Consider the following 57671-nt stretch of genomic DNA (forward strand, 5'->3'; position numbering starts at 1 on the left):
GTGTCACTTTCGCTTTGGCAGCAGTGTCTTGCCCGATTGCAGGATGAGTTACCAGCCACAGAATTCAGTATGTGGATACGCCCGTTGCAGGCAGAACTGAGCGATAACACGCTGGCTTTGTATGCGCCAAACCGTTTTGTGCTCGATTGGGTAAGAGATAAGTACCTCAACAATATCAATGGATTACTCAACACATTCTGCGGCGCGGATGCCCCACAACTGCGTTTTGAAGTGGGAACAAAGCCCGTTACGCAAACGCTAAAAACGCCTGTGCATAACGTTGTCGCGCCTACGCAGACAACGACGGCGCAGCCGCAGCGCGTAGCGCCTGCGGCCCGTTCGGGCTGGGATAACGTACCAGCGCCGGCGGAGCCGACCTACCGCTCCAACGTCAATGTTAAACATACATTTGATAACTTCGTCGAAGGTAAATCCAACCAACTGGCGCGCGCGGCGGCACGTCAGGTGGCGGATAATCCTGGCGGCGCTTATAACCCGTTATTCCTCTATGGCGGCACCGGTCTGGGTAAAACTCACCTGCTGCACGCGGTGGGTAACGGCATTATGGCGCGCAAACCCAACGCGAAAGTCGTGTATATGCACTCCGAGCGCTTTGTGCAGGACATGGTAAAAGCCCTGCAAAATAACGCCATCGAAGAGTTTAAACGCTACTACCGCTCCGTTGACGCATTGCTGATCGACGATATTCAATTCTTCGCCAATAAAGAACGATCCCAGGAAGAGTTTTTCCATACCTTTAACGCTCTGCTGGAAGGCAATCAGCAGATCATTTTGACGTCGGATCGCTATCCGAAAGAGATCAACGGCGTTGAGGATCGTCTCAAGTCCCGCTTTGGTTGGGGGCTGACAGTGGCGATCGAACCACCAGAGCTGGAAACCCGCGTGGCGATCCTGATGAAAAAAGCGGACGAAAATGATATTCGTCTGCCAGGCGAAGTAGCGTTCTTTATCGCCAAGCGTCTACGCTCTAACGTACGTGAACTGGAAGGCGCGCTGAACCGGGTGATCGCCAATGCCAACTTTACCGGCCGGGCGATTACTATCGACTTTGTGCGCGAAGCGCTGCGCGATTTACTGGCGTTGCAGGAAAAACTGGTCACCATCGACAATATTCAGAAGACGGTGGCCGAGTATTACAAAATCAAAATTGCGGATCTGCTTTCTAAGCGTCGATCTCGCTCGGTAGCACGTCCGCGCCAGATGGCTATGGCGCTGGCAAAAGAACTCACCAACCACAGTCTGCCGGAAATCGGCGATGCGTTTGGCGGGCGCGACCACACTACCGTACTTCATGCCTGTCGTAAAATTGAGCAACTGCGTGAAGAAAGCCACGATATCAAAGAAGATTTTTCGAATTTAATCAGAACATTGTCGTCGTGATCCTATGAAATTTACCGTTGAACGTGAACATTTATTAAAACCGCTTCAGCAGGTCAGCGGCCCGTTGGGCGGTCGTCCTACGCTGCCGATTCTCGGTAACCTGCTCCTCCAGGTAGCGGACGGTACGCTTTCTCTGACCGGCACCGATCTTGAAATGGAGATGGTCGCGCGCGTTACGCTTTCTCAGCCGCATGAGCCGGGCGCCACTACCGTGCCGGCGCGGAAATTCTTTGATATCTGCCGCGGCCTGCCGGAGGGCGCGGAGATTGCCGTTCAGTTGGAAGGCGATCGGATGCTGGTGCGTTCTGGCCGTAGCCGCTTCTCGCTGTCTACGCTGCCTGCCGCCGATTTCCCGAATCTTGACGACTGGCAAAGCGAAGTTGAATTTACGCTGCCGCAGGCCACGATGAAGCGCCTGATTGAAGCGACCCAGTTTTCGATGGCTCATCAGGATGTGCGCTACTACTTAAACGGTATGCTGTTTGAAACGGAAGGTAGCGAACTGCGCACTGTCGCGACCGACGGCCACCGCCTGGCGGTGTGCTCAATGCCGCTGGAAGCGTCTTTACCCAGCCACTCGGTGATTGTGCCGCGTAAAGGCGTGATTGAACTGATGCGTATGCTCGACGGCGGTGAAAACCCGCTGCGCGTGCAGATCGGCAGTAATAATATCCGCGCGCACGTTGGCGACTTTATCTTCACCTCGAAGCTGGTGGATGGTCGCTTCCCGGATTACCGTCGCGTTCTGCCGAAGAATCCGGATAAACATCTGGAAGCGGGCTGCGATATCCTCAAGCAGGCGTTTGCCCGCGCAGCAATCCTCTCGAATGAGAAATTCCGCGGCGTGCGTCTGTACGTCAGTGAGAATCAGCTCAAAATCACCGCCAATAACCCGGAGCAGGAAGAAGCGGAAGAGATTCTGGACGTGAGCTACGGCGGGACGGAGATGGAAATCGGCTTTAACGTCAGTTACGTGCTGGACGTGCTCAATGCGCTGAAGTGCGAAACCGTGCGCATTATGCTGACGGATTCCGTATCCAGCGTACAGATTGAGGATGCGGCGTCACAGAGTGCTGCCTACGTTGTTATGCCAATGAGGCTGTAGAATCTGAAAAGGGGCTGGTTTACTTGCCATTTCGCCTCCCGGCAGTGCTCGAAATGCTCACGTACTTCGTGTACGCTCCGCTTTCTGCGCGCTGGCGGTAGACGAACTGGCTGCGACACACACGCCCCTGGACGAATGTACTAATATATGTCACTGACGCGCCTTTTAATCAAAGACTTCCGCAACATAGAAAATGCGGATCTCGCTTTATCCCCCGGCTTTAACTTCCTGGTTGGCGCCAACGGCAGCGGCAAAACCAGCGTGCTGGAAGCTATCTATACGCTTGGCCACGGTCGGGCGTTTCGCAGTTTGCAGCCTGGCCGCGTGATTCGTCATGAGCAGGAAGCGTTTGTTCTCCACGGGCGCCTGCAGGGCGAAGAGCGTGAGACGTCGATTGGCTTAACCAAAGATAAGCAGGGCGACAGCAAAGTCCGTATCGACGGTACCGACGGTCACAAGATCGCGGAGCTGGCGCATTTAATGCCGATGCAGTTGATTACGCCGGAGGGGTTTACTTTACTCAACGGCGGCCCCAAATACAGAAGAGCGTTCCTTGACTGGGGATGCTTTCACAACGAAGCCGGATTCTTCACCGCCTGGAGCAACCTGAAACGATTACTGAAACAGCGTAATGCTGCGCTGCGCCAGGTGAGTCGTTATGAGCAATTGCGCCCGTGGGATAAAGAGCTGATTCCGCTGGCGGAACAAATTAGTACCTGGCGGGCGGAGTACAGTAGCGCTATCGCACAGGACATGGCGGATACCTGTCAGCAGTTTTTACCTGAATTTTCCCTGACGTTCTCTTTCCAGCGCGGCTGGGAGAAAGAGACAGACTATGCGGACGTGCTGGAGCGAAGCTTTGAGCGTGACCGTATGTTGACCTACACCGCGCACGGGCCGCATAAAGCGGACTTTCGCATTCGCGCCGACGGCGCGCCGGTGGAAGATACCCTGTCGCGCGGGCAGCTAAAGTTATTGATGTGCGCCTTACGTCTGGCGCAGGGCGAGTTCCTCACCCGCGAAAGCGGGCGGCGCTGCCTGTACCTGATAGATGATTTTGCCTCTGAACTTGACGATGCGCGTCGCGGACTGCTGGCCAGCCGCTTAAAAGCCACGCAATCGCAGGTCTTTGTCAGCGCAATTAGCGCTGAACACGTTATAGACATGTCGGATGAAAATTCGAAGATGTTTACCGTGGAAAAGGGTAAAATAACGGATTAACCCAAGATTAAATGAGCGAGAAACGTTGATGTCGAATTCTTATGACTCCTCCAGTATCAAAGTCCTGAAAGGGCTGGATGCGGTGCGTAAGCGCCCGGGTATGTATATCGGCGACACGGATGACGGCACCGGTCTGCACCACATGGTATTCGAGGTGGTAGATAACGCTATCGACGAAGCGCTCGCGGGACACTGTAAAGATATCGTCGTGACTATTCACGCCGATAATTCCGTGTCCGTAACGGATGATGGCCGTGGCATTCCGACCGGTATTCACCCGGAAGAAGGCGTCTCGGCGGCGGAAGTGATCATGACCGTTCTGCACGCGGGCGGTAAATTTGACGATAACTCCTATAAAGTCTCTGGTGGTCTGCACGGCGTGGGCGTCTCGGTAGTCAACGCTCTGTCGCAAAAACTGGAACTGGTTATCCAGCGAGATGGCAAAATTCACCGTCAGATCTACGAGCACGGCGTGCCGCAGGCACCCCTGGCCGTCACTGGCGATACCGATAAAACCGGCACGATGGTACGTTTCTGGCCGAGCCACGAAACCTTCACTAACGTCACTGAATTTGAATATGAGATCCTGGCGAAACGCCTGCGTGAACTGTCATTCCTGAACTCTGGCGTTTCCATCCGCCTGCGCGACAAGCGCGATGGCAAAGAAGATCATTTCCACTACGAAGGCGGCATCAAGGCGTTTGTTGAATATCTGAACAAGAATAAAACGCCGATCCACCCGAATATCTTCTACTTCTCCACCGAAAAAGACGGTATCGGCGTCGAAGTAGCGCTGCAGTGGAACGATGGTTTCCAGGAAAATATCTACTGCTTTACCAACAACATTCCGCAGCGTGACGGCGGTACTCACCTTGCAGGCTTCCGTGCGGCGATGACCCGTACGCTGAACGCCTACATGGACAAAGAAGGCTACAGCAAAAAAGCCAAAGTCAGCGCCACTGGCGACGATGCCCGTGAAGGTCTGATTGCGGTGGTTTCCGTAAAAGTACCGGACCCGAAATTCTCCTCGCAGACCAAAGACAAGCTGGTCTCTTCCGAGGTGAAATCGGCGGTGGAACAGCAGATGAACGAACTGCTGAGCGAATACTTGCTGGAAAACCCATCTGACGCGAAAATTGTCGTCGGCAAAATTATCGACGCCGCGCGTGCGCGTGAAGCGGCGCGTCGCGCCCGTGAAATGACCCGTCGTAAAGGCGCGCTGGATTTAGCGGGCCTGCCGGGCAAACTGGCGGACTGCCAGGAACGCGACCCGGCGCTGTCCGAACTGTACCTGGTGGAAGGGGACTCCGCGGGCGGCTCTGCGAAGCAGGGGCGTAACCGCAAGAACCAGGCGATTCTGCCGCTGAAAGGTAAAATCCTCAACGTCGAGAAAGCGCGCTTCGACAAGATGCTCTCCTCTCAGGAAGTGGCGACGCTGATCACCGCGCTGGGCTGCGGTATCGGTCGCGACGAGTACAACCCGGACAAGCTGCGCTATCACAGCATCATCATCATGACCGATGCGGACGTCGACGGCTCGCACATCCGTACGCTGCTGTTGACCTTCTTCTATCGTCAGATGCCGGAAATCGTCGAGCGCGGCCACGTCTACATTGCGCAGCCGCCGCTGTACAAAGTCAAGAAAGGCAAGCAGGAACAGTACATTAAAGACGACGAAGCGATGGATCAGTACCAGATTTCCATCGCGCTTGACGGTGCGACTCTGCACGCGAACGCTCATGCGCCAGCGCTATCCGGCGAAGCGTTAGAAAAACTGGTCTCTGAATATAACGCCACGCAGAAAATGATTGGTCGTATGGAGCGTCGCTTCCCGAAAGCGCTGCTCAAAGAGCTGGTGTATCAGCCAACTCTGACCGAAGCCGATCTTTCTGATGAGCAGACTGTAACGCGCTGGGTGAATGCGCTGATTACCGAGCTGAACGAGAAAGAGCAGCACGGCAGTCAGTGGAAGTTCGATGTTCATACTAATACGGAACAGAATCTGTTCGAGCCGATCGTTCGCGTGCGTACGCATGGCGTGGATACCGATTATCCGTTGGATCACGAGTTTGTGACCGGCGCGGAATATCGTCGTATCTGCACGCTGGGCGAGAAGCTGCGCGGTCTGATTGAAGAGGATGCGTTTATCGAACGCGGCGAGCGTCGCCAGCCGGTAACCAGCTTCGAGCAGGCGCTGGAGTGGCTGGTGAAAGAATCACGTCGCGGTCTGGCTATCCAGCGTTATAAAGGTCTGGGTGAAATGAACCCGGATCAGCTGTGGGAAACCACCATGGACCCGGAAAGCCGCCGTATGCTGCGTGTGACCGTCAAAGATGCGATTGCTGCCGACCAGCTGTTCACCACGCTGATGGGTGATGCCGTTGAGCCGCGTCGTGCCTTTATCGAAGAGAACGCCCTGAAAGCAGCGAATATCGATATTTAACCTGCCTTAATCCCCGGCCTACCGCTGGTTGGCCGGGGCATCATGATGTTCATCGACATAGCTGAATAAAAAATCTCTAAAGCGCTGAGTGGCGGGCGTTTGTGCGCGCCACGCATGGAAATAAAGGTTCATATTGCGCCGCAGCGGAGGCGTGAGCGAACAGGTCGCTAATTGGTAGCTTTTGGCGTAATGGCGGGAAAAGGTTCCGGCGATCACCACGCCTTCACACTGCGCCGCCAGCGACATGGCGGTCGCCATATGTTCCACCGTCATTTTGGGCTTAATGCGCACGCCAGCGGTTGCGGAGATCATCGGAATGGATTCGTTGCCAACGGCGATCAGCTCTTCGCTTTGAATCTCTTCCCAGCGAACCGTTTTTTTATGCAGCCGATAGTCCGGATGGCAGTACAGGGCGATTTCCGTTGTGAACAGCGTTTGTTTGTCGATTTCCGGTTCCAGCGGCCGCTCCGGGCCGATACCAAAATCGGCTTCTCCCAACATAATGCTTTTTTGTAATTGCGACATGGGCTTATCAATAAGCTGTACGTGGGTATGCGGATGCTGCCGCTTAAAGGCATGGATGATTTGCGGCAGAAAAGCACAGGCGATCAGCGGCGCGCCAACAACCCGCACCAGGGATTTTTTGATCTCTTTCAGGCCGCGGGCATAATTTTCGGCCCGTTGAAACTCTTCAACAACCCGCATGGCGGCGGGTAAAAACTTTTCGCCGTCGGGCGATAGCTTCACCACGCGCGAAGTGCGGTCGAAAAGGGAAACCTCCATCTGGCTTTCCATTTCGTTGATTAAACCGCTAACAGCTCCCTGCGTGATGCACAGATATTTGCTGGCGGCGGTAAAACTACGCAAATCCGCGACGGCCAGAAACGCGCGAAATTGCCGGATAGTTAAATTCATTTGCCACCTGTGTTACCCCTTTACTGAGAGGATTTTATCTCAGGCTGGATAAGGTCGCGTTGATACGACTCGCAAATACAGGGTGTCTGCCTGCGGCGCAGGCAGACAGTTGGCTTATTTTACGGTGATGGTTGGTGATTTTTTCATGGTTTCTTCGGTCAGTTCCTGGCCGAGGGAAGCTCCGGGACTTCGTACATGCCGTTCTTCGGCAGGTAGTTGTATTTACAGGTCTGTGTATTCGGCTCCAGCAGCGCATACCGGTGCAGTTCGTGGATGACGAAGTTCGGGATCACGGTTTCCATATGCAGCGCCACTGCTGTGGAAATTGGCCCGCCGCAAACGTGGATTTGCACCGTTTTGTCGTAAACATGCGCCATATCGCAGATTTTCTTCACTTCGGTGATGCCGCCGCAGGTGCAGATATCGGGCTGAATAACGCTCAGGCTGCCGTTTTCCAGGAAAGGACGGTATCCCCAGCGCCAGTAAATACGTTCGCCAGCCGCCAGTGGAATATTGACCTTATCGGCAACCTGCTTCATCTGCGCGGGGTTCAACGGCATGACCGGCTCTTCGTAGTAGAAGACGCCCAGTTCTTCGATCATGCGGCCAAACTGAATCGCCGAGGTGGTATCCGTAAAGGCATGCATTTCGGCGATGATATCCACATCCGGGCCGACTGCATCGCGAATGGCGGCCATACGGTCGTAGCCCAGACGCAGGATTTTATCGGTGAGAGGCCCGTTGAGGTTTTGCTGGTTCCAGTTGCCGTGGCGATCCATTGCGACGGTATCCACTTTTATTGCGTCATAGCCTTCGCTGACGGCGGTCAGTGCCGCCTGTGCATACTGCTCCGGCTCGGTCAGCATATCTTTATCGCTGCCGTCCCCCCAACCAAACTGTAGCTGACTGGCGTAGGTTCTTATTTTCTCGCGGCTTTTGCCGCCAAGCATTTTATACAGCGGCACGCCCCACGCTTTGCCTTTGATATCCCACAGCGCGATATCGATGCCGCTCATCGCAGCGGAAAAGATGCCGCCGCCGCCCTGCCCCCAGAAGGTTTTTTTGAGCATCTTTTCCCAGATAGCTTCGTTATTCATCGGGTCCATGCCGATGATAATGGCGGCTAAATCTTTTGCCATGCCGATGCCTGCGGAGGCACCGACGCCGTAGGCCAACCCGACTTCGCCAAAACCGGAAATGCCCTCATCGGTATTAATTTTTACCACCACCGGACGCCATTTGCTGGTGGCGGACGCAAAATCGTTCGCCACATCAATAATATCAACGCTGGTAATTTTCATCATTTACTCCTCGTAATTAATATTTTTTAATCGTTAAGATTAATGCCGATACCACGGCGATAGCGCTGATAAAAACCAGGCATAGTAAGCCGCCGGTATAAGTTCCAGTGATAGAAATAAATAAGCCGATAAATACGGGGGATAATGAAGAGAGTCCATTGGCGACGCCGTTCATTACGCCGCTGGCGGCGGAAATAGATTTTCCGGGTATCATTCCCTGTAATAACGTCCAGGCAACGGGTGTACCCATCGTACAGAAAGCAACAGCAAAGGAGAGGAGTACCGCTGACATATATTTATGTTCGGTTATGGTGCCGAAATAGATACTGACGCCAGCGAAAAACATTAATACCATTAATATGGGGGCGCTGCGTCCTATTTTATCGACGAAGACGCCTGCGGCCGCTTTGGCAAATATCGACAGGACAAAGGGAAGCGACGCCAGCCAGCCCATTTCCGCCCAACTGAACCCTCTGGCTGATTTTAGATAGGTCGGCAGCCAGGTAATCATCCCCCCAGTACAGGCATTGCAGACACAGATACCACAGCACCAGCAACCAATAGCTGTAGTTGGTAATCACCGGTTTTACCCGCAACATAAAACTTTCGCTGCTGCCTGCGCTTTCCGTTTCCTGCCCGGCTTTGATATAAGCCAGTTCCTGCTCGCTGATACTTTTATGTTGTTCTGGTTTATCAGCAACATATCGCCAAAGTAGCCAGAGTGGGATTAACCCAAGAGCGGCGCATAAAAAGAAGTTGGAGCGCCAGCCGTGGGTGCCTATCCACCAGGTGAAAAAAGGCATCGCAATGGCGGGAGCGACTGACTGGCCGACGATCCACGCCGCGTTTGCTCTGCCGCGTTCCTGCTTCGGGAACCAGTTTTTAATAAATACGCTTTGCAGTGGATAATAAAATCCCTCTCCGATGCCCAGTAATATACGGCAAATAATAATTAGAGCGAATGATGTAGCGACTCCGCCAATCATTAAAGCGATAGTCCAGATCAGAATACAAAGCATCATTGCTTTTCTGGGGCCGAGATAATCACCAAGCGGTGATAATACAACGTTAGCGATACCATAAGCGGCCAGAAAGACGGTCATCATCATGCCGATTTGCAATGGCATACCTTCAATACCCATATAGGCTAAGAAGGGTTCATTCGCGGCTAATACCGAAACATTAACGCGATCGAGATAAGCAATAAATATTCCAATAAACAGACAGGCAACGATTAAAAATCTTTTCCTGGTTGGGGGGGCGGTAAGGGCCATCGACATTAGCGATCTCCTTCTCATCGGATAAGGTTATTTTAAAATATAAGTTTTTGTTGATTTTTACTGATTAAGAACCAATCCCATTAGGCTCTAAGTGATGATGTCCAAAGTAGCAATACACATTCTTTTAGAAAAACGGTATTTTCTGTTTGATTAATGAGGTTATCTAATACATCAGGAGGGAGAATACGGCCTGAAAAGGGGAATCCCGTTTGTGAATCTTATCCCCCTTTCTCTCGGATTCTTTGCTGTTTTTTGAGCGGAATCGCGTTAGCATGAGTCAGGACTCATTTAATGCGGGGATTTCATGGCTATCAAACTTATTGCTATCGACATGGATGGCACCTTTCTGCTGCCCGATCACACCATTTCTCCGGCGGTTAAAAACGCGATTGCCGCTGCGCGTGAAAAAGGGGTAAATGTGGTGCTGACCACAGGCCGTCCGTATGCGGGTGTGCACAGTTACCTGAAAGAACTTCACATGGAACAGCCCGGCGATTATTGCATCACCTATAACGGGGCGCTGGTGCAGAAAGCAGGGGACGGCAGTACGGTTGCGCAAACGGCGCTCAGCTATGATGACTACCGTTACCTGGAAAAACTGTCCCGTGAGGTGGGTTCTCACTTCCACGCATTAGACCGAAATACGCTTTATACCGCTAACCGCGATATCAGCTACTACACGGTGCATGAGTCGTATGTGGCGACCATTCCGCTGGTATTTTGTGAAGCGGAGAAGATGGACCCGAACACCCAGTTCCTGAAAGTTATGATGATCGATGAGCCTGCCGTTCTCGACCGGGCGATTGCGCGTATACCGGCAGAGGTGAAGGAAAAGTACACCGTGCTGAAAAGCGCGCCGTACTTCCTTGAAATCCTCGATAAACGGGTTAATAAAGGCACCGGCGTAAAATCACTGGCCGAGGCGCTGGGTATTAAGCCAGAGGAGGTGATGGCGATTGGCGATCAGGAAAACGACATTGCGATGATCGAATACGCCGGTATGGGCGTGGCAATGGACAACGCCATTCCGTCGGTCAAAGAGGTGGCTAACTTTGTGACTAAATCGAACCTTGAAGATGGTGTTGCCTGGGCGATTGAAAAATTTGTGCTGAACCCCGATCACTCATCCGGCCATTTCCCCGCCCGATAAGGCATATCCGCCATCGGGCAAATACGCGCTTAACGACCCGTACTTGCTGCGGGTTTTTTTATGTCTTTCGTTTACGTCTTATAACGTTCCCATAACCAATTGTTGTTTTTGTGATCTAAATTGTAGTACAACATAATTATGTTGTACTACATTAATGGCATGATAACGACGGTTGATATCACGCTAGTACTACAAAATTGCGGCGTAATTCAGCTATCGCGGTAAAGTAAGAGAGTTCACATCGAGCACAAGGACTCTCTATGACTCTCAATAAAACCGATCGCATCGTTATCACGCTGGGCAAACAGATTGTCAGCGGTAAATACGTACCCGGTTCGGCGCTGCCAGCGGAAGCGGATCTGTGCGAGGAGTTTGAAACGTCGCGCAACATCATTCGCGAAGTGTTTCGTTCGCTTATGGCGAAGCGGCTAATTGAAATGAAGCGCTATCGCGGCGCGTTTATCGCACCGCGTAACCAGTGGAATTATCTCGATACCGACGTGCTGCAATGGGTGCTGGAAAATGACTACGACCCGAGGCTTATCAGCGCGATGAGCGAAATACGAAACCTGGTGGAGCCAGCAATAGCACGCTGGGCGGCGGAACGGGCAACATCAAGCGATCTGGCTGAAATTGAGTCGGCGCTAAACGACATGATTGCCAACAACCAGGACCGGGAAGCGTTTAACGAGGCGGATATTCGCTATCACGAAGCAGTGTTGCAGTCGGTGCATAACCCGGTACTGCAACAGTTAAATGTAGCGATCAGCTCGCTACAGCGAGCGGTATTTGAACGGACCTGGATGGGCGATGCGGCCAATATGCCGAAAACGCTCCAGGAACATAAGGCGCTATTCGATGCGATACGGCATCAGGATGGCGATGCGGCAGAGCAGGCGGCATTAACCATGATCGCCAGCTCGACACGAAGGTTAAAGGAAATCACATGACAGCTCGCTACATCGCAATTGACTGGGGATCGACCAATCTGCGCGCCTGGCTTTACCAGGGCGACAAATGCCTGGAGAGCAGGCAATCAGAAGCAGGCGTTACACGCCTGAACGGTAAATCTCCTGACGCGGTGTTAGCAGAAGTCACAACACACTGGCGCGACAGCGCCACCCCAGTGGTAATGGCGGGCATGATCGGCAGTAACGTAGGCTGGCAAAATGCGCCTTATCTGCCGGTTCCCGCCCTGTTCTCCGCTATTGGCGAACAGTTAACCGCCGTTGGCGACAACATCTGGATCATTCCCGGATTGTGTGTCTCATGCGAGGATAACCACAACGTGATGCGCGGTGAAGAGACGCAACTGCTTGGCGCCCGCGAACTTTCTCCTTCTTCTGTCTATGTCATGCCCGGCACGCATTGCAAATGGGTACAGACTGATACGCAACAAATTCATGATTTTCGTACTGTGATGACAGGCGAACTCCATCACTTGTTGCTGCGTCACTCGCTGGTCGGGGCTGGTTTGCCGGAACAGGAAGTTTCTGGCGACGCCTATGCCGCGGGGCTGGAGCGCGGTCTTAATTCTCCTGCCGTCCTGCCTTCTCTTTTTGAGGTTCGCGCCTCGCACGTGTTGGGACACCTTGCGCGTGAGCAGGTCAGCGACTTCCTCTCCGGCCTGTTGATTGGCGCGGAAGTCGCCAGCATGAGCGAATCCTTCGCGGCGCAACAGGCTATCACTCTCGTCGCTGGACCCGCGCTGATCTCACGTTACCAACAGGCGTTTAGTGCTATTGGGCGTGATGTTTCAACCGTGGATGGCGATATGGCATTTCAGGCTGGAATAAGGAGCATCGCTCATGCAGTGGCAAACTAATCTCCCTCTCATCGCTATCTTACGCGGTATTACGCCCGATGATGCCCTGGCGCACGTTGGCGCGGTGGTGGATGCGGGATTTGACGCTATAGAAATTCCGCTTAACTCCCCACAGTGGGAAAAAAGCATTTCTTTCGTGGTGAAGGCGTATGGCGGCAGGGCGCTTATTGGCGCTGGTACCGTACTGAAACCGGAACAGGTAGACCAGCTTGCCGGGATGGGCTGCAAGCTGATCGTCACGCCGAATATCCAACCGGAGGTGATCCGCCGGGCGGTGAGCTATGGCATGACCGTGTGTCCGGGCTGCGCCACGGCAACGGAAGCCTTTTCTGCGCTGGATGCAGGCGCACAGGCGTTAAAAATTTTCCCGTCGTCGGCGTTTGGTCCGGGCTACATCAGCGCGCTGAAAGCGGTACTTCCGCCGGATGTTCCGCTATTTGCCGTCGGCGGCGTGACGCCGGAAAACCTGGCGCAATGGATTAAAGCCGGCTGTGTGGGCGCGGGATTGGGTAGCGATCTCTATCGCGCCGGGCAATCCGTTGAACGCACCGCGCAGCAGGCTGCGGCATTTGTTAATGCGTATCGAGAGGCAGTGAAATGAAAATAACTCACATCACCACGTACCGTTTACCTCCACGTTGGATGTTCCTGAAAATCGAAACGGATGAAGGCGTGGTTGGCTGGGGAGAGCCGGTCATTGAAGGTCGGGCACGTACTGTAGAGGCGGCAGTACATGAGTTTGCCGACTACCTGATAGGGAAAGATCCGGCGCGTATCAACGACCTATGGCAGGTAATGTACCGGGCCGGTTTTTATCGCGGCGGCCCGATTATGATGAGCGCCATCGCCGGTATTGACCAGGCATTGTGGGATATCAAAGGCAAGGTGTTGAATGCGCCGGTCTGGCAGCTCATGGGCGGCCTGGTGCGCGACAAAATCAAGGCCTATAGCTGGGTGGGTGGCGATCGTCCGGCAGACGTCATTGACGGTATTGAAAAATTGCGCGGTATTGGTTTTGACACCTTCAAGCTGAACGGCTGTGAAGAGATGGGCGTGATTGATAACTCCCGTGCGGTGGATGCGGCGGTCAATACCGTGGCGCAAATCCGCGAAGCTTTCGGCAGTGAAATTGAGTTTGGGCTCGACTTCCACGGTCGCGTTAGCGCGCCGATGGCGAAGGTGCTGATTAAAGAACTGGAACCCTATCGCCCGCTGTTTATTGAAGAGCCGGTGCTGGCGGAACAGGCGGAATATTATCCGCGCCTGGCAGCGCAAACGCATATTCCGATTGCTGCAGGCGAACGTATGTTCTCGCGTTTTGAATTTAAACGCGTGCTGGACGCGGGCGGGTTGGCGATTCTACAGCCGGATTTATCCCACGCGGGCGGCATTACCGAATGCTATAAAATCGCCGGAATGGCGGAAGCATATGATGTGGCGCTGGCGCCGCATTGCCCGCTGGGTCCAATCGCCCTGGCTGCCTGCCTGCATATCGATTTTGTTTCGCGCAACGCGGTATTCCAGGAGCAGAGCATGGGCATTCACTATAACAAGGGCGCGGAGCTGCTCGACTTTGTGAAAAACAAAGAAGACTTCAGCATGGACGGCGGCTTCTTTAAACCCTTAACCAAACCGGGTCTTGGCGTAGACATTGACGAGGCCAGGGTGATTGAACTTAGCAAAAGCGCGCCGGACTGGCGTAATCCGTTGTGGCGGCACGCTGACGGATCGGTAGCCGAGTGGTGATCGCCACGCTGTAGGCTCAACAAACGTCGCCCTCCGGGCAACCCAATTTAAATATAAAAACACACCCTCTGTAATTTACAGGGCATGGTGAGCGGCCTCGCTATGCCCAGAATCTGGAGACAGATGACGATGGATATTTCAGTTACAGCAGCACAGCCGGGGCGTCGCCGCTATCTGACGCTGGTGATGATCTTTATTACCGTGGTGATTTGCTACGTCGATCGCGCCAACCTTGCCGTGGCTTCCATGCATATTCAAAAAGAATTCGGCATTACCAAAGCGGAAATGGGCTATGTCTTCTCCGCTTTTGCCTGGCTCTATACGTTATGCCAGATCCCTGGCGGCTGGTTTCTCGACCGTATTGGGTCCCGGCTGACCTATTTTATCGCTATCTTCGGCTGGTCAGTCGCGACGCTATTGCAGGGGTTTGCGACGGGACTATTGTCGCTTATCGGCCTGCGCGCTATTACCGGGATTTTCGAGGCACCAGCCTTTCCGGCAAATAACCGGATGGTCACTAGCTGGTTTCCGGAGCATGAGCGCGCATCCGCAGTCGGGTTCTACACCTCCGGACAGTTCGTCGGACTGGCATTCCTTACGCCGCTGCTGATCTGGATTCAGGAAATGCTGAGCTGGCACTGGGTCTTTATCGTCACCGGCGGTATCGGGATTATCTGGTCATTGGTCTGGTTTAAGGTTTATCAACCGCCGCGTTTGACGAAAAGCCTTAGCCAGGCGGAGCTGGAGTATATTCGCGATGGCGGCGGTCTGGTGGATGGCGATGCGCCAGCGAAAAAAGAGGCCCGCCCGCCGTTGACGAAAGCCGACTGGAAACTGGTGTTCCATCGTAAGCTGGTGGGCGTCTACCTCGGTTAGTTCGCCGTAAACTCTACGCTATGGTTCTTTCTGACCTGGTTCCCTAATTATCTGACCCAGGAAAAAGGCATTACCGCGCTAAAAGCGGGCTTTATGACGACCGTACCGTTCCTGGCTGCCTTTTTTGGCGTACTACTCTCCGGCTGGCTGGCGGATAAACTGGTGAAAAAAGGCTTCTCGCTGGGCGTGGCGCGCAAAACGCCGATTATTTGCGGTTTGCTCATCTCCACGTGCATTATGGGCGCTAACTACACTAACGATCCGTTGTGGATTATGGCGTTGATGGCGATAGCTTTCTTCGGCAACGGATTTGCGTCCATTACCTGGTCGTTAATCTCTTCGCTTGCGCCGATGCGGTTGATTGGCCTTACCGGCGGTATGTTTAACTTTATCGGCGGGTTGGGCGGGATTAGCGTACCGTTAGTGATTGGTTATCTGGCGCAAAGCTACGGTTTTGCTCCGGCGCTGGTCTATATCTCCGTTGTGGCCCTGCTGGGCGCGCTGTCTTACATCCTGTTAGTGGGCGATGTGAAACGCGTCGGATAAGTTGGCCGTGGCGAGCCGGAAGCTATTATGGCGAAGGATGATCGGCTATCCATGCGTCGAGCGCCGTCACTCCCTGCGTCACGATAGTTTTAATATCTATATCGCTTAGCGGTTGCAATTCCAGCTCCCGACAGGCTTCGGTTGCCTGCGTCATCCCCAGGCTGGCGCAGCCGCTTTTTAATTTATGCGCCAGCCGCTTAATGTTAACGTCGTCATTCATGGCGCGCGCCGCCTCGATCTCCTCGACTAAAGGCAGCGCGCTGTCTTTGAATAACGCGATCCATTGCCGGAGTTTTTCCGGGCCGACAGACGCCATATCGCCGGCAAGCTGATGTTCATTCAGCATCGCCCGCGCGTTGTGAGATTTGCCCTGTAAATAGTGCGCTATCATGCGGTAAAGCTCCTCGCGGGGAACGGGCTTTTGAATAATCCCGCAGAAAAGACCGGCGGTACGCTGACGAAGATTATCGTCTATCACATGCGCGCTAAAACCAATGCGTTTCATGGCGGGATACTGACTCATCAACTGCTGCGCCAGGGTTAAGCCGTCATAATCCGGTAAATCAAAATCCACCAGCGCCACATCAAAGGACTCGCCTTCGGCTAAACAGCGTAGCGCGTCATTCGCGCTTTCAGCTACTGAGACCTTCACCCCTTTACCCGTGAGCATTTCAGCGGTAATACGCTGCGTCAGCATATTATCTTCAATCAGCAACAGGCGTAATCCGTTAAGATTTATCGGTTTCCTGAACGCACTTTTGCTTGCGGGTTTGGGGTGGCGAACCGGCAGTTGTAAACGAAAACAACTGCCAACATGAAGCGTACTGGTGACGGTTAGCGTCCCGCCCATCGCCTCTGCCAGGCTGGCGCTGATAGCCAGCCCCAGGCCCGTCCCGCCCCGGCGTCCTGTCGCCTGCACAAACGGTTTGAAAATAGCCGTCAGCTTCGCTTCAGGGATACCGCATCCGGTATCTTCAACCTCAATAAACCAGCTCTGATCGTCGCAAAACGTGCGCAGCACTATGCTGCCGCGATCGGTAAATTTCGCCGCATTACTTAAAAGATTAATCACAATTTGACGTATCCGGCGCGGATCGCCTTGTAGCGTGGAGGGGAGTTGCTCGCTAAAGTCGGCGATGAGCGCCACCTGCACGCGGCTGTGCATTAAATGCAGCGCGCTATTCAACAATTGTCGCGGTTCAAACGGCTCCTCGCTAATAGAAACGTTGGTGCCGCCTACTTCAATCGCCGAGTAATCAAGAATATCGTTAAGAATCGCCAGTAGCGATTCGCCTGAATCATTAATGGCTGTAAGTCGTCGCGGTAGTTTGCCATGAGCGGTTTATCGGCCAGCAATTGTACCGTACCGAGAATGCCGTAAAGCGGCGTGCGAATTTCATGGCTCATGGCGGCAAGGAACGTCGATTTCGCCTCGTTGGCCTTTTCCGCTTCGGCGCGCGCCTGCCGGTGTTCCAGCACCAGCGCATGAAGCTCCGCCGTTTGCGAACGCACCTGTTCCGCAAAATCCTCACGATGGCGGTTCAATTTGCGCACGTTGGCGCGAAACGCTTCCATCAGACGGCTGATGGTATCCAGTTCGCTGACGCCAGCCGCCTCCGGAAACGGTGAGTCAATATCGCCCTCCAGTAGCCGCTGTAAGGCCTGCGTTTGTTGCGCCAGCGGGCGGGATACGGAACGGTAAACCACTCGCCAAAGAATAAAACTTAATGAGCACAGCGCCAGGATACCTAAGATCACTAACCCTATTTGCCCACGCTGACTGGCGTGTGTAAGACGCGCTAACCCAGCCTCGTTTCGTTTTTCGATGGCGTTCACCAACTGCGACACTTCCGTACTGAAGCGGGTAAACTGAAAGAGGTTATTGGCCATAAGCGTTTGAAGCTGGTCGCGGATAGCGTTTTCCTTACGAAACAGGGTAACCAGTGTGGTGTACTGATTTATTTTCTCCAGCGCGTCGGCGATTTGGGCGCGAACGGTAGGATCTTCTATACGCTGCTGGCGGCGGGATAAAATTTTAACCAACTGATTAAGTTTTTCATCGGTGTCCTCGGCATCGCTCAGCCCTTGCGCGTCTTTTAAGGTCACAATGAGCTGCTTAAACCGCAGGGCATTGACCCGCAACTCATTCATCTGATTCACATACTCAAGGTCGATATCAATCAATCGGTCAAGCGCGCGTTCAGCCTGGTCCCCTTTACCGCTTTCGATAAGATCGTAAATACCGGCTTGGGTGGCGCCCGCAGATGTCGCTGCATTATTGGCCTGACCGTGAGCCTGGGCGGCAATGCTTTCCGCCGCCTCCGCAATCTGGCGGCTTAACTGCTGTTGCTGTGCGCGCAGCGTGAGAATTTCACCGACCAGCATTCCCTGTTGCCCAAGCGTTTGCGCAATCTCTTTTTCTTGCCGGGCGATGGCCGAGGTATTAAACCCCTGCTCGCTTAATGCCTGCAAAAGATGGTTAATTTTAAGGCTTTGCGCTTTCAGCATCTTCCCCTGCGCCAGCCAAACGCCCTCACTGTCGGCATTGGTCAGATTTTGCGCGGAGAAGAGCTCGTAAGCGCTGGCTTCGCTTAATTGCCTGGCCATATTCATCGTGGGGAGCAGCGCTTGCGTATTGGTTTGCTCCACCTGACTAATGACGCGCAGGCTTATCCAGCCGATCACGGTGCTGAGCAGGGTGAGTGCCGCCATCAGGGCGAAGGCCAGCCATAATCTGCGGGTCAGTGAAGGCGTTGACATTTATGCGCTGCGGGTGAAATGGGTTGAGTTGCCGCCGGAAAAACCATTAGGATAAAACCTTATTGCTGGTGGGGCTATCATGCGCGCGCTTATTTCGTTCTTTTTTTGATAATCATCGTCTCGAATGTAGAAACAGCGTCAGCCGAAACCGGACTGCTACACTGGACGCGCGCCGATCGGGCGATTCCCTGGCGGCAAACGTCAGTCAATGCGAGTAAACCCTGGAAACTGTGCGCATTATACCCCAGCCTGAAAGATTCTTACTGGTTGTCCGTCAACTACGGGATGCAAAAAGCGGCCAAATTGTATGGCGTTGATTTAAAAGTGCTGGAAGCGAATGGCTATCGGCAACTGGCGACGCAACAACAGCAAATGACGCAGTGCCGGGAGTGGGGCGCCGACGCTATTCTGCTTGGCAGCAGTACCATTCGTTTCCCGGAACTGGAACGGTATGCCGGTAATGTGCCGGTTATTGAAGTGGCGAACGTGATACGCGACGCCAGCGTGGCAACTCACGTCGGTCTGCCGTGGTTTCAGATGGGTTATCTGCCGGGACGTTTCCTGGTGCAGTGGAGCAAAGGAAAAACGCTTAACGTTTTACTCTTCCCGGGGCCGGAGGAAGCTGGCGGCAGTCAGGAGATGGTGGCGGGTTTTCGTCAGGCAATTAAAGGCAGCGCCATCAACATTGTGGATATCGCCTGGGGCGATAACGACATTGAAGTGCAGCGAAACTTACTCCAGGAAATGCTGGAGCGTCATCCGGACGCCAATGTGGTCGCCGGGTCGGCGATAGCGGCGGAGGCGGCGGAGGCGGCGATGGGCGAAGGGCGAAATTTGACGACTCCGCTCACGATCGTCTCATTTTATCTGACGCATCAGGTTTATCGCGGTTTAAAACGCGGCCATATCCTGATGGCGCTCAGCGATCAGATGGCCTGGCAGGGAGAATTAGCGATAACGCAGTCGATTAAGGTCTTACAGGGGCAACCGGTGCCTGAAAATTTGCCGGCTACCACCCAATTTGAGCGTAACGACCTCGATCAGTTCGGCAACCACTCTAACCGCGGCATTATCGCCATGAAACAGGTGGTGTCGCCGCAGTTTGAAGCGCGTAACGACTTTGATATTTTCCGCGATCTCTGCCGACGCTTTAACCGTGAAGCGGCATTCACGGAAGGTCTTGATGAAATGGGCTGGCTGAAACGCATCTGGCAGGAAGGGAGCCAGCAGGGAAAAGGTCGCGGTATCCACTTACCGACTTTCGAGGTGTTCTGGAATCAACAGGAGTACATCGAGTTTGATCATCCGCAGATGTTTGTGCGCCATCAGGCTTTCCGTGAAGATCCGGACCTGGAGCCGTTGGGCACGCCAAGCGGTTTGATCGAGATTTACTCCAAAACGATCGCCGACATGCAATACGACGATTGTCAGGGCCATCCCATGTGGTTCGAAAAAATCGAACGCTCGCATGGCGGGCCGGGATCGCAGCGCTGGCCGCTGCACTTACAGTCCGTCCACCCTGATTTCCGTCTGCATTCCCAACTGTGCGAGTCGGAAACGCTGCGTCAGCAATATGCCGTTGGCGGCAAGGAGCCGGTCTTTATTAACCCACAGGATGCCAGCGCGCGCGGGATCCGCAACGGTGACATCGTGCGGGTATTCAATGCACGCGGGCAGGTACTGGCGGGAGCGGTAGTTTCCGATCGCTATGCGCCGGGCGTGGCGCGAATTCATGAAGGCGCCTGGTACGATCCTGATAAAGGCGGCGATCTCAACGCGTTATGTAAGTACGGCAACCCTAACGTATTAACGCTGGATATCGGTACATCACAGCTCGCGCAGGCGACCAGCGCGCATACGACGCTGGTGGAAATTGAAAAATATACCGGCCCTATGGATAACGTCACGGCGTTTAACGGTCCGGTCGAGATGGTCGCGCAGTGTGAATATGTACCCGCATCGCAGGGGAATCCGCATGATTAAGCAGCCAGCGCTTGCTCAGGAACAGTACGCCTGCGTATATGCATGGCTGGCGTTACTCTTTTTCCGGGAAGTGGATGATGAAGGGTTAATACAATTACAGTCCGCGGAAATCGCGGACTGGCTGGCGCTGTTAAAGCGTCAGCCAGCGCTGGCGGCGTCGGTGGCGTTACTCGAACAAAAAATTGCCGCGCTTAGCCTGCGTCAGGATGCGCAGCTGGAGCTGGCAGCGGATTTTTGCGGATTGTTCCTGATGACGGATAAAAAATCGGCCTTGCCCTACGCCTCGCAATACCCGCAGCAGGAACCCGGCATGATTAAACATTTATTGCTTGAAGCCGGGATGGAAGTCAACGACGATTTTAAAGAGCCGGCCGACCACCTGGCGATTTATCTGGAATTACTCAGCCATTTACATTTTTCATTGGGTGAATCGTTCCAACAACGGAGAATGAATAAATTACGCCAGAAAACATTGTCGTCATTACTGGAGTGGCTTCCGGAATTTACAAATAATTGCCTTAAGCATGATCTCTATGGTTTTTATGCTGCGTTAAGTCAATTATTGTTGGCTATCGTTCGTTTTGATGACGGAAAAGAGGATTTATCCATTGTTGCGGTTGAATAAACCCTGTGACGGGCATCGCAAAATAAATCTTACGATAGTCGGGGGTTATCATATCTATAGGTTTAGCCAATTGTAATTATTGATACCAATCAATATCCATGATGGGTTTGTATTTAGTATTGACGGGCCTCATGAGTAAAAAAATAAAATTTAATTAATCATGCCGCAATACCCCATAAGGATAGTGATATGAAAAAAATTACCCTCTATGCGACAACGGTTATCACCGTTGGGCTGTTATGTTATTTAGGTTTGTCCGGGTATGTATGGTATTACGACAAACAGCGCAGTAAAAAAAGCGATGTGCAGGCCTCGGTTGTGGGTGAAAATAATAAAATACTGGGTTATTTCAGGGAGAAAGGATGTGATTATTGTCATACGCCTTCCGCTGAATTGCCTTTTTATTCCTCTTTTCCGGTGGCAAAGCAGTTAATGGATTACGATATCCAGCTCGGTTACAAGTCGTTTAACCTGGAGGCGGTACGGGCCGCCCTGATTGCGGATACGCCGGTGCCGCAAAGCGAACTGAATAAAATTGAATGGGTTATGCAACATCAGACTATGCCGCCAACCCGCTATGTCGCGCTGCACTGGGCGGGGGGCGTCAGCGATAAAGAGCGTACTGACATCCTGAACTGGATAGCCGATCAGCGTGAGCGCAACTATGCCAGCGCCGATACCGACCCCGCGCACCGGAATGAACCCGTTCAGCCTATTCCGCGCAATATTCCCGTCGATGCGAAAAAAGTCGACTTAGGTTTCCGTCTTTATCATGATGAACGTTTATCCGGCGACAGCACAATATCCTGTGCGCATTGTCACGCGTTAAATGCGGGCGGTGTCGATGGCAGAAAAACCTCAATTGGCGTTGGCGGCGCGGTAGGACCAATAAATGCGCCGACGGTATTCAACTCCGTATTTAATATCGAACAATTTTGGGATGGTCGTGCTGCAACCCTGCAGGAGCAAGCAGGCGGACCACCGTTAAATCCTATTGAAATGGCCTCTAAATCCTGGGATGAAATTATTAGCAAGCTTGATAAAGATCCTGCCCTGAAAAAAGATTTCCAGGCGGTTTATCCGCAAGGATTTACCGGGGAAAATATTACTGATGCGATCGCCGAATTTGAAAAAACGTTGATAACGCCGGATTCCGCCTTTGATAAATGGCTACGTGGAGATGAAAATGCGCTGACCGCGCAACAGAAACACGGTTATCAATTATTTAAAGAGAATAAATGTGCAACCTGTCACGGCGGTATCATTTTAGGCGGGCGCTCTTTTGAACCATTGGGATTAAAGCGAGACTTTAATTTTGGCGAAATTACCGCAGCGGATATTGGTCGTATGAACGTCACCAAAGAGGTTCGCGATAAATTACGGCAAAAAGTCCCGGGCTTACGCAACGTCGCGTTAACAGCGCCTTATTTCCATCGGGGCGACGTACCGACGCTGGATGGCGCGGTAAAACTGATGCTGCGTTATCAGGTTGGCACCGATCTGCCGCAAAACGATATTGACGATATCGTCGCCTTCCTGGAAAGCCTGACCGGTGTTTATACGCCATATCAACCTGAATATGCGCAATGACAATGATGCTTGAAGCCAGAGATCTGTACTGCGAGCGGGACGAGAGGACGCTGTTTCGCGGGCTGTCGTTCACCGTGGAAGCCGGGGAGTGGGTGCAGGTCACCGGCGGCAACGGCGCCGGAAAAACCACCCTGCTGCGCCTGCTGACCGGGCTGGCGCGCCCGGACGGCGGGGAGGTGTACTGGCAGGGCGGGATGGTCATTCTCACCACCCACCAGCCGCTGCCGGGGGCCGCGGACACCGTCCGCCGCCTGGCGCTGACCGGCGGGGGGGCCGGGCTGTGATGTGGCGTGTCTTCTGTCTCGAGCTGCGCGTGGCGTTCCGCCACGGCGCGGACATCGCCGGCCCGCTGTGGTTCTTCCTGATGGTCATCACCCTGTTTCCGTTAAGCGTCGGGCCGCAGCCGCAGCTGCTGGCGCGTATCGCGCCGGGCATCATCCAGGTGGCGGCGCTGCTGGCCTCGCTGCTGGCGCTGGAGCGGCTGTTTCGCGACGACCTGCAGGACGGCAGCCTGGAGCAGCTGATGCTGCTGCCGGTGCCGCTGCCGGCGGTGGTGCTGGCGAAGGTGCTGGCCCACTGGGCGGTGACCGGCCTGCCGCTGATGATGCTCTCCCCGCTGGTGGCGCTGCTGCTGGGGATGGACGTGTACGGCTGGAAAATCATGGCGCTGACGCTGCTGCTCGGCACGCCGGCGCTGGGGTTTCTCGCCGCGCCGGGCGTCGCGCTGACGGCCGGCCTGCGGCGCGGCGGCGTCCTGCTGGGCATTCTGGTGCTGCCGCTGAGTGTCCCGGTGCTGATTTTCGCCACCGCGGCGATGGACGCGGCATCGATGCATTTACCCGTTGACGGCTATCTGGCGGTGCTGGGGGCGCTGCTGGCGGGCAGCGCGACGTTAAGCCCGTTCGCCACCGCGGCGGCGCTGCGCCTCAGCGTGCAGTAGCGCCCCGGCGCGACGGACATTTTACTGGTTTCAGGAGGTCAGGTGACAACGATGTGGAAAACCCTTCATCAGCTGGCGGCGCCGCCCCGGCTGTATCAGATTTGCGGCAGGCTCGTGCCGTGGCTGGCGGCAGCCGGCATCATCGCGCTGGCCACCGGCTGGGTCCGGGGCTTTGGTTTCGCCCCGGCGGACTACCAGCAGGGGGAGAGCTACCGCATTATGTACCTGCATGTCCCGGCGGCCATCTGGTCGATGGGTATCTATGCGGCGATGGCGGTGGCGGCGTTCACCGGGCTGGTCTGGCAGATGAAAATGGCCAGCCTTGCCGTCGCGGCGATGGCGCCGGTGGGGGCGGTGTACACCTTCATCGCGCTGGTCACCGGCGCGGCGTGGGGCAAACCGATGTGGGGCACCTGGTGGGTGTGGGACGCGCGCCTGACCTCGGAGCTGGTGCTGCTGTTTCTCTACGCCGGGGTCATCGCCCTGTGGCACGCCTTTGACGACCGTAAAATGGCCGGGCGCGCGGCGGGCATTCTGGTGCTGGTCGGCGTGGTGAACCTGCCGGTTATCCACTATTCCGTCGAGTGGTGGAACACCCTGCACCAGGGCTCGACGCGGATGCAGCAGAGTATCGACCCGGCGATGCGCTCGCCGCTGCGCTGGGCCATCGCCGGCTTCCTGCTGCTCTTTATGACGCTGGCGCTGATGCGGATGCGCAACCTGATTTTACTGATGGAAAAACGCCGCCCGTGGGTGAGCGAACTGATACTGAAAAGGGGGCACCGGTGAGTCCGGCATTTTCATCGTGGAGCGATTTTTTCGCCATGGGCGGGTACGCCTTTTTTGTCTGGCTGGCGGTGGCGATGACCGTGGCGCCGCTGGTGCTGCTGGCGCTGACCACCGCCCTGGTCCTGTACGCGCTGCGCGCGAATATCGACCTGTTCTATACCCCCGGCGAAATCCTCTACGGCAAGCGCGAGACGCAGCAGCTGCCGGCGGTGGGCCAGCGCCTGCGCGTCGGCGGGATGGTGATGCCCGGCAGCGTCAGGCGCGACCCGGACTCGCTGAAGGTGAACTTCAGCCTCTACGACGCCGAAGGGTCGGTGACGGTGAGCTATGAGGGGATACTGCCGGACCTGTTCCGCGAGGGACAGGGGGTGGTGGTGCAGGGCACCCTGGAGAAGGGCAGCCACGTCCTGGCGCAGGAGGTGCTGGCCAAGCATGACGAGAACTACACACCGCCGGAAGTGGAAAAGGCGATGCAGGAAAACCACCGCCGCCCGCAACGCGCTGATAAGGACACCTCATCATGATGCCTGAATACGGCCACGCGCTGCTGTGCCTGGCGCTCGGCGTGGCGCTGCTGCTGTCCGTTTACCCGCTGTGGGGCGTGGCGCGCGGTGACGCGCGGATGATGGCGTCGGCCGGGGTGTTCGCCTGGCTGCTGTTCATCTGCGTGGCGGGCGCGTTTTTCGTGCTGGTGCACGCCTTTGTGGTTAACGACTTCACCGTGGCCTATGTCGCCGGCAACTCGAACACGCAGCTGCCGGTGTGGTACCGGGTGGCCGCCACCTGGGGGGCGCACGAGGGCTCGCTGCTGCTGTGGGTGCTGCTGATGAGCGGCTGGACCCTGGCGGTGGCGGTGTTCAGCCGGCCGGTGCCGGCGGATATCGTCGCCCGGGTGCTGGCGGTGATGGGGATGGTCTGCGCCGGTTTTCTGGCGTTCATCCTGTTCACCTCCGGCCCGTTCGTCCGCACGCTGCCGGCCTTTCCGGTGGAGGGGCGCGACCTGAACCCGCTGCTGCAGGACCCGGGGCTGATTTTCCACCCGCCGCTGCTGTACATGGGCTATGTCGGCTTCTCGGTGGCCTTCGCCTTCGCCATCGCCGCGCTGCTGAGCGGGCGTCTGGACAGCGCGTTCACCCGTTTTGCCCGCCCGTGGACGCTGGCGGCGTGGGTGTTCCTGACGCTGGGCATCGTGCTCGGCTCGGCGTGGGCCTACTACGAGCTGGGCTGGGGCGGCTGGTGGTTCTGGGACCCGGTGGAGAACGCCTCCTTTATGCCGTGGCTGGCGGGCACCGCCCTGCTGCACTCGCTGGCGGTCACCGAACAGCGCGCCGGCTTTAAGGCGTGGACGCTGCTGCTGTCCATCTGCGCCTTCTCGCTGTGCCTGCTGGGCACCTTCCTGGTGCGCTCCGGGGTGCTGGTGTCGGTGCACGCCTTCGCCTCCGACCCGGCGCGCGGAATGTTTATCCTCGCCTTTATGGTGCTGGTCACCGGCGGCTCGCTGCTGCTCGGCAACAACGTCCTGCTGATGGCCGCCATGCTGGTGGTGCTGCTGGGTACCCTGCTGCCGCTGGTGCACAAACAGCTGGGGCTGGGCAGCATTTCGGTGGGGGAGCCGTTCTTTAACACCATGTTCACCTGGCTGATGGTCCCCTTTGCCCTGCTGCTGGGGGTGGGGCCGCTGGTGCGCTGGGGCCGGGACCGGCCACGTAACATCAGGAAACTGCTGTGGGCTGCCGTTGTCACTACCCTGGTGCTGTCGGTACTTTTGCCGTGGCTGCTGGAAGATAAAATCATCGCCATGACGGCGGTGGGGATGGCGATGGCCTGCTGGATTGCGGTGCTGGCGGTGGCCGAAGCCGTACAGCGCGTGTCCCGCGGCACGAAAACCTCTCTCAGCTACTGGGGAATGGTGGCGGCGCACCTCGGGCTGGCGGTGACGATTACCGGCATCGCCTTCAGCCAGAATTACAGCGTGGAGCGTGACGTGCGGATGCGGGCGGGCGACAGCGTGACCATTCACGACTACCGCTTCACCTTCCGGGAGGTGCGGGACATCACCGGGCCCAACTACCGCGGCGGGGTGGCCCTCATCGGGGTGACGCGCCACGGCGAGCCGGAGGCGGTGCTGCACGCGGAGAAACGGCTCTACAACACCAGCCGGATGGTGATGACCGAGGCGGCGATTGACGGCGGGCTGACCCGCGATCTGTACGCCGCGCTCGGGGAGGAGCTGGACAACGGCGCGTGGGCTGTGCGCCTGTACTACAAACCGTTTGTCCGCTGGATATGGGCCGGGGGGCTGCTGATGGCGCTGGGCGGGCTGCTGTGCCTGGTGGACCCGCGCTACCGCCGCCGTAAACCATTGCCGGAGGCCGGATGAAACGCAACGTACTGTTATTACCGTTACTGATTTTTCTGCTGATTGCCGCGGCGCTGCTGTGGCAGCTGACGCGCAACGCGCAGGGGGATGACCCGACGAATCTCGAATCGGCGCTGACCGGGAAGCCGGTGCCGGCGTTCCGCCTGGAATCGCTGGAGACGCCGGGTCAGTACTATGAGGCGGAGGTGCTGACGCAGGGGAAACCGGTGCTGCTTAACGTCTGGGCCACCTGGTGCCCGACCTGCCGCGCCGAGCATCAGTACCTGAACCAGCTTTCTGCGCAGGGTATCCGGGTGGTCGGGCTGAACTATAAGGACGACCGGGCGAAGGCGGTGGCCTGGTTAAAGGAACTGGGCAACCCGTATGCGCTGAGTTTATCGGACAGCGACGTGATGCCGTTTAAAGATGAAGCGCAGGAGCAGCAGTTCCGCCAGCTCACGGAGCAGCTGCGCTGCCCGAAATGCCAGAACAACAGCATTGCGGACTCGAACGCGATGATAGCCACCGACATGCGCCGCAGGGTGTATGACCTGATGCAGGAGGGGAAGAGCCGCCAGGAAATCATCGATTACATGGTGGCGCGCTACGGCAACTTCGTCACCTACGACCCGCCGCTGACCCCGCTGACGGTGCTGCTGTGGGTGCTGCCGCTGGCCGCCATCGTGGCGGGCGGGTGGATAATCGTTGCCCGCACGCGCCGGCGGGTGCGCCTGCGCCGGCAGCTACGCCCTGACCGGCAGCTATCAGCAGGTCAGGGCCTGGCAGCAGGCAACGGCGCAGACGCCCGGGCTGCTGGCGCGGGCGCTGGACCCGGCGGCGCAGCCGCTGAATGAAGAGGAGATGGCGCGGCTGGCGCTGGGGCTGCGCACCCGCCTGCAGAATGATGCCGGCAATGTTGAGGGCTGGCTCATGCTGGGGCGCACCGGTATGGTACTGGGTAATGCCGGTACCGCCACCGGGGCCTATGCGAACGCCTACCGCCTGGACCCGAAAAACAGCGATGCGGCGCTGGGCTACGCGGAGGCGCTGACGCGCTCGTCCGACCCGGAGGATAACCGCCGCGGCGGGGAGCTGCTGCGTCAGCTGGTGAGAAGTGACCACACGGATATCCGGGTGTTAAGCCTGTATGCGTTCAGCGCCTTTGAGCAGCAGCGTTTTGGCGAGGCGGTGGCGGCCTGGGAGATGATGCTGAAACTGCTGCCGGCGGGTGACGCCCGGCGGGCGGTGATAGAGCGCAGTATCCGGCTGGCGCAGGAGAAATAAGACCCTGACGGCCCGGTGGCGCGGCGCCATCGGGCCTGGCTATCCCAACGATACGCTAAAGCCTGAAAGTGAAGCCCGTGTGCAGTATGATGACGAGCATCGTCTCTTATCAGGACATCCCATGAAACAAATCACCTTTACGCCGCGCCATCACCAGCTTACCAACACCAATACCTGGACACCTGACAGCCAGTGGCTGGTCTTTGATGTGCGGCCTTCAGGCGCGTCATTTACGGGCAAGACTATTGAGCGTGTCAATGTGCATACCGGCGACGTGGAGGTGATTTATCGCGCCGTGCAGGGCGCGCATGTCGGCGTGGTGACGGTGCATCCTGCCGACAACCACTATGTGTTTATTCATGGCCCTGAAAACCCTGATGAGACGTGGCATTACGATTTTCACCACCGCCGGGGCGTTATTGCAACGTCGGAGGGTGTGACTAACCTCGATGCGATGGATATTACTGCGCCGTATACTCCCGGCGCGCTGCGCGGCGGCAGTCACGTCCATGTGTTTAGCCCGAACGGCGAGCTGGTGAGTTTTACCTATAATGACCACGTTCTGCATGAGCGCGATCCGGCGCTGGATCTGCGTAATGTCGGCGTGGCCGCGCCGTATGGGCCGGTAACGGTGCCGGTTCAGCATCCGCGCGAATACAGCGGTAGCTACTGGTGCGTACTGGTTAGCCGCACGACGCCTGCGCCGAGACCTGGCAGCGATGACATTAACCGCGCCTATGAAGAGGGCTGGGTGGGCAACCGCCTGATCGCCTTTATTGGCGATACGCTGTCGCTGACGGGCAAAAAAGTCCCGGAGCTGTTTATTGTCGATTTACCGTGTCATGAAAACGGCTGGAAACAGGCAGGCGACACGCCGCTGACGGGAACCGAATCAACGATGCCATCGCCGCCGTTGGGCGTAGTTCAGCGGCGTCTTACCTTTACTCACCAGCGTGTTTATCCAGGACTCACTAACGAACCACGCCACTGGGTTCGCAGTAATCCGCAGGCGACGGCGATCGCCTTTTTGATGCGGGACGATAACGGCGTAGCGCAACTGTGGCTGATATCGCCGCAGGGAGGCGAGCCCCGGCAGTTAACGCATCATGCGACCGGCGTACAGTCAGCGTTTAACTGGCATCCGTCGGGTAAATGGCTGGGACTGGTGCTGGAAAATCGGATTGCCTGCTGCGACGCACAAAGTGGGAAGATCGACTTCTTAACCGCCAGGCACGACAACCCGCCGTCTGCGGACGCCGTCGTTTTTTCACCGGATGGGCGACACGTCGCATGGATGGAAGAGGTGAAAGGGTTCCGTCAGCTATGGGTGACGGAAACCGGGCGATAAATCAGGGAGGAGGCATCTTCGCCGGGGGGATGACGGCATTGGTCATTTTCGTCTCCTCCTCGCTTTTCTCGACGCGCGATATTACCGAACTGTCTTTGCGGAAGATGCCCCACGGCAGAAGGATCGTATCCATCACGGCGGTAAACGGCATATCCAGGATGGCCAACGATTTGGTGCCCCAGTTTGTCTCATCGTTACCGATCATCGTAGCGCTGGCGCGCGTGCCAGGATAAGTACCCTCTTTACCGCCGGTGTGCGACATGACGCTTGAACAACCGCCTAATAAAAGCATCCCATTCCATATTATCAGCGTTAACCACACGTTTTTTATCATCACTCATTCATCTGTTGGTTGTCGTTATTTGCATGATGAGTTATAGCGATCCGTTGCTAAAAATAACATCACCAGTACGTGGCACTGTGGCGGTAATCGCACTTTAACAATCAGTGCTGTCCCAACCAGTCTATGCAATAGCCAATAAACTGCAAAAAAAAGTCGGATTAAAATACTTGAAAAGTACGTATTCAGACCCATTTATAAGACGTAGTGAACAGAAGGGCACGCCTGATGGGTGTTCTGGCAATCCTGGCCTGTCCATGATGGAAGGTCTGACATTCTCGCTGATTTCAGGAGTTTATGATTATGCGTAACTTTGATTTATCCCCGCTGTACCGTTCTGCCATTGGTTTTGACCGTCTGTTTAACCTGCTTGAAAATAACCAAAGCCAAAGTAATGGCGGCTACCCTCCGTACAACGTTGAGCTGGTAGACGAAAACCACTACCGCATCGCCATTGCCGTTGCCGGTTTCGCGGAAAGCGAACTGGAGATTACTGCCCAGGATAATTTACTGGTGGTAAAAGGCGCTCATGCGGACGAGCAGAAAGAACGTACTTACCTGTATCAGGGCATTGCCGAGCGTAACTTTGAACGTAAGTTCCAGTTAGCGGAGAACATTCACGTTCGCGGCGCAAACCTGGTCAACGGGCTGCTGTATATCGAACTGGAGCGCGTGATTCCGGAAGCGAACAAACCGCGCCGTATCGAAATTAACTGATTCCGTCGGGTCGCGTTGCGCGGCCTGTCATCCCATGCTCGCCGTCAGGGAGCATGTTCGCACGTAAAGTGTGAAGGTAAAAACTCGCTTCTTAGAAGGAGAAATGATTATGCGTAACTACGATTTATCCCCACTGCTGCGTCAATGGATCGGTTTTGACAAGCTGGCCAATGCGCTGCAAAACAGCGGCGAAAGCCAGAGCTTCCCGCCCTATAACATCGAAAAAAGCGACGATAACCATTATCGCATTACCTTAGCGTTAGCCGGTTTCCGTCAGGAAGATCTGGATATTCAACTGGAAGGCACGCGCCTGACGGTAAAAGGTACGCCGGAACAGCCGGAAAACGAGCCCAAATGGTTACATCAGGGCCTGGTCATGCAGCCTTTTAGCCTGAGCTTTACGCTGGCTGAGAATATGGAAGTTTCCGGCGCGACGTTTACCAACGGCCTGCTGCATATTGATTTAACCCGTAACGAGCCGGAAACCATTGCGCCGCAGCGTATCGCCATTAACGAACGCTCCGCATTAAATAGCTAATGAGCTCCTTGCCTTGCCCCGCCAGAGATGGCGGGGCTTTTTTGTGCCACGAAAAAGGGTAAGACGCTGCCGAAGTCAGGACGTCTGGGCGGTTTTGTAACATGAGAATGTGCGCCATGCTGTATATATGCCTTAACGGTTCAGTCATAATCCCTATAAATTGAAATGTTACTCACAGGGAAGAAAAGATGAGTGATATCGCATTGACGGTCAGCGTTCTGGCGTTGGTGGCGGTTGTCGGTTTATGGATCGGCAACATTAAAGTGCGCGGTGTCGGCTTTGGTATTGGCGGCGTTCTGTTCGGCGGTATTATCGTCGGCCACTTCGTCGATCAGGCTGGGGTGACGCTGAGCGGCGATATGCTGCACTTTATCCAGGAATTCGGCCTGATCCTTTTTGTTTATACCATCGGCATACAGGTGGGGCCGGGGTTTTTCGCCTCGCTGCGCGTTTCCGGGCTGCGTCTCAATCTGTTTGCTGTTCTGATTGTGATTATGGGCGGGTTGGTCACCGCGATTCTGCATAAAATTTTCGCTATTCCGCTGCCAGTGGTGCTGGGGATTTTCTCCGGCGCAGTCACCAATACGCCTGCGTTAGGGGCGGGTCAGCAAATCCTGCGCGATCTGGGAACGCCAGTGGATCTGGTAGATCAGATGGGGATGAGCTATGCGATGGCGTATCCGTTTGGCATCTGCGGTATTTTGCTCACCATGTGGCTGATGCGGCTGATTTTTCGCGTTAACGTCGAGGCGGAGGCGCAGAAGCACGAATCCTCTCTCGCTAACGGCCATTCATTAATTCAGACAATGAATATCCGTGTCGAGAATCCGAACCTCAATAATATGGCTATCCAGGATGTGCCGATCCTGAACAGCGATAAAATCATTTGCTCACGCCTGAAACGCGATGACACGCTGATGGTGCCGTCGCCGGGGACGATTATCCAGGCAGGCGACCTGCTGCACCTCGTCGGCCAACCTACCGACCTGCATAACGCGCAACTGGTGATCGGTAAGGAAGTGGACACCTCGTTGTCGACGCGTGGCACGGATTTACGCGTCGAGCGTGTGGTCGTCACCAACGAAAAAGTGCTCGGCAAACGTATCCGCGATTTGCACTTTAAAGAGCGTTATGACGTGGTTATCTCCCGCCTTAACCGCGCGGGCGTTGAGCTGGTCGCCAGTAGTGACGCTAGCCTGCAGTTTGGCGACATTCTCAATCTGGTGGGGCGTCCAGCCTCGATTGATGCGGTAGCCAATGTGGTCGGCAACGCGCAGCAAAAACTCCAGCAGGTGCAGATGCTGCCGGTGTTTATCGGCATCGGATTAGGGGTTCTGCTTGGGTCAATCCCGTTGTTTGTGCCGGGATTCCCGGTCGCGTTAAAACTGGGGCTGGCTGGCGGGCCGCTGATCATGGCGCTAATTTTGGGGCGTATCGGCAGCATCGGTAAGCTGTACTGGTTTATGCCGCCGAGCGCCAACCTCGCGCTGCGTGAATTAGGCATCGTTTTGTTTCTGGCGGTCGTTGGGCTGAAATCCGGCGGCGATTTTGTCGATACGCTGACACAGGGCGAAGGATTAAGCTGGATTGGCTACGGTATTTTCATCACCGCTATTCCGCTGATTACCGTCGGTTTGCTGGCGCGAATTTTTGCCAAAATGAACTACCTGACGCTGTGCGGGATGCTGGCCGGTTCGATGACCGATCCGCCAGCGCTGGCATTTGCCAACAATCTTCATGCCACCAGCGGCGCGGCGGCGCTCTCTTACGCGACCGTCTATCCGTTAGTGATGTTCCTGCGTATTATCACGCCACAACTGCTGGCGGTGATTTTTTGGGGAATGGGTTAGCGCCTGATGGCGCGTTGCTTATCCGGCCTATGCACTGTGTTAAATCCAGGCTGGATAACGCGCGCCGCACCGGCCACACTTCTGCTCTTCTTCTTATCTTCTTCCTCAATGAACGCGCTAATCAGCGTAATGGCAACGAGCATAATTCCAATTTTTTTCAGTTAGTTATCAATCTTCATCGCTTTTTTTTCGTCGCGACGGGTGGTTTTTCAGCTTTTAATTCGGCAATAATGCCTTTCCTGGCGGTGGCGTTGAAAAAGGTCGCAACTGAAATGAAAAATAGCGGGAATGAGCGCGGTTGCGCCGAAACGCGTCACCAGTGAACTACAGTTATTTTGCAATAAGATTCCCTTGCTGCGGGATAATGTGAAGCATATCAGCAACAACGTGAGTGGTATTCTGAAAACGAACGGGAATACATAAGAACGTAAAAGGAGTCGTCATGAAGATTTCCCGCCTCGGAGAAGCGCCGGATTATCGCTTCTCACTGGCAAATGAGCGCACCTTTCTGGCGTGGATTCGCACCTCGCTGGGATTTCTGGCGGCAGGCGTCGGTCTTGATCAGCTCGCCCCGGATTTTGCCACGCCGGTGATCCGTGAACTGCTGGCGCTATTGTTGTGTCTGTTTGCGGGCGGCTTGGCGATTTATGGCTATCTACGCTGGTTACGTAATGAAAAAGCGATGCGCCTGAAAGAGGATTTGCCCTATACCCATAGCCTGTTGATCATCAGCGTTATTTTGATGATTGTCGCGGTGATAGTGATGGGGCTGGTACTGTATGCCGGATAGTCGTAAAGCCCGTCGGCAGAACGATCCGGGACTGCAACCGGAGCGTACGTCGCTGGCCTGGTTTCGCACGCTGCTGGGATACGGGGCGTTAATGGCGTTAGCCGTCAGGCACCACTGGCATCAGGCGGGGTTCTTGTTCTGGGTGTCAATCAGCGTTCTGGCGATAGTGGCGGTGATTCTTTGGCGTTATACCCTGAGTCGTAATTTGATGGATGTCGCGCATAGCGATTTTTCCGAAACTCATGTCATGCGTGACAAATTTTTGATCTCCCTCGCGGTGTTGTCGCTCGCAATCCTGTTTGCTGTTACCCATATTCGCCAACTTATTGCATTTATCGGGAATTTTATATGACAGGACGTCAGGACATTGTCGTGAGTGATGACCAGATTCAGGTCGTCGTAAATCGCCAGAATAGCCAGCGCCCTCAGCAACTGTACCGTAACTTACAACGGCTCGGCATTCGCAATGTCCATTTTATCCCATTGTTGGAACATGACCGGAACGGAATGTTGACCGAGGATTCATTGTGTTCAGCAGACTGGGGGCGGTTTTTAAATAGCGTATTTGATATTTGGGTACGTGAAGATATTCAGCGTATCTCGGTCCGCCTTTTTGATGAGACGCTACAGCAGTGGTGCGGCGGCAGGAATGGCGCTGAAGCGCCGGACAAGGTGCCGCTAAGCGCTGAATGTCAGAAGTGCTCTTTATTACGATTTTGCGGCGGCGGATGCCCTGAGCATCGGGATAGCCAGGGGAAAAATCAGCTTTGCGAGGGCTACCAGACCTTTTTTAACTACTCCTCGCCGCATATGCGGGTGATGCGGGATTTACTGAAGCAGCATCGCTCGCCGGAGGAGTTGATGGCGATGCTGCGTTAACGTCACAGGCCTGATAAGCGTAGCGCCATCAGGCGATGGCGTGCCGGATGGCGCTGCCGTCTTTCCGGCACTGAGTGAGTATTAGCGTCCTTTTGCCAGGTATTGTTCCATTTCATCTTCCGGCACCATGCCGCCCCCGGTTGCCCATACCAGATGCGTCGCGTTGCCGAGCTGCGTCTGACTGAATCCATGCCTTTGCTGATACGCGGCGGCGGCGCAAATGCGCTGTGGTCCGGCCATCCCCGCCAGAGCTGATGGCTCCAGTCGAATTCCTTCCTCCTGCGCCAGCCAGCCCAGCATGTCATACATTGTTTGATCGTCTAAGGTATAAAGGCCGTCAAGCAGACGCTCCATTGCCCGCCCAACAAAGCCCGAAGCGCGACCTACCGCCAGGCCGTCAGCCGCCGTCAGGTTATCAATACCGATATCTTGTACTGAGATGGCATCGTGCAGACCGGTATAAACGCCGAGTAACATGCAGGGTGAATGGGTCGGTTCGGCAAAGAAACAGTGGACGTTGTCGCCAAACGCCAGTTTCAGGCCAAAGGCGACGCCGCCAGGGCCGCCGCCAACGCCGCACGGCAGATAAACAAACAGTGGGTGACTGGCGTCAACGACGCGTCCCTGTTGAGCGAATTGCGCTTTCAGACGCTGACCCGCTACCGCATAGCCCAGAAATAGCGTGCGAGAGTTTTCATCATCGATAAAGAAACAGTTTGGATCGGATTGCGCTGCTTTACGGCCCTGCTCAACCGCCACGCCGTAATCATCTTCGTATTCCACGACCGTCACGCCGTGGCTACGCAGCTTCGCTTTTTTCCAGGCGCGGGCGTCGGCAGACATATGTACCGTCACTTTAAAACCGATGCAGGCGCTCATGATACCGATCGATAGCCCCAGATTGCCGGTTGAACCGACGGCGATACTGTACTGGCTGAAGAATTGTTTAAATTCCGGCGAAAGCAACACGCTATAGTCATCGTCGGTGGTTAACAGACCCGCCTCCAGCGCCAGTTTTTCCGCGTGCGTTAGCACCTCGTAGATGCCGCCGCGCGCTTTAATGGAACCAGAGATTGCCAGGTGACTGTCTTTTTTTAACAGCATTTCACCGTCGATCGTTTGCCCATACTCTTTTTCCAGCCGCTTTTGCATGGCCGGAATAGCGACCACGTCAGATTCGATCATGCCGCCAGCGGCAGCGGTTTGCGGAAACGCTTTCGCCAGATACGGCGCAAAGCGCGCCAGACGGTCATGGGCGGCGTTTACGTCCTGCTCCGTCAGGCCGACATACGGTAGACCTTGTGCAAGAGAGGTGGCGCCCGGGTTAAACCAGGTGGTTTCTTTGAGGGCGACCAGATCCTCGACCAAAGGATACCGGGCGATGAGCTTTTGTATGTTTTCCATAGTACGTCTCTTTACGATCAGATGATAAAGGAAAGCAGGAATGTGCCAGCCAGTGCAACGACAGATGCGATAAACGTGGCCGTCGTATAGTATTTAAACGTTTCATTCAGCGTAGCGCCGCAATACTGCTTGACCAGCCAGAACAGGGAATCGGTCACGATCGTGCAGCCAATGGCGCCGGAACCGATGGCAATAGCGATGATCTCCGGGCTGACGTCAGGATAGAGCGGCAGCATTGGCGCAACAATCGCGGTGGCGCCCATCATCGCCACCGTCGCAGAGCCGACCGCCGCGTGCAGAATCAGCGCTACCAGCCACGCCAGCAGAATCGGGTGCATATGCATATTTGAGAGGATCACCGCCAGCGTGTCCGCCAGCCCGCTACTTTTGAGAATGGCGTTGAACGCGCCGCCCGCGCCGATAATCAGCAGGATGTTCGCAATGGCGCCAAAGCCGTTTTCGGTGTGGGTAAGTAGCGCGTTCATACCCATATGCTGGCGCAGACCGAGTATGTAATACGCCACAAAGACAGCGATAAACATTGCGGTGATCGGATTACCGATAAACTCCAGCAGCGTATACAACGTGCCGTCTTTCGCCATATTCAGTTCAGCGACGGTTTTCACCAGCATCAGGCCAATCGGCAGCAGAACGGTAAACAGCGTTGCGCCCAGCGACGGCAGGGTGTTTTCGGCGCGCACTTCAAGATCCGCAAACTCTGTCGGTACGGGCTTGAACGGCAGACGATTACCCAGAAACTTTAAGAACAGCGGGCCGCCGACCAATGAGGCCATCAGTCCGACCAGCAGACCGTAGACAATCACCGAGCCGATATCCGCCCCCAGTTTATTTGCGACAAACAGCGCAGCCGGATGCGGCGGTACCACGCAATGGACGGCCATCAGCGCGGTACACAGCGGAATGGCCAGCTTCAGCAGCGAGGTATGGGTCTTTTTAGCGATAGAAAACGCCAGTGGGATGAGCAACACGACGCCCACTTCCACGAACAACGTGATACCGCAAATCAGCCCCACCAGTACCATGATCACGTCAGCAGAGAGCCAGCGGCAGCGCTGGAGCGTAAGCCCGATGCGTTCCGCCGCGCCGGAAACCTCCATCATTTTGCCAAGGATGGTGCCAAGACCGATAACGGCGGCCAGAAAACCGAGCGTACCGCCTATTCCGTTTTCTATCGCCGTGACCATCTCCAGCGGCCCCATGCCCATCATCGCGCCGACAAAGAAACTGGCGAGCAGTAACGCCAGGAAGGGGTGGAATTTAAACTTCACGATGGTCAATACGATTAACACGATGCTGATCAGCAGCGTGCTCACTACCCAGATTTGAGCGTGCATATCTCACCTACCCTGTGATTAATCTGTTCTTATTGGACAGAAAAACAGCACACCCTGACAAACGATATAATTTGCCATTCACATGATGTAAATTGAATCAACTATGTGATTTCCATCTAATATTGCCTTTATTTTGCGATATGGTTCATTTTGCTTCATCTATGTGCGGATTTTTTCAGCGTGTTTTTTTACACTTCGGGAAATTAAAAGATGACTGAGGTTGCCATGGAACCCCTTCGCGATACCCGAAACCGCTTACTCAACGGCTGGCAGTTATCCAAACTCTATACTTTTGAAGTCGCGGCCAGACACCAGTCCTTTGCTCTGGCGGCAGATGAGCTGTCGTTAAGCCCCAGTGCGGTAAGCCATCGTATCAATCAACTGGAAGCCGAGTTGGGAATCCAGCTATTTGTCCGCTCTCACCGTAAAGTGGAGCTTACCCATGAAGGCAAACGGGTATTCTGGGCGCTGAAATCGTCGCTGGATACGTTGAATCAGGAAATCCTCGATATCAAAAATCAGGAACTGTCCGGCACGCTGACCGTGTATTCCCGTCCCTCTATCGCCCAGTGCTGGCTGGTGCCCGCGCTGGGGGACTTTACCCGTCGCTATCCGTCAATTTCTCTTACTATGCTGACCGGCAACGATAACGTTAACCTACAGCGTGCCGGCATTGACCTGGCTATCTATTTTGACGATGCGCCGTCGGCGCAGCTCACGCACCATTTTTTAATGGATGAGGCGATTTTGCCCGTTTGCAGCCCGGATTACGCCCGTCGTTTCGCCTTGCAGGACAACCTGAATAACCTGCGGCACTGTACGCTCTTACACGACAGACAGGCGTGGAGTAACGATTCTGGCACCGATGAGTGGCACAGTTGGGCGCAGCATTTTGCGGTAAATTTGCCGGATTCATCCGGCATTGGCTTCGATCGTTCTGATTTAGCGGTGATTGCCGCGATGAACCACATTGGCGTGGCGATGGGGCGTAAACGGCTGGTGCAAAAGCGTCTCGACAGCGGCGAACTGATTGCGCCTTTTGGTGACATGAGGCTGAAATGTCATCAGCATTATTATGTCACCACTCTGCCTGGCAGGCAGTGGCCGAAAATCGAGGCATTTATTCGCTGGTTGCAGGAACAGGTGTGAAGATTTATTACGCTTTGTCGCTACACCTGCCGGGAGTGAATATGCTAAATACCTGCTATCACCGTGGTAAAAATTTTAGGGGGCGTCGTGTTTAAACCGCTTATTGCCTCTCTCATGCTGACCAGCGCGGTCGTCTATGCGAAACCGATGCCTTTGACGGCGGCGCGCTATGCGCAGCAGCTTGGCGTTGGGATGGATGTTGACTGGGCGCGAACGGAACGGGGTATTCGTGAGTTTGATCCGTTGGTCGTGCGGGATTTTAAGGCAAAAGGGTTAACGCATGTCCGTATTCGTGTGGCAGGCGCGCCGACGGAAGCGCGCCTCATCCATTTGCGTAAGCTGGTAGAAGCCTGCGAATACTATGCGTCATACCCATTATTGCCTATCAGGCGGATGCGTATAAAACCGATCCCAGCGCCAGCCATGAAAAGGAGCTGATCAACTGGTGGAGCGTGGTCGCGCGCTATTTTAGCCAGACATCCCCGCTTCTGGGGTTCGATCTCATTTATGAGCCTGCCGACAAACTTAATCATAATATGGCGTCGCTGAATCGCGTATATGACAAAACCATCCGCCTGATTCACGCCATTGATCCACAGCGTATGATTTTCGTTGCCCCCCGCATGCGCGCCGCGCCGGAGGATTTGTCGGCGCTTAAACTGCCGGCGCAAAGCCAGAACTATGTACTGGCGGAGTGGCACATCTTCCCGTGGGGCCCCCTGAAAAGCGGCGGTAAATATCCGTGGACATCAGGCACGGCGGCGGAAAAAGCGGCGATTCGGGCACGGATTAATGCCACGGTTCGCTGGCAGCATAAGACCGGCCATGCAAGTTGGGTGGGCGGATGGGCGCCGGGAGAGTCGATAAAAATGACGCCGGTCGCTTCACAGTTTGCGTTTGCCCGTTTTATGGCCTGCGAGCTGAAAAAAGCGCATATCCCGTATGCGATAAACGCGGATACTCAGTTTTATGACGGCGAAGAAGGAGCGTGGCGTCCGGCGCAGGAGCCCCTGCTCAATGCGATGATCGCGCCGGAATGTGAAACGCCCGGCAAAAAGCCGGGCGAGGGGAACGTTAAACCGTCTGTCCCTGATGCGATATCCGTGACGCCAGCGGCAGCCAGCACGCCAGGATCAGCAATCCCATAAGGGTCATCAACAGTCCCAGACTGCCCTGACCGTTTTGCGGCAACATTGCCGAAAGCCACGCCAGTACGCCGGAACCAATATTTTGCAGCCCGCCGACCAGCGCGCCAGCGGTGCCTGCGAGGAACGGAAACGGCTCCATCGCGCCGCTGGTGGCCAGTGGAAATAACATCCCGGCGCCGAAGAAAAACAGCGCAGCGGGGATGAGTAGCGTCCAGACGTTCATCACGCCAAACCAGCCGGGAATCCACATCATAAGGCCTGCCAGCAGACAGCAGATAACTGACTGCCACATCAGGGCTGAGAAGCGTTTATTCGGGCGTCCGGCAAACCAGGCGCCGAAGAACGCCGCCGGAATCGGCAGAATAAACAGAATGCTTACCACCATACTGCTGAGACCTAATACTGCTCCCATCAGCACGCCGGAACAGGCTTCAAAGACCGCAATGCCAGCCAGCCCGCCGATTAGCATCAGCAGGTAACAGTTAAATGCGCCGTTGCCAAACAGCGTTTTATAGCTGGCGATCAGCCGCGTACGCGGCGCGGCGGCGGGGCGGGTTTCCGGCATCCAGCGCGCCATGCTGAAGGTGACGCCAGCGCAAAGCACCAGCAGGAAAGCGTAACACGCGCGCCAGTTCCACAGGGTGTCCAGCAGACCGCCAATCAGCGGCGCTAACAGCGGGCTGACCAGAATCCCCATATTTAACAGGCTATTGGCGTGACGAAGTTGCGTTCCTTCATACAGATCGCGCGGGAGCGTTCTCGCCATTACTCCGCCAACGCCGGTTCCCATCCCTTGCATGGCGCTGGCGGCAATCAACACCGTCAAACTATGCGTGGTCATGGCGAACAGGGTCGCTACCATAAAAATAGACATGCCGACGAGGATTACGGGGCGGCGCCCAACCCGGTCGGAAAGCGGGCCGTAAAACAGTTGCGAGACGCCGTAGGTCAGGAGGTAAGCAGCCATTACGCTCTGGACGGCGCCTTCCCGGACGTTTAGCGCTTGTACCATATCGGCGATGGCGGGAATATAAATGGTTTGCGCCATCTGCCCTACGGCCACCAGTAACACCAACATCAACAACAAATTGACGTTTCTCTGCCTTTTCATTTCGCTGATTACTTTTCAAAAAAAGAAAAAATAAGAATAACTTGCTGCGCATTCCCATAAATGCGAGAGGAATCTATCACACCAGAAAAAGAAGGCCAGACAGCAACCAGCAATGGCAGACGAAGGAACGGCAGGATATGTAAACAAAAGCGGCAACAAATGTTGCCGAGAATGTGTTACGTCTGTGGCTGTTATTGGGCAATCATGACAGACGGAGTAAAATCGCCCCGAGGGCAATCCCGCCTGCCGCCACCAGACGTAGCCCGGCCACTTTCTCTTTAAGCAACAGCCAGGCTATCAGCGCGCCGAATAAAATCGACGTCTCACGCAGCGCGGCGACCACCGCCAGCGGCGCCTGGGTCATGGCCCATAGCGCCAGCCCATAAGATCCCATAGTGCCAATCCCGCCAAAAATGCCTTTTTTCCACTGTTGCGCCAGATAACGCGACGCTTCCCGCCGCCGCGCAATCATCGCCCAGGTTAACAGGCAGGCGCCGTTGAGAAAAAATGACCATAGCGTATAGCCCAGCGCCGTTTCTGAGAGTCTTACGCCGGTCCCGTCCACCAGCGTATATCCGGCAATAAAACAGGCGTTAGTTAATGCCAGCACGACACCACGTTGAGAGCTGGCGCGGCCATTACAGGCCATCCCAAGTATCGCCATGCAGATCACTGCGATGCCGACCCAGGCCATCGACGACAGGCTGTCGCCAAGAAACAGAACGCTAATGAGTGCCACCAGCAGCGGCGCGGTGCCGCGCATAAGAGGATAGGTCTGGCTCATGTCCGAGACCTGATAGGTTTTCGCCACCAGGACGGTATACACCACCTGGAGCGCGGTAGAGGCCGCTAAAAAAGGGATACTGGCGTGAGCTGGCTGCGGCGAGAAGGGCAAAAGGATCAATGCCATGACCGCCGCGGAACCGCTGACGCCGATCGCGGCGTAGAGCTTATCGTTTCCCGCTTTGACAATGGCGTTCCAGCTGGCATGTAGCAGCGCGGCGAACAGCAAAATGCAGAAAACGGAAAGGGTCATAGCGTCAGGCGTCGTTGAGGGTGTCATAAAAACGTAACATACCCGGGAAGCGAAAGACCAGCGGATAAGGTGAAAGGGGAGCGGTTGCCCGCTCCCCTTCGGTGCGGCTTGAATCTGAATTACTTAAGGTATTTCAGAACAGCATCAAGCAGTTGCAGTGCTGCAACAATGAGTTTCAGGATAAGAATGGTGATATCCACTACGCTCATACGCGTCTCCTGTGGTTAAGGAGCACTGCCAGCCGACGTACCTTTCCGCTGCCTGTTGCCAGCTGTTGCGCACGCGATCCCTTTTGCGAGGAATAGTGTGCGTGTTGACATAACACAGTGTGCTCACGAGGGGGTTAAGGCGCTGACGGCACCACCCGTTTCAGCCAGGACTTCGTTGCGCCGGTTTACGATGCGGCCCCCGCATAACACATTGTGTCAAAGACATTATAGTTAAGTACTGTATAAATGAACAGTAATTTATAGACAGAACGGAGCTTCTGATCCATACTCAAATTCATCAAAATTCGCGCCGAAATTGCGCGTTCTGCACAGAACGCGTATACTTCTGCTGTTGACATAACACAGTGTGCTTCGCGGCTACCACCCGCATTACGCTGTAAGAACCTCGCTTCGGCGAGGTTTTTTGTTTTCCGGCATTGTGAAACGCGTAATCATCAATCCCGGCGATTACCGGAGGGCGCTACGCTTATTACGCCTATACTCAAAGCGTGTAAATTCGTAGAAAAATGTGATCGATGACGCATTTTTGTGCAGATGAAAATTTTTCCGTTGTCATGCTGAAAGCGCTGTGCTTGTATAAAACGTGTTAATAACAAACAGACAAGGCCCCTAATGAACCCTTCCATGCTGAACGCGACCCTACTAACAACTGCGCCATCTCGCGCAGTGGTCGTCGTGCGTGTGGTGGTGGTCGTCGGCAATGCGCCGTAGGGTCCGGAGCACACACGATTCCAAAACCCCGCCGGCGCAAACCGGGCGGGGTTTTTTGTTTAAGACACCTTCCCGTAACGTCGGCTCAGAATAAAAGGAATGGAGCATGGCAAGTTCGGGCACAACATCTACACCTCAGCGCTTTACGGGCGCGGAATTTATTGTTCATTTTCTGGAGCGCCAGGGGATTCGTATCGTCACCGGCATTCCCGGCGGTTCGATCCTCCCCGTTTACGACGCGTTAAGCCAAAGCACGCAAATCCGTCATATTCTGGCGCGCCATGAACAAGGCGCGGGGTTTATTGCGCAGGGGATGGCGCGGACGGAGGGTAAACCTGCTGTTTGTATGGCCTGTAGCGGGCCGGGCGCGACCAATCTGGTCACGGCCATTGCCGATGCGCGCCTGGATTCTATTCCGTTAATCTGTATTACCGGGCAGGTTCCGGCGTCCATGATCGGTACTGACGCGTTTCAGGAAGTGGATACCTACGGTATCTCTATCCCCATCACCAAGCACAACTATCTGGTCAGAAATATCAACGAGCTGCCTCAGGTGATGAGCGATGCTTTTCGTCTGGCGCAGTCGGGACGTCCCGGCCCGGTGTGGATAGACGTTCCTAAAGATGTGCAGACGGCGACAATTGAGCTGGATGCGTTGCCGTCGCCGGCGGAAAAATCACCCCCGCCGGAGTTTAGCGCGGAGAGTATCCGCGAGGCCGCCGCAATGATTAACGCGGCGAAGCGTCCTGTGCTGTATCTGGGCGGCGGCGTGATCAATGCGCCGACACGCGTGCGCGAACTGGCGGAAAAAGCGCAACTGCCGACGACAATGACCTTAATGGCGCTGGGAATGCTGCCTAAGGCGCATCCGCTGTCGTTAGGAATGCTGGGGATGCACGGCGCGCGCAGTACCAATTTTATTCTGCAAGAGGCCGATTTACTGATTGTCCTGGGCGCGCGTTTTGATGACCGGGCGATTGGCAAAACGGAGCAGTTTTGTCCGAACGCCAAAATCATCCATGTGGATATCGATCGCGCCGAGTTAGGCAAAATTAAGCAGCCGCATGTGGCTATTCAGGCGGATGTCGATGATGTACTGGCACAGTTAATTCCCCATATCGAGGCACAGCCGCGGGAAGCATGGCATCAGTTGGTGGCGGACTTGCAGCAAGAATTCCCTTGCAGTATTCCCCAGGAAAATAACCCGCTTAGTCACTATGGGCTGATTAACGCGGTCGCCGCCTGTGTGGACGACAACGCGATTATTACCACTGACGTAGGTCAGCATCAGATGTGGACCGCGCAGGCTTATCCGCTCAACCGTCCGCGTCAGTGGCTGACTTCCGGCGGGCTGGGCACCATGGGGTTTGGTCTGCCCGCGGCGATTGGCGCGGCGCTGGCGAATCCGGGCAACAAGGTGCTGTGTTTTTCCGGCGACGGTAGTTTGATGATGAATATTCAGGAGATGGCTACCGCCAGTGAAAACCAGTTGGATGTGAAAATCATCCTGATGAATAACGACGCGCTGGGACTGGTACATCAGCAACAGAGTCTGTTCTATAAACAGGGCGTTTTTGCGGCGACCTATCCGGGAAGCATCAACTTTATGCAGATTGCCGCCGGGTTTGGTCTGGACACCTGTGATTTGAATAACGAAGCCGATCCGCAGGCGGCGTTGCAGGCTATCATTCGTCGTCCTGGACCGGCGTTGATCCATGTGCGCATTGATGCAGAAGAAAAAGTGTATCCGATGGTGCCGCCGGGCGCGGCAAATACAGAGATGGTGGGGGAATAAGCCATGCAGAAACAATCACATGATAACGTTATTCTGGAGCTGACCGTTCGCAACCATCCTGGCGTGATGACCCACGTCTGCGGGCTGTTCGCCCGACGCGCTTTCAACGTTGAGGGTATTCTCTGTTTACCGATTCAGGGTAGCGATCAGAGCCGCATCTGGCTTCTGGTCAATGACGATCAGCGACTTGAACAGATGATCAGTCAGATCGATAAACTGGAAGACGTGGCGAAGGTGGTACGAAACCAGTCCGATCCCACCATGTTCAATAAAATTGCCGTCTTTTTTGAGTAAGTTATTCACTTTCCGAATCAGGCGTGATGACTTTGACGGAACCATTCCGACAGTGAACGGCATAATCTGTCGGTAATGGGCGATCGCTAATCAGGACATCAAAGGCAGAAAGCGGACCAATGCTGGCAGGCGCGACCTCATCAAACAGGGCGTGACGCGCCAGCAAAATTTTGCGCAGACCGCGTTCCATCGCTTTACGTTTGGCGGCAAGATCATCCGGGTTAAACCAGCTCACGCCAAAATGTTCATGTACGCCGCTGGCGGAAATAAACACTTTGCGCGGATTGAGCGAATCCAGCGCCGAAGGATTATTGGCATCATAAAAGGCATCGCTCTTGGCCCGATAGGTGCCGCCGCACAGAATCGCCGTGGCATTAGGCTTTTCATTCAGCGCGATAAATACCCGATGCGAGTAGCAAATCCCGGTAAAGGTAATATCATCCGGTATCATGCTGATAACTAATGGCATTTCCGGACCGTTATCAAAAAAAACCAGATCGTTTTCACGCACCAGGCCGGCGGCCAGGATCGCAACGGGAAGGTCGTCCCGATGATGCGTCTTTTTCGCCGGCAGCGGCATATTGGTTGAAGACGCAGGCTTATTTACCATGACGATATAGCCGCCGAGCAGCGCCAGCGGTAAAGGGTCATCATCCTGGCTGAGATCGCGGCGAATGGTCATCACCGAAACTTCCAGCATCCGCGCGGCGTCTTTCAGATGGATTCGATCGGTCTTTTTCAGTAACTCCATCAAGCGTCGGATACGTTCTTTTTGCTTGGTCTCCATTCACCCTCTCCGCAAATCATGTTGTTATGTTCCATCAGTAACATTTATGTGTTTCTGAGAACATTACAGTGTGGCACTACTATACGTCCGGCTGTCAGGAAATAAAAGTGGGTTTATTCGCGTTTTATAACAATAAATAGTTAATTTTCAGTAAATTGTAACCCTAAAAATGATTTAATGCGCGTATGTTCCGCCAGGGGTTGTTCACGAAGTAAATGGCAAAATGATCCTCTAATCGCGATCATAGTCACAAATGATACGGAAGTAACATGATAATGTTATTTTAATATCATTGTCGTGTGACTATTTCTGAGAGGGAGTAAAATGGATATCGCGGTTATTGGCTCTAACATGGTGGACCTTATCACCTACACCAACCAGATGCCCAAAGAAGGGGAAACTCTGGAAGCGCCGGCGTTTAAAATCGGCTGCGGCGGAAAAGGGGCGAACCAGGCCGTGGCGGCCGCTAAGCTCAATTCAAAAGTATTGATGTTGACCAAAGTGGGCGACGATATTTTTGCCGACAACACCATTCGTAATCTCGAATCCTGGGGGATCAATACGACGTATGTAGAAAAAGTACCGTGTACCAGCAGCGGCGTAGCGCCGATTTTCGTCAACGCCAACTCCAGCAACAGCATTCTGATCATCAAAGGCGCCAACAAGTTTCTCTCGCCGGAAGATATCGATCGCGCGGCGGAAGATTTAAAAAAATGCCAGCTTATTGTTCTGCAACTGGAAGTTCAGCTTGAAACGGTTTATCACGCAATAGAATTTGGCAAGAAACATGGGATTGAAGTGTTATTAAACCCTGCGCCAGCATTACGGGAATTAGATATGTCTTATGCCTGTAAATGCGATTTCTTTGTACCCAATGAAACCGAGCTGGAAATATTAACCGGTATGCCAGTGGATACCTATGACCATATTCGCGCAGCGGCACGTTCGCTGGTGGATAAAGGGCTGAACAATATTATCGTCACCATGGGTGAGAAAGGCGCGCTGTGGATGACGCGTGACCAGGAAGTCCATGTCCCGGCGTTTAGAGTGAACGCTGTCGATACCAGCGGCGCGGGCGATGCCTTTATCGGCTGTTTCGCGCATTACTACGTCCAGAGCGGGGATGTGGAAGCCGCCATGAAAAAAGCCGTCCTCTTTGCCGCTTTCAGCGTCACCGGGAAAGGCACCCAATCCTCTTATCCAAGCATTGAACAATTTAATGAGTATCTTTCGTTGAACGAATAACAATCACCCTGCACTGTTAAAGGTAGCACTATGAACGATAAAAACATCGTTCAGATGCCCGACGGGTATCTGAATAAGACACCTCTGTTCCAGTTTATTTTGTTATCCTGTTTATTCCCATTATGGGGATGCGCAGCCGCGTTAAATGATATTCTGATTACGCAATTTAAAAGTGTATTTTCGCTGAGCAACTTTGCTTCGGCATTAGTACAAAGCGCCTTTTATGGCGGTTATTTTTTAATTGCTATTCCGGCCTCGCTGGTCATTAAAAAAACCAGTTATAAAGTGGCGATACTTATCGGCCTGACGCTATACATTGTCGGCTGTACGCTCTTTTTCCCGGCGTCGCACATGGCGACCTACACCATGTTCCTCGCGGCGATTTTCGCCATTGCGATTGGCCTGAGTTTCCTGGAAACGGCGGCGAATACCTACAGTTCGATGATCGGGCCGAAAGCCTACGCCACGCTGCGGCTGAATATCAGCCAGACCTTTTATCCGATCGGCGCGGCGGCAGGAATTTTATTGGGTAAATATCTGGTCTTTTCCGAAGGGGAAAGCCTGGAAAAACAGATGGCGGGCATGAATGCCGAGCAAGTCCACAACTTCAAGGTGCTGATGCTGGAAAACACTCTGGAACCCTATAAGTACATGATTATGGTTCTGGTAGTGGTGATGGTACTGTTCCTGCTGACGCGTTTCCCGACCTGTAAAGTCGCGCAAACCGCGAGTCATAAACGCCCCTCGGCGCTGGATACGTTACGCTATCTCGCCAGCAACGCCCGTTTCCGTCGCGGTATTGTGGCGCAGTTCCTGTATGTGGGAATGCAGGTGGCGGTCTGGTCGTTCACTATCCGTCTGGCGCTGGAGTTAGGCGATATCAATGAGCGCGATGCCTCAACCTTTATGGTCTACAGCTTCGCCTGCTTTTTTATCGGCAAGTTTATCGCCAACATTCTGATGACACGCTTTAACCCGGAAAAAGTCCTGATCCTTTACTCTGTGATCGGCGCGCTGTTCCTGGCCTACGTGGCGCTGGCACCCAGCTTTAGCGCGGTATACGTGGCGGTGCTGGTCAGTGTTCTGTTTGGCCCCTGCTGGGCGACCATTTATGCCGGAACGCTCGATACCGTCGATAACGAGCATACCGAAATGGCGGGGGCGGTCATCGTGATGGCGATTGTCGGCGCGGCGGTGGTTCCCGCGATTCAGGGCTACGTGGCGGACATGTTCCACTCGCTACAGCTCTCATTCCTGGTTTCCATGCTGTGCTTTGTTTACGTTGGCGTTTACTTCTGGCGCGAAAGCAAAGTGCGCGGCAACCTGGCTGAAGTCGCCGCGTCCTGAGGAGATCAACCATGACAATACGTATTACATTATGGCGGGAGCTTTTTAGCGAGCAGCCGCGTATCTTGCTGGAAAATGACGATTTTACGGTTACGGCGTTTCGTTACGCCAGCGGCGTGGAAGGATTGAAAATACAAAACAGCCGCGGTCATCTGGTGATTCTGCCCTGGATGGGGCAGATGATTTGGGACGCGCAGTTTGACGGTCATGACCTGACTATGCGCAACATGTTCCGCCAGCCGAAGCCGGCTGCGGAAGTGGTGGCAACGTATGGTTGCTTTGCTTTCCATTCCGGACTATTGGCGAATGGCTGCCCGTCGCCGGAAGATACACATCCGCTGCACGGCGAGATGCCCTGCGCTGCTATGGACGACGCCTGGCTGGAGTTAGAGGGCGACAGTCTGCGCGTGACCGGGCGCTACGAGTATGTGATGGGGTTCGGTCATCATTATCAGGCGCAACCTGCGGTGGTAATGCGTAAATCAAGCGCGCTGTTTGATATTCAGATGACCGTGACTAACCTGGCTTCAGTCGCCATGCCGCTACAGTACATGTGCCACATGAACTATGCCTATGTGCCGAACGCCACGTTCCGCCAGAATATCCCGGATACCGCGCTGAAGCTACGCGAGTCGGTGCCGGCGCATGTCAAACCCACGGCGCAGTGGCTGGCGTTTAATCAACGGCTTTTGCAGGGTGAAGCCTCGCTGGCAACGCTTAACGAGCCTGGCTTTTATGACCCGGAAATCGTGTTCTTCGCCGATGAACTGGACAGATACACGGATACCCCGGAATTCAGTATGATCGCCCCGGATGGCACCACGTTCGTGACACGTTTCGCCAGCGCGGAGCTAAATTACGTGACCCGCTGGATTCTTTATAACGGCGATCAGCAGGTTGCCGCCTTTGCCCTGCCCGCGACCTGTCGGCCTGAAGGTTTTCTCGCGGCGCAGCGAAATGGAACCTTGCTTCAACTGGAACCGCAGCAAACCCGGACGTTCACCGTCACGACAGGCATTGTCTGACCGCTCAAGGCTTGAACACCCAGGCACTTATCGTTAAGGTAAGTGCTTTTGCCGGATGGCGGCATTAATGCCTTATCCGGCCTACAACGGCACCTGCCCGTAGGCCTGATAAGCGCAGCGCCATCAGGCATGCCTTAGCGCCAGGATGAACCCATGATCACCGTTGCCCTTATCGACGACCACCTTATCGTCCGCTCCGGCTTTGCACAGCTACTGGGGCTGGAACCTGATTTGCAGGTGGTCGCCGAGTTTGGTTCCGGGCGCGAAGCGTTGGCAGGCTTACCGGGGCGCGGCGTACAGGTGTGTATCTGCGATATCTCGATGCCGGATATTTCCGGACTGGAGCTGCTAAGCCAACTGCCAAAAGGGATGGCGACGATCATGCTCTCGGTTCACGATAGCCCGGCGCTGGTGGAACAGGCGTTGAACGCCGGCGCGCGCGGTTTCCTCTCTAAACGCTGTAGTCCGGATGAGCTGATCGCCGCGGTGCATACGGTGGCGACGGGCGGCTGCTATTTGACCCCCGATATTGCCGTGAAACTGGCGGCGGGTCGGCAAGATCCGCTGACCAAACGCGAGCGTCAGGTGGCGGAAAAACTCGCCCAGGGTATGGCGGTAAAAGAGATTGCCGCCGAACTGGGGCTGTCGCCAAAAACGGTGCATGTCCATCGCGCGAATCTACTGGAAAAATTAGGCGTCAGCAATGACGTTGAACTGGCGCATCGCATGTTTGACGGTTGGTAATGAACACCTTTTTTTCCCGTTTAATCACCGTTGTTGCCTGCTTTTTTATCTTCTCCGCCGCGTGGTTCTGCCTGTGGAGTATCAGCCTGCATCTGGTAGAGCGCCCGGAGCTGGCGGCGCTGCTCTTTCCCTTCGGCCTGCGCCTGGGGCTTATGCTGCAATGTCCGCGCGGATACTGGCCAGTATTGCTGGGCGCGGAGTGGCTGCTGGTGTACTGGTTAGCGCAGGAAGTTGCGCTGGCCCATCTGCCGCTTTTGATGATCGGTAGTGTGTTGACGCTACTGCCCGTGGCGCTAACCTCACGTTACCGCCATCAGCGCGACTGGCGCACGTTATTGCTTCAGGGCGCGGCCCTCACCGCCGCGGCGCTACTGCAATCCCTGCCCTGGCTGGGGCAGGGGGAAGCGGCATGGAACGCGCTACTGCTGACCCTCACGGGTGGTCTGACGCTGGCCCCCATCTGCCTGGTTTTCTGGCACTATCTCACCAGCACTACCTGGCTGCCGCTGGGACCATCGCTGGTATCGCAGCCGGTAAACTGGCGCGGGCGGCATCTGATCTGGTATCTGCTGCTGTTTATCGTCAGTCTGTGGCTGCAACTGGGTTTACCTGCTGAACTTTCGCGCTTCACGCCGTTCTGCCTGGCGTTGCCGATTATCGCGCTCGCCTGGCATTATGGCTGGCAGGGCGCGCTCATTGCCACACTGATGAACGCTATCGCGCTGATCGCCAGCCAGACCTGGCACGATCATCCCGTCGATTTATTACTTTCGCTGTTGGCGCAAAGCCTGACCGGGCTACTGCTTGGCGCGGGCATTCAGCGCCTGCGCGAGCTGAACCTGTCGTTGCAAAAGGAGCTGGCGCGCAACCATCGGCTGGCGGAGCGTCTTCTGGAGACCGAAGAGAGCGTGCGGCGCGATGTTGCGCGTGAGCTGCACGATGACATCGGACAGACCATCACCGCGATTCGAACCCAGGCGGGCATTGTGCAACGACTGGCGGCGGATAACGGCGGCGTGAAGCAGAGCGGGCAACTTATCGAGCAGCTTTCGCTGGGCGTGTATGACGCCGTGCGTCGCCTGCTGGGGCGCTTGCGCCCGCGCCAGTTAGACGACTTAACGCTGGCGCAGGCCATCCGTTCGCTGCTGCGCGAAATGGAGCTGGAAAGCCGCGGTATTGTCAGTCACCTCGACTGGCGAATTGACGAAACGGCGCTGAGTGAAAGTCAGCGCGTGACGCTGTTTCGCGTCTGTCAGGAAGGGCTGAATAACATCGTAAAACATGCCAATGCCAGCGCGGTGACGCTCCAGGGCTGGCAGCAGGATGAGCGGCTGATGTTGGTGATTGAGGATGACGGCAGCGGCCTGCCGCCGGGCTCTCACCAGCAGGGCTTCGGCCTGACCGGAATGCGCGAACGCGTGTCGGCGCTCGGCGGGACGCTAACCATCTCTTGTACCCACGGTACGCGGGTGAGCGTCTCGTTGCCCCAGCGTTACGTTTAAGGAAGGATAATGCTTTCGTTTTTAAAAGCCCCGGCCAACGCGCCGCTCATCACCGATAAGCACGAGGTTGACGCCCGCTATCGCTACTGGCGGCGGCATATCCTGATCACCATTTGGTTGGGTTACGCGCTGTTCTATTTCACCCGTAAAAGCTTTAACGCCGCCGCGCCGGAAATCCTTGCCAGCGGCATTCTGACCCGCAGCGATATCGGCCTGCTGGCGACGCTGTTTTACATCACCTACGGGGTGTCGAAATTTGTCTCCGGCATCGTTAGCGATCGCTCTAACGCTCGCTATTTTATGGGCATCGGGCTGATTGCGACCGGCGTAGTGAATATTCTGTTCGGCTTCTCGACCTCGCTGTGGGCCTTTGCGCTGCTATGGGCGCTGAACGCCTTTTTCCAGGGGTTTGGATCGCCGGTTTGCGCCCGTTTGCTGACTGCCTGGTACTCGCGTACCGAGCGCGGCGGCTGGTGGGCGTTATGGAACACCGCGCACAATGTCGGCGGGGCGCTGATCCCTCTCGTTATGGCCGCTGTCGCCCTGCATTATGGCTGGCGCGTCGGGATGATGGTGGCCGGATTGCTTGCCATCGGGGTGGGCATGGTCCTCTGCTGGCGGCTGCGCGACCGTCCGCAGGCGATTGGTTTACCGCCGGTAGGCGACTGGCGGCACGATGCGCTGGAGGTTGCCCAACAGCAAGAGGGCGCGGGGCTAAGCCGCAAAGAAATCCTCGCTAAATATGTGCTGTTGAATCCCTATATCTGGCTGCTTTCGCTATGTTATGTCTTAGTGTACGTGGTGCGCGCGGCGATCAACGACTGGGGCAACCTGTATATGTCCGAGACGCTGGGCGTAGATTTGGTCACGGCCAACACGGCAGTATCGATGTTTGAGCTGGGTGGATTTATCGGCGCGCTGGTGGCGGGCTGGGGCTCGGACAAACTCTTCAACGGCAACCGCGGACCGATGAATTTAATCTTCGCCGCCGGGATTTTGCTCTCTGTGGGTTCGCTGTGGCTGATGCCGTTCGCCAGCTACGTGATGCAGGCGGCCTGTTTCTTCACCACCGGTTTCTTTGTCTTCGGCCCGCAGATGCTCATTGGCATGGCGGCGGCGGAGTGCTCGCATAAAGAGGCGGCGGGCGCGGCCACCGGCTTTGTCGGCCTGTTCGCCTATCTCGGCGCGTCGCTTTCCGGCTGGCCGTTAGCGAAAGTACTGGAGATCTGGCACTGGACCGGTTTTTTTGCGGTCATCGCCATCGCGGCGGGGATCTCTGCGCTATTGCTGCTGCCATTTCTGAACGCTCAGGCCCCGCGCGAGACCAGCGAAGCGTGATGCACCTCACCTTTTTGCGCTGAATGGGGCAAAACTAAGAAATTTTCCCGGTTTTGCCTGGACGCTGTCGCAGGCCCCTTTTCCTGTGGATTTTTACAATGCCTGCCATTCGCAGGTATAAAAATTAGCTCAGGAGTAATCCATGCTGGCCTTCTTAAACCAGGTGCGCAAGCCGACCCTGGATCTGCCGCTCGATGTGCGGCGTAAAATGTGGTTCAAGCCGTTCATGCAGTCCTATCTGGTGGTTTTTATCGGCTACCTGACCATGTACCTGATCCGCAAAAACTTTAACATCGCGCAGAACGACATGATTTCTACCTACGGGTTGAGCATGACCGAGCTGGGGATGATTGGCCTGGGCTTCTCGATCACCTACGGCGTGGGGAAAACGCTGGTTTCCTACTACGCTGACGGTAAAAATACCAAGCAGTTTCTACCGTTTATGTTGATCCTCTCCGCTATCTGTATGCTCGGCTTCAGCGCCAGCATGGGCGCGGGGTCAACCAGTCTGTTTCTGATGATCGCTTTCTATGCCCTGAGCGGTTTCTTCCAGAGTACCGGCGGATCGTGCAGCTACTCGACCATCACCAAATGGACTCCGCGTCGTAAACGCGGCACCTTTCTCGGCTTCTGGAATATCTCCCACAACCTCGGCGGCGCGGGCGCGGCAGGCGTGGCGCTGTTCGGCGCCAACTACCTGTTCGACGGTCACGTCATCGGCATGTTTATCTTCCCGTCGATTATCGCGCTGATTGTTGGCTTTATCGGTCTGCGTTTTGGCAGCGACTCCCCGGAGTCTTACGGTCTGGGCAAAGCTGAAGAACTGTTCGGCGAAGAGATCAGCGAAGAGGATAAAGAGACTGAAGAAAACGAAATGACCAAGTGGCAGATCTTTGTTGAATATGTGTTGAAAAACAAAGTGATCTGGCTGCTGTGTTTCTCCAATATCTTCCTGTATGTGGTACGTATTGGTATCGACCAGTGGTCAACCGTCTACGCCTTCCAGGAACTGAAACTTTCAAAAGAGGTGGCGATTCAGGGCTTTACCCTGTTCGAAGTGGGCGCGCTGGTCGGCACGTTGCTGTGGGGCTGGCTCTCTGACCTGGCGAACGGTCGTCGCGCGCTGGTAGCCTGTGTGGCGCTGGCGTTGATCATCGCCACCCTCGGCGTCTACCAGCACGCCAGCAACCAGTATGTCTATCTGGCCTCGCTGTTCGCGCTCGGTTTCCTGGTGTTTGGGCCGCAGCTATTAATTGGCGTGGCGGCAGTCGGTTTCGTACCGAAAAAAGCCATCGGCGCTGCGGACGGTATCAAAGGAACCTCCGCTTATCTTATCGGCGATAGCTTTGCCAAGCTGGGTCTGGGCATGATTGCCGACGGCACCCCCGTTTTTGGTCTGACCGGCTGGGCGGGCACCTTCGCCGCGCTGGACGCCGCCGCGATCGGCTGTATCTGCCTGATGGCGATGGTCGCCGTGATGGAAGAGCGCAAAATCCGCCGTGAGAAAAAAATTCAGCAAGTCAATATCGCTTAAATGTGTGCATTTGGTAACGTTTTGCCCGGCTTAACGCCGGGCTTTTTTATGCCTTGCGTTCGTCAGACAGGACATCCGGTGTCTGGCGTAAATGAAGACAGGCGTTAATAAATCACATCCTGACAGGCCAGAACGTCGACAGTTATAAATTTACCGTTATGATGGGCATCCTGTTTGGTGACGGATGTGCGCATGATTTGGTTGATTCTGGCCACGTTTGTGGTGGTGTTTATTGTGGGTTTTCGGGTGCTGACATCGGATACCCGCCGGGCGATTCGCCGTCTGAGCGAACGTCTGAATATTGATGTAGTGCCGATAGAATCGATGATTGATCAGATGGGTAAAACGGCGGGCGGTGAGTTTTTACAGTATCTGCATCGCCCTGATGAATCGCATTTGCAAAATGCCGCTCAGGTGTTACTGATCTGGCAAATGGTGATTGTCGATGGCGGCGATCAGAATTTGCAGCGGTGGCATCGGTTGCTGCAAAAAGCGCGTTTAGCCGCGCCGATCACCGATACGCAGGTACGGCTGGCGCTGGGCTTTTTGCGCGAAATGGAACCCGATATGCAGGAGATCAACGCGTTTCAACTGCGCTATAACGCCTTTTTTCAGCCGGAAGAGGGTGTCCACTGGCTGCATTGATACTCTTCACTATCTCGTTAACAAAAGACGAGATGAATGAGGCTGGCAAGGGCGGCGAGCCACGATTAACGGCCGGATGGCGCGATTCATCGTTAGCCAAATAAAGCGTAGCCGCCATCGTATTTGCTAAGGGTGAGCCACAGAAGTAACGCACCGAATAACCGCTAACGACGCCAAAACGTCAGAGACTTGTAGCTCCTCATTTCCGTGACATATATCACGGAAATGTGATCTTGTTTTGAACACTAAAACTGTGACTCCTTGCCATACCTCCTGTCTCAAAATTTCTTATCATAAACTCGAAGTTGTACATGATTGTCTATAGACAACTCTAAATGTTTAGGCGCGCACCATGAAAACATTGTAGTGGCACACTGAATTTGCCCACCCCCAGACATCCGACTTAGCCTTAACAGACCATCGGTAAAACCCTCATACCAGCACCTTTAGCCCGTGTTTTTGGACAACATTAAGTAGTTTCAGTGACATCCCGCTGGGACGCTTGGCGCCGCTTTCCCACTTTTGAACCGTTGATACGCTGGTATTCAGGTACCGAGCGAAAACCGGCTGGCTAACGTTGAGTTCTTCTCGTAACGCTTTTATTTCAAGTGGCTGCAGGTCTTTGATGCTGCTTAAGCAGGCCGTGTCAAAACTGCGCATTGTCTCCTGGGGAATGGCATCCACGCTAAATAATCCAGATGCCGCGCTATGAATCGCTTCAAAGGCAGGGCTTTTGAATTTAGTTTTTGCTGACATGGCGCACCTCTACCAGTTCTTTGTTATTAATGAGTGCCGTTATCTGATCTTCGGTCAGGCAAGCATAGTGTTTTGCTAACTCACGGAAACCCGCAAGTTCGCGATAGCGAATGTTGGCCATATCCTGTTTGGCATACAGGAAGGTGTAAAACCAATGTTCGCCTCCCTTTGCCAACACGATTGCGCGATCGCGATTTTGATTGAGACGTTTTTTATAAACCCCGCCGCCAAGATTATCTGCTTTTCCTTGCAGTACGGCGTTGATGGCTTCGCTTAACTCGTCATCTTTTATCGTGTGGGGCTTCGCTTCTCTGTTAAACCACCTGGTTTTGAAGGTTCGCATCAGGTTGACATCCTGTAATCTAAAGTGTAGCACCAGGTGATACACTATGTCTTACCTTTTGGTTTTACACGCAGCGAGAGAAGATAATTCTCAACTCTCGACCAGCCTCGCAAAATGCAGCGCAACAATGTCAGTTGCTAAAACGTTAATCAGATCACATTTTGTAATGTTACACTGCGTGGATTTTCCGCACTAAAACGACGCAGGTAACCACAATGAATGAAAATATCGCAGAAAAATTCCGCGCTGATGGGGTTGCCAGGCCTAACTGGTCAGCCGTTTTTGCCGTGGCGTTTTGTGTCGCCTGCCTGATTACCGTTGAGTTTTTGCCCGTTAGTCTGTTGACGCCGATGGCGCAGGATCTGGGGATCTCCGAGGGCATCGCCGGTCAGTCGGTCACCGTTACGGCGTTTGTCGCGATGTTTTCCAGCCTGTTCATTACCCAGATTATTCAGGCGACCGACAGGCGTTATATCGTTATTCTGTTCGCCGTTTTGCTGACGGCTTCTTGTCTGATGGTCTCCTTTGCCAACAGCTTTACGCTGCTATTGCTGGGCCGCGCCTGTCTTGGGTTGGCACTGGGCGGATTCTGGGCGATGTCGGCGTCGCTGACCATGCGACTGGTTCCCGCGCGTACCGTGCCGAAAGCGCTGTCGGTGATTTTTGGCGCGGTCTCCATCGCGTTAGTGATCGCCGCGCCGCTGGGCAGTTTTTTGGGCGGTATTATTGGCTGGCGTAATGTCTTTAACGCCGCTGCGGTGATGGGCGTACTGTGCGTCATCTGGGTGGTGAAATCACTGCCGTCGCTGCCGGGCGAACCTTCTCACCAGAAACAGAATATGTTTAGCCTGTTGCAACGCCCTGGCGTGATGGCCGGGATGATCGCCATCTTTATGTCTTTTGCCGGGCAGTTCGCTTTCTTTACCTATATTCGCCCGGTCTATATGAATCTGGCGGGCTTTGATGTTGATGGTCTGACGCTGGTGCTGCTCAGTTTTGGTATTGCCAGCTTCGTTGGCACTTCTTTCTCCTCTTACGTCCTGAAACGTTCGGTAAAACTGGCGCTGGCCGGTGCGCCGCTGCTACTGGCGCTGAGCGCGCTGACGCTCATTGTGTGGGGAAGCGACAAAACCGTGGCGGCGGTCATAGCGATTATCTGGGGGCTGGCGTTTGCGCTGGTGCCGGTGGGATGGTCAACGTGGATCACTCGTTCCCTTGCCGATCAGGCGGAAAAAGCCGGTTCCATCCAGGTCGCGGTGATTCAACTGGCAAATACCTGTGGCGCGGCAGTGGGCGGTTATGCGCTCGACAATTTCGGGCTGCTTTCGCCGCTGGCGCTTTCCGGCTGTCTGATGCTGTTGACGGCGTTAGTCGTGGCGGCGAAAGTCCGTATTACGCCAATGAGTTGATATTGCTGCCATTTGTAGGCCGGATACGACGTTAGTCGTTATCCGGCAATAATAAACGCTTAATCAAAACCGTTATGCTCTGCGGTGGCGGCAAACCATTCTCCGCTTTTTTTCACCGTGCGCGTTTGGGTGGCTAAATCCAGTTGTACAAAACCATAGAGA

At 55.0% G+C, this 57671-nt stretch carries 48 protein-coding genes, 10 pseudogenes and 1 other annotated feature (1 of these 59 running past the window's edge); of the genes and pseudogenes, 43 read left to right on the forward strand and 15 right to left on the reverse strand.

The genetic code is table 11. The features are described 5' to 3' along the window. The 4 genes from dnaA to gyrB all read left to right on the forward strand — a co-directional run bounded on the left by dnaA (window position 1) and on the right by gyrB (window position 6170). Window positions 1-1401: a chromosomal replication initiator protein DnaA gene (gene dnaA / locus ACQ29O_RS00005; RefSeq protein ID WP_000059095.1), complete on the forward strand. Its 1401-nt coding sequence runs from the start codon at window positions 1-3 to the stop codon at window positions 1399-1401. Between the two features lie 4 nt (window positions 1402-1405). Next, a complete protein-coding gene (gene dnaN, locus ACQ29O_RS00010; protein ID WP_000673474.1) occupies window positions 1406-2506 on the forward strand; it encodes a DNA polymerase III subunit beta in 1101 nt (366 codons plus the stop codon). Window positions 2507-2653: 147 nt separating this feature from the next. Then, the gene (gene recF, locus ACQ29O_RS00015; RefSeq protein ID WP_000060081.1) at window positions 2654-3727 is read left to right on the forward strand and encodes a DNA replication/repair protein RecF; all 1074 of its coding nucleotides are present in this window, start codon (window positions 2654-2656) and stop codon (window positions 3725-3727) included. 28 nt (window positions 3728-3755) lie between these two features. Then, window positions 3756-6170 (forward strand): DNA topoisomerase (ATP-hydrolyzing) subunit B, encoded by a 2415-nt coding sequence (gene gyrB, locus ACQ29O_RS00020; RefSeq protein WP_000072047.1) that lies wholly within the window; start codon window positions 3756-3758, stop codon window positions 6168-6170. 18 nt (window positions 6171-6188) lie between these two features. Here the strand turns inward: gyrB and ACQ29O_RS00025 are convergent, their stop codons facing one another. From ACQ29O_RS00025 to ACQ29O_RS00035, 3 genes and pseudogenes are all read right to left on the reverse strand, one after another. Then, complete coding sequence (locus tag ACQ29O_RS00025) at window positions 6189-7085, reverse strand: LysR family transcriptional regulator (protein ID WP_001746645.1); 897 nt, start codon at window positions 7083-7085, stop codon at window positions 6189-6191. Window positions 7086-7199: 114 nt separating this feature from the next. Next, window positions 7200-8389 (reverse strand): annotated as a pseudogene (locus ACQ29O_RS00030) (mandelate racemase/muconate lactonizing enzyme family protein). A 13-nt stretch (window positions 8390-8402) separates the two neighbouring features. Continuing rightward, window positions 8403-9666, reverse strand: a pseudogene (locus tag ACQ29O_RS00035) (MFS transporter). A gap of 304 nt (window positions 9667-9970) precedes the next feature. On the opposite strand from ACQ29O_RS00035, the gene yidA reads away from it, so the two are divergent. From yidA to ACQ29O_RS00065, 6 genes and pseudogenes are all read left to right on the forward strand, one after another. Next, on the forward strand, window positions 9971-10816 hold the full coding sequence (gene yidA, locus ACQ29O_RS00040; RefSeq protein ID WP_000985537.1) for a sugar-phosphatase: 846 nt from the start codon (window positions 9971-9973) through the stop codon (window positions 10814-10816). Between the two features lie 260 nt (window positions 10817-11076). After that, complete coding sequence (dgoR, locus tag ACQ29O_RS00045; protein ID WP_000174317.1) at window positions 11077-11766, forward strand: D-galactonate utilization transcriptional regulator DgoR; 690 nt, start codon at window positions 11077-11079, stop codon at window positions 11764-11766. Continuing rightward, window positions 11763-12641 (forward strand): 2-dehydro-3-deoxygalactonokinase, encoded by an 879-nt coding sequence (locus ACQ29O_RS00050; protein ID WP_000127124.1) that lies wholly within the window; start codon window positions 11763-11765, stop codon window positions 12639-12641. Before dgoR ends, ACQ29O_RS00050 begins: the two co-directional genes overlap by 4 nt. Further along, window positions 12625-13242 carry a 2-dehydro-3-deoxy-6-phosphogalactonate aldolase gene (locus tag ACQ29O_RS00055; protein ID WP_001198739.1) on the forward strand — a complete coding sequence of 206 codons (618 nt, stop codon included), beginning with the start codon at window positions 12625-12627 and terminating at the stop codon, window positions 13240-13242. Before ACQ29O_RS00050 ends, ACQ29O_RS00055 begins: the two co-directional genes overlap by 17 nt. Continuing rightward, entirely contained in the window at window positions 13239-14387 is a 1149-nt protein-coding gene (gene dgoD, locus ACQ29O_RS00060; RefSeq protein WP_000704735.1) for a galactonate dehydratase, read from the forward strand. The genes ACQ29O_RS00055 and dgoD overlap by 4 nt, the downstream gene beginning before the upstream one ends. 84 nt (window positions 14388-14471) lie before the next feature. Then, window positions 14472-15809: pseudogene (locus tag ACQ29O_RS00065) on the forward strand (MFS transporter). 25 nt (window positions 15810-15834) lie between these two features. Here ACQ29O_RS00065 and torS read toward each other — a convergent pair. Continuing rightward, window positions 15835-18569 (reverse strand): annotated as a pseudogene (gene torS / locus ACQ29O_RS00070) (TMAO reductase system sensor histidine kinase/response regulator TorS). A gap of 105 nt (window positions 18570-18674) precedes the next feature. Here torS and torT point away from each other — a divergent pair. From torT to ACQ29O_RS00130, 12 genes and pseudogenes are all read left to right on the forward strand, one after another. Further along, window positions 18675-19574 (forward strand): annotated as a pseudogene (torT, locus tag ACQ29O_RS00075) (TMAO reductase system periplasmic protein TorT); the annotation flags it as partial. Then, window positions 19572-20552, forward strand: a pseudogene (locus ACQ29O_RS00080) (molybdopterin dinucleotide binding domain-containing protein); the annotation flags it as partial. The pseudogenes torT and ACQ29O_RS00080, both read left to right, overlap by 3 nt. Continuing rightward, a complete protein-coding gene (torD, locus tag ACQ29O_RS00085; RefSeq protein WP_001729087.1) occupies window positions 20545-21177 on the forward strand; it encodes a molecular chaperone TorD in 633 nt (210 codons plus the stop codon). The pseudogene ACQ29O_RS00080 and the gene torD, both read left to right, overlap by 8 nt. A gap of 189 nt (window positions 21178-21366) precedes the next feature. Further along, window positions 21367-22767, forward strand: a complete 1401-nt coding sequence (locus ACQ29O_RS00090) for a cytochrome-c peroxidase (RefSeq protein WP_000724474.1) — start codon at window positions 21367-21369, stop codon at window positions 22765-22767. A gap of 5 nt (window positions 22768-22772) precedes the next feature. Further along, window positions 22773-23051 carry an ATP-binding cassette domain-containing protein gene (locus ACQ29O_RS00095; RefSeq protein ID WP_000888547.1) on the forward strand — a complete coding sequence of 93 codons (279 nt, stop codon included), beginning with the start codon at window positions 22773-22775 and terminating at the stop codon, window positions 23049-23051. Beyond that, on the forward strand, window positions 23048-23707 hold the full coding sequence (gene ccmB, locus ACQ29O_RS00100) for a heme exporter protein CcmB (protein WP_000990039.1): 660 nt from the start codon (window positions 23048-23050) through the stop codon (window positions 23705-23707). The genes ACQ29O_RS00095 and ccmB overlap by 4 nt, the downstream gene beginning before the upstream one ends. Window positions 23708-23758: 51 nt before the next feature. Then, window positions 23759-24496, forward strand: coding sequence for a heme ABC transporter permease (locus tag ACQ29O_RS00105; RefSeq protein WP_000266002.1), 738 nt, complete (start codon window positions 23759-23761; stop codon window positions 24494-24496). A 35-nt stretch (window positions 24497-24531) separates the two neighbouring features. Beyond that, window positions 24532-25020 carry a cytochrome c maturation protein CcmE gene (ccmE, locus tag ACQ29O_RS00110; RefSeq protein WP_045162167.1) on the forward strand — a complete coding sequence of 163 codons (489 nt, stop codon included), beginning with the start codon at window positions 24532-24534 and terminating at the stop codon, window positions 25018-25020. Beyond that, window positions 25017-26876 (forward strand): heme lyase CcmF/NrfE family subunit, encoded by a 1860-nt coding sequence (locus ACQ29O_RS00115; protein ID WP_045161901.1) that lies wholly within the window; start codon window positions 25017-25019, stop codon window positions 26874-26876. The genes ccmE and ACQ29O_RS00115 overlap by 4 nt, the downstream gene beginning before the upstream one ends. Beyond that, window positions 26873-27271: pseudogene (locus ACQ29O_RS00120) on the forward strand (DsbE family thiol:disulfide interchange protein); the annotation flags it as partial. The gene ACQ29O_RS00115 and the pseudogene ACQ29O_RS00120, both read left to right, overlap by 4 nt. Continuing rightward, window positions 27245-28139: pseudogene (locus tag ACQ29O_RS00125) on the forward strand (cytochrome c-type biogenesis protein CcmH). The pseudogenes ACQ29O_RS00120 and ACQ29O_RS00125, both read left to right, overlap by 27 nt. A gap of 121 nt (window positions 28140-28260) precedes the next feature. Continuing rightward, window positions 28261-29487 carry a DUF3748 domain-containing protein gene (locus ACQ29O_RS00130; protein ID WP_000809952.1) on the forward strand — a complete coding sequence of 409 codons (1227 nt, stop codon included), beginning with the start codon at window positions 28261-28263 and terminating at the stop codon, window positions 29485-29487. A 1-nt stretch (window position 29488) separates the two neighbouring features. Here the strand turns inward: ACQ29O_RS00130 and ACQ29O_RS00135 are convergent, their stop codons facing one another. Continuing rightward, window positions 29489-29821 (reverse strand): YceK/YidQ family lipoprotein, encoded by a 333-nt coding sequence (locus ACQ29O_RS00135; RefSeq protein ID WP_024143630.1) that lies wholly within the window; start codon window positions 29819-29821, stop codon window positions 29489-29491. 242 nt (window positions 29822-30063) lie between these two features. Continuing rightward, window positions 30064-30137, forward strand: a sequence feature (ROSE (Repression Of Heat Shock gene Expression) occurs in the 5'-region of heat shock genes and acts as an RNA thermometer to modulate expression.). Between ACQ29O_RS00135 and ibpA the strand changes: the two genes are divergently transcribed. The 7 genes from ibpA to ACQ29O_RS00170 all read left to right on the forward strand — a co-directional run bounded on the left by ibpA (window position 30131) and on the right by ACQ29O_RS00170 (window position 34601). Continuing rightward, window positions 30131-30544: a small heat shock chaperone IbpA gene (ibpA, locus tag ACQ29O_RS00140; RefSeq protein WP_001532742.1), complete on the forward strand. Its 414-nt coding sequence runs from the start codon at window positions 30131-30133 to the stop codon at window positions 30542-30544. Its footprint overlaps the feature before it by 7 nt. Before the next feature lie 109 nt (window positions 30545-30653). Beyond that, entirely contained in the window at window positions 30654-31082 is a 429-nt protein-coding gene (ibpB, locus tag ACQ29O_RS00145) for a small heat shock chaperone IbpB (RefSeq protein WP_001246919.1), read from the forward strand. A gap of 188 nt (window positions 31083-31270) precedes the next feature. Next, window positions 31271-32932: a putative transporter gene (locus ACQ29O_RS00150; RefSeq protein ID WP_001279787.1), complete on the forward strand. Its 1662-nt coding sequence runs from the start codon at window positions 31271-31273 to the stop codon at window positions 32930-32932. Further along, window positions 32917-33255 carry a hypothetical protein gene (locus tag ACQ29O_RS00155; RefSeq protein ID WP_000526410.1) on the forward strand — a complete coding sequence of 113 codons (339 nt, stop codon included), beginning with the start codon at window positions 32917-32919 and terminating at the stop codon, window positions 33253-33255. The genes ACQ29O_RS00150 and ACQ29O_RS00155 overlap by 16 nt, the downstream gene beginning before the upstream one ends. Window positions 33256-33374: 119 nt before the next feature. Further along, window positions 33375-33722 carry a YidH family protein gene (locus tag ACQ29O_RS00160; RefSeq protein ID WP_000703964.1) on the forward strand — a complete coding sequence of 116 codons (348 nt, stop codon included), beginning with the start codon at window positions 33375-33377 and terminating at the stop codon, window positions 33720-33722. Then, window positions 33712-34074 carry a DUF202 domain-containing protein gene (locus ACQ29O_RS00165; RefSeq protein ID WP_001113452.1) on the forward strand — a complete coding sequence of 121 codons (363 nt, stop codon included), beginning with the start codon at window positions 33712-33714 and terminating at the stop codon, window positions 34072-34074. Before ACQ29O_RS00160 ends, ACQ29O_RS00165 begins: the two co-directional genes overlap by 11 nt. Further along, window positions 34071-34601, forward strand: a complete 531-nt coding sequence (locus ACQ29O_RS00170) for a radical SAM protein (RefSeq protein ID WP_000147832.1) — start codon at window positions 34071-34073, stop codon at window positions 34599-34601. The genes ACQ29O_RS00165 and ACQ29O_RS00170 overlap by 4 nt, the downstream gene beginning before the upstream one ends. 81 nt (window positions 34602-34682) lie before the next feature. On the opposite strand, the gene dsdA is transcribed toward ACQ29O_RS00170, so the two are convergent. Next, complete coding sequence (gene dsdA / locus ACQ29O_RS00175) at window positions 34683-36005, reverse strand: D-serine ammonia-lyase (RefSeq protein ID WP_000427986.1); 1323 nt, start codon at window positions 36003-36005, stop codon at window positions 34683-34685. Window positions 36006-36022: 17 nt separating this feature from the next. Then, window positions 36023-37360, reverse strand: coding sequence for a D-serine transporter DsdX (gene dsdX, locus ACQ29O_RS00180; protein ID WP_000543316.1), 1338 nt, complete (start codon window positions 37358-37360; stop codon window positions 36023-36025). Window positions 37361-37585: 225 nt separating this feature from the next. On the opposite strand from dsdX, the gene dsdC reads away from it, so the two are divergent. Together dsdC and ACQ29O_RS00190 are read left to right on the forward strand one after the other, a co-directional pair. Then, window positions 37586-38509 (forward strand): DNA-binding transcriptional regulator DsdC, encoded by a 924-nt coding sequence (gene dsdC / locus ACQ29O_RS00185; protein WP_001541637.1) that lies wholly within the window; start codon window positions 37586-37588, stop codon window positions 38507-38509. 63 nt (window positions 38510-38572) lie between these two features. Continuing rightward, window positions 38573-39657: pseudogene (locus ACQ29O_RS00190) on the forward strand (cellulase family glycosylhydrolase). Here ACQ29O_RS00190 and emrD read toward each other — a convergent pair. The 4 genes and pseudogenes from emrD to ACQ29O_RS00210 form a co-directional block, all read right to left on the reverse strand. Beyond that, on the reverse strand, window positions 39584-40768 hold the full coding sequence (gene emrD, locus ACQ29O_RS00195; RefSeq protein WP_000828750.1) for a multidrug efflux MFS transporter EmrD: 1185 nt from the start codon (window positions 40766-40768) through the stop codon (window positions 39584-39586). The pseudogene ACQ29O_RS00190 and the gene emrD sit on opposite strands and share 74 nt — an antisense overlap. Window positions 40769-40970: 202 nt before the next feature. Next, window positions 40971-41831, reverse strand: coding sequence for a DMT family transporter (locus tag ACQ29O_RS00200; protein ID WP_001531658.1), 861 nt, complete (start codon window positions 41829-41831; stop codon window positions 40971-40973). A 92-nt stretch (window positions 41832-41923) separates the two neighbouring features. Then, window positions 41924-42013: a type I toxin-antitoxin system toxin TisB gene (gene tisB / locus ACQ29O_RS00205; protein ID WP_000117642.1), complete on the reverse strand. Its 90-nt coding sequence runs from the start codon at window positions 42011-42013 to the stop codon at window positions 41924-41926. Then, window positions 42010-42124, reverse strand: a pseudogene (locus ACQ29O_RS00210) (hypothetical protein). Before ACQ29O_RS00210 ends, tisB begins: the two are co-directional and overlap by 4 nt. A gap of 522 nt (window positions 42125-42646) precedes the next feature. Between ACQ29O_RS00210 and ivbL the strand changes: the two are divergent. From ivbL to ilvN, 3 genes are all read left to right on the forward strand, one after another. Continuing rightward, entirely contained in the window at window positions 42647-42745 is a 99-nt protein-coding gene (gene ivbL, locus ACQ29O_RS00215) for an ilvB operon leader peptide IvbL (RefSeq protein WP_001541152.1), read from the forward strand. Window positions 42746-42851: 106 nt separating this feature from the next. Next, entirely contained in the window at window positions 42852-44540 is a 1689-nt protein-coding gene (gene ilvB, locus ACQ29O_RS00220) for an acetolactate synthase large subunit (RefSeq protein ID WP_000168439.1), read from the forward strand. A gap of 3 nt (window positions 44541-44543) precedes the next feature. After that, complete coding sequence (gene ilvN / locus ACQ29O_RS00225) at window positions 44544-44834, forward strand: acetolactate synthase small subunit (RefSeq protein ID WP_001171826.1); 291 nt, start codon at window positions 44544-44546, stop codon at window positions 44832-44834. A gap of 1 nt (window position 44835) precedes the next feature. Here the strand turns inward: ilvN and ACQ29O_RS00230 are convergent, their stop codons facing one another. Continuing rightward, a complete protein-coding gene (locus ACQ29O_RS00230; protein ID WP_000448635.1) occupies window positions 44836-45621 on the reverse strand; it encodes a DeoR family transcriptional regulator in 786 nt (261 codons plus the stop codon). Window positions 45622-45945: 324 nt separating this feature from the next. Between ACQ29O_RS00230 and rbsK the strand changes: the two genes are divergently transcribed. The 8 genes from rbsK (at window position 45946) to ACQ29O_RS00270 (ending at window position 55001) form a co-directional block, all read left to right on the forward strand. After that, window positions 45946-46866, forward strand: coding sequence for a ribokinase (gene rbsK / locus ACQ29O_RS00235; RefSeq protein WP_000350272.1), 921 nt, complete (start codon window positions 45946-45948; stop codon window positions 46864-46866). A 30-nt stretch (window positions 46867-46896) separates the two neighbouring features. Then, window positions 46897-48213, forward strand: coding sequence for an L-fucose:H+ symporter permease (fucP, locus tag ACQ29O_RS00240; protein ID WP_000998359.1), 1317 nt, complete (start codon window positions 46897-46899; stop codon window positions 48211-48213). An 11-nt stretch (window positions 48214-48224) separates the two neighbouring features. Further along, complete coding sequence (locus ACQ29O_RS00245) at window positions 48225-49238, forward strand: aldose 1-epimerase family protein (protein WP_000155487.1); 1014 nt, start codon at window positions 48225-48227, stop codon at window positions 49236-49238. Window positions 49239-49391: 153 nt separating this feature from the next. After that, window positions 49392-49982: a transcriptional regulator UhpA gene (gene uhpA, locus ACQ29O_RS00250; RefSeq protein WP_000633672.1), complete on the forward strand. Its 591-nt coding sequence runs from the start codon at window positions 49392-49394 to the stop codon at window positions 49980-49982. Then, the gene (gene uhpB / locus ACQ29O_RS00255; protein ID WP_001091260.1) at window positions 49982-51484 is read left to right on the forward strand and encodes a signal transduction histidine-protein kinase/phosphatase UhpB; all 1503 of its coding nucleotides are present in this window, start codon (window positions 49982-49984) and stop codon (window positions 51482-51484) included. Before uhpA ends, uhpB begins: the two co-directional genes overlap by 1 nt. 9 nt (window positions 51485-51493) lie before the next feature. Beyond that, complete coding sequence (locus ACQ29O_RS00260) at window positions 51494-52822, forward strand: MFS transporter (RefSeq protein ID WP_000948174.1); 1329 nt, start codon at window positions 51494-51496, stop codon at window positions 52820-52822. Window positions 52823-52964: 142 nt separating this feature from the next. Then, window positions 52965-54356: a hexose-6-phosphate:phosphate antiporter gene (gene uhpT, locus ACQ29O_RS00265; protein WP_000879184.1), complete on the forward strand. Its 1392-nt coding sequence runs from the start codon at window positions 52965-52967 to the stop codon at window positions 54354-54356. A 192-nt stretch (window positions 54357-54548) separates the two neighbouring features. Next, a complete protein-coding gene (locus tag ACQ29O_RS00270) occupies window positions 54549-55001 on the forward strand; it encodes a DUF1198 domain-containing protein (RefSeq protein WP_001519640.1) in 453 nt (150 codons plus the stop codon). Window positions 55002-55433: 432 nt separating this feature from the next. Here the strand turns inward: ACQ29O_RS00270 and ACQ29O_RS00275 are convergent, their stop codons facing one another. After that, window positions 55434-55757 (reverse strand): helix-turn-helix domain-containing protein, encoded by a 324-nt coding sequence (locus ACQ29O_RS00275; RefSeq protein ID WP_001274841.1) that lies wholly within the window; start codon window positions 55755-55757, stop codon window positions 55434-55436. Beyond that, on the reverse strand, window positions 55741-56100 hold the full coding sequence (locus ACQ29O_RS00280; protein WP_001258723.1) for a type II toxin-antitoxin system RelE/ParE family toxin: 360 nt from the start codon (window positions 56098-56100) through the stop codon (window positions 55741-55743). The genes ACQ29O_RS00275 and ACQ29O_RS00280 overlap by 17 nt, the downstream gene beginning before the upstream one ends. Before the next feature lie 215 nt (window positions 56101-56315). Here ACQ29O_RS00280 and nepI point away from each other — a divergent pair, with 215 nt between their 5' ends. Beyond that, window positions 56316-57509: a purine ribonucleoside efflux pump NepI gene (nepI, locus tag ACQ29O_RS00285; RefSeq protein ID WP_001004790.1), complete on the forward strand. Its 1194-nt coding sequence runs from the start codon at window positions 56316-56318 to the stop codon at window positions 57507-57509. A 59-nt stretch (window positions 57510-57568) separates the two neighbouring features. On the opposite strand, the gene ACQ29O_RS00290 is transcribed toward nepI, so the two are convergent. Next, window positions 57569-57671: the final stretch of a glycoside hydrolase family 1 protein gene (locus ACQ29O_RS00290; protein ID WP_223557459.1), read on the reverse strand. It continues 1280 nt past the right edge of the window; only the last 103 of its 1383 coding nucleotides appear in the window; its start codon lies beyond the right edge, outside the window; it ends in the stop codon at window positions 57569-57571.

The sequence above is a fragment of the Salmonella sp. GDC200615 genome (assembly GCF_050574145.1).
Lineage (GTDB): Bacteria > Pseudomonadota > Gammaproteobacteria > Enterobacterales > Enterobacteriaceae > Salmonella > Salmonella enterica.

Coding starts and splice junctions, on each gene's coding strand:
- emrD (WP_000828750.1), bottom strand. CDS start 40,768: ATGAAAAGGCAGAGAAACGTCAATTTGTTGTTGATGTTGGTGTTACTG.
- ccmE (WP_045162167.1), top strand. CDS start 24,532: ATGGGCGGGTACGCCTTTTTTGTCTGGCTGGCGGTGGCGATGACCGTG.
- dgoR (WP_000174317.1), top strand. CDS start 11,077: ATGACTCTCAATAAAACCGATCGCATCGTTATCACGCTGGGCAAACAG.
- nepI (WP_001004790.1), top strand. CDS start 56,316: ATGAATGAAAATATCGCAGAAAAATTCCGCGCTGATGGGGTTGCCAGG.
- ACQ29O_RS00170 (WP_000147832.1), top strand. CDS start 34,071: ATGACAGGACGTCAGGACATTGTCGTGAGTGATGACCAGATTCAGGTC.
- ACQ29O_RS00260 (WP_000948174.1), top strand. CDS start 51,494: ATGCTTTCGTTTTTAAAAGCCCCGGCCAACGCGCCGCTCATCACCGAT.
- ivbL (WP_001541152.1), top strand. CDS start 42,647: ATGAACCCTTCCATGCTGAACGCGACCCTACTAACAACTGCGCCATCT.
- ACQ29O_RS00160 (WP_000703964.1), top strand. CDS start 33,375: ATGAAGATTTCCCGCCTCGGAGAAGCGCCGGATTATCGCTTCTCACTG.
- ilvB (WP_000168439.1), top strand. CDS start 42,852: ATGGCAAGTTCGGGCACAACATCTACACCTCAGCGCTTTACGGGCGCG.
- ACQ29O_RS00025 (WP_001746645.1), bottom strand. CDS start 7,085: ATGAATTTAACTATCCGGCAATTTCGCGCGTTTCTGGCCGTCGCGGAT.
- torD (WP_001729087.1), top strand. CDS start 20,545: ATGATTAAGCAGCCAGCGCTTGCTCAGGAACAGTACGCCTGCGTATAT.
- ACQ29O_RS00270 (WP_001519640.1), top strand. CDS start 54,549: ATGATTTGGTTGATTCTGGCCACGTTTGTGGTGGTGTTTATTGTGGGT.
- ACQ29O_RS00200 (WP_001531658.1), bottom strand. CDS start 41,831: ATGACACCCTCAACGACGCCTGACGCTATGACCCTTTCCGTTTTCTGC.
- ibpA (WP_001532742.1), top strand. CDS start 30,131: ATGCGTAACTTTGATTTATCCCCGCTGTACCGTTCTGCCATTGGTTTT.
- ACQ29O_RS00165 (WP_001113452.1), top strand. CDS start 33,712: ATGCCGGATAGTCGTAAAGCCCGTCGGCAGAACGATCCGGGACTGCAA.
- ACQ29O_RS00105 (WP_000266002.1), top strand. CDS start 23,759: ATGTGGAAAACCCTTCATCAGCTGGCGGCGCCGCCCCGGCTGTATCAG.
- ACQ29O_RS00090 (WP_000724474.1), top strand. CDS start 21,367: ATGAAAAAAATTACCCTCTATGCGACAACGGTTATCACCGTTGGGCTG.
- rbsK (WP_000350272.1), top strand. CDS start 45,946: ATGGATATCGCGGTTATTGGCTCTAACATGGTGGACCTTATCACCTAC.
- gyrB (WP_000072047.1), top strand. CDS start 3,756: ATGTCGAATTCTTATGACTCCTCCAGTATCAAAGTCCTGAAAGGGCTG.
- ACQ29O_RS00115 (WP_045161901.1), top strand. CDS start 25,017: ATGATGCCTGAATACGGCCACGCGCTGCTGTGCCTGGCGCTCGGCGTG.
- tisB (WP_000117642.1), bottom strand. CDS start 42,013: ATGAGCGTAGTGGATATCACCATTCTTATCCTGAAACTCATTGTTGCA.
- ACQ29O_RS00055 (WP_001198739.1), top strand. CDS start 12,625: ATGCAGTGGCAAACTAATCTCCCTCTCATCGCTATCTTACGCGGTATT.
- dgoD (WP_000704735.1), top strand. CDS start 13,239: ATGAAAATAACTCACATCACCACGTACCGTTTACCTCCACGTTGGATG.
- ACQ29O_RS00280 (WP_001258723.1), bottom strand. CDS start 56,100: ATGCGAACCTTCAAAACCAGGTGGTTTAACAGAGAAGCGAAGCCCCAC.
- ACQ29O_RS00095 (WP_000888547.1), top strand. CDS start 22,773: ATGCTTGAAGCCAGAGATCTGTACTGCGAGCGGGACGAGAGGACGCTG.
- fucP (WP_000998359.1), top strand. CDS start 46,897: ATGAACGATAAAAACATCGTTCAGATGCCCGACGGGTATCTGAATAAG.
- dsdA (WP_000427986.1), bottom strand. CDS start 36,005: ATGGAAAACATACAAAAGCTCATCGCCCGGTATCCTTTGGTCGAGGAT.
- ACQ29O_RS00050 (WP_000127124.1), top strand. CDS start 11,763: ATGACAGCTCGCTACATCGCAATTGACTGGGGATCGACCAATCTGCGC.
- dsdC (WP_001541637.1), top strand. CDS start 37,586: ATGGAACCCCTTCGCGATACCCGAAACCGCTTACTCAACGGCTGGCAG.
- ACQ29O_RS00275 (WP_001274841.1), bottom strand. CDS start 55,757: ATGTCAGCAAAAACTAAATTCAAAAGCCCTGCCTTTGAAGCGATTCAT.
- uhpA (WP_000633672.1), top strand. CDS start 49,392: ATGATCACCGTTGCCCTTATCGACGACCACCTTATCGTCCGCTCCGGC.
- uhpB (WP_001091260.1), top strand. CDS start 49,982: ATGAACACCTTTTTTTCCCGTTTAATCACCGTTGTTGCCTGCTTTTTT.
- ACQ29O_RS00245 (WP_000155487.1), top strand. CDS start 48,225: ATGACAATACGTATTACATTATGGCGGGAGCTTTTTAGCGAGCAGCCG.
- dnaN (WP_000673474.1), top strand. CDS start 1,406: ATGAAATTTACCGTTGAACGTGAACATTTATTAAAACCGCTTCAGCAG.
- ibpB (WP_001246919.1), top strand. CDS start 30,654: ATGCGTAACTACGATTTATCCCCACTGCTGCGTCAATGGATCGGTTTT.
- uhpT (WP_000879184.1), top strand. CDS start 52,965: ATGCTGGCCTTCTTAAACCAGGTGCGCAAGCCGACCCTGGATCTGCCG.
- dsdX (WP_000543316.1), bottom strand. CDS start 37,360: ATGCACGCTCAAATCTGGGTAGTGAGCACGCTGCTGATCAGCATCGTG.
- ACQ29O_RS00230 (WP_000448635.1), bottom strand. CDS start 45,621: ATGGAGACCAAGCAAAAAGAACGTATCCGACGCTTGATGGAGTTACTG.
- ACQ29O_RS00135 (WP_024143630.1), bottom strand. CDS start 29,821: ATGATAAAAAACGTGTGGTTAACGCTGATAATATGGAATGGGATGCTT.
- recF (WP_000060081.1), top strand. CDS start 2,654: ATGTCACTGACGCGCCTTTTAATCAAAGACTTCCGCAACATAGAAAAT.
- ilvN (WP_001171826.1), top strand. CDS start 44,544: ATGCAGAAACAATCACATGATAACGTTATTCTGGAGCTGACCGTTCGC.
- yidA (WP_000985537.1), top strand. CDS start 9,971: ATGGCTATCAAACTTATTGCTATCGACATGGATGGCACCTTTCTGCTG.
- ACQ29O_RS00130 (WP_000809952.1), top strand. CDS start 28,261: ATGAAACAAATCACCTTTACGCCGCGCCATCACCAGCTTACCAACACC.
- ACQ29O_RS00150 (WP_001279787.1), top strand. CDS start 31,271: ATGAGTGATATCGCATTGACGGTCAGCGTTCTGGCGTTGGTGGCGGTT.